General features: G+C 69.7%; 55 protein-coding genes and 2 tRNA genes (1 of these 57 cut by a window edge). 37 read left to right on the top strand and 20 right to left on the bottom strand.

Translation table 11 applies throughout. The annotated features are described in order from the left end of the window. On the bottom strand, positions 1–1,227 hold the 5' portion of the coding sequence (locus tag AB0O24_RS02100; RefSeq protein ID WP_363372181.1) for an RNA degradosome polyphosphate kinase. 942 nt of this gene lie to the left of the window's left edge; the window shows 1,227 of its 2,169 coding nt (coding positions 1–1,227); its start codon is at positions 1,225–1,227; the stop codon falls past the left edge of the window. 83 nt (positions 1,228–1,310) lie between these two features. Further along, positions 1,311–2,003, bottom strand: a complete 693-nt coding sequence (locus tag AB0O24_RS02095) for a response regulator transcription factor (RefSeq protein ID WP_058597422.1) — start codon at positions 2,001–2,003, stop codon at positions 1,311–1,313. Between the two features lie 118 nt (positions 2,004–2,121). On the opposite strand from AB0O24_RS02095, the gene AB0O24_RS02090 reads away from it, so the two are divergent. The 4 genes from AB0O24_RS02090 to AB0O24_RS02075 all read left to right on the top strand — a co-directional run bounded on the left by AB0O24_RS02090 (position 2,122) and on the right by AB0O24_RS02075 (position 5,345). After that, the gene (locus AB0O24_RS02090) at positions 2,122–2,412 is read left to right on the top strand and encodes a hypothetical protein (protein ID WP_058597423.1); all 291 of its coding nucleotides are present in this window, start codon (positions 2,122–2,124) and stop codon (positions 2,410–2,412) included. A 133-nt stretch (positions 2,413–2,545) separates the two neighbouring features. Then, positions 2,546–3,145, top strand: a complete 600-nt coding sequence (locus tag AB0O24_RS02085) for an FABP family protein (RefSeq protein ID WP_363372179.1) — start codon at positions 2,546–2,548, stop codon at positions 3,143–3,145. A gap of 2 nt (positions 3,146–3,147) precedes the next feature. Continuing rightward, a complete protein-coding gene (locus AB0O24_RS02080; protein WP_363372176.1) occupies positions 3,148–4,236 on the top strand; it encodes a glycine cleavage T C-terminal barrel domain-containing protein in 1,089 nt (362 codons plus the stop codon). After that, entirely contained in the window at positions 4,233–5,345 is a 1,113-nt protein-coding gene (locus AB0O24_RS02075) for an FUSC family protein (protein WP_363372173.1), read from the top strand. Before AB0O24_RS02080 ends, AB0O24_RS02075 begins: the two co-directional genes overlap by 4 nt. Positions 5,346–5,362: 17 nt before the next feature. On the opposite strand, the gene AB0O24_RS02070 is transcribed toward AB0O24_RS02075, so the two are convergent. Further along, positions 5,363–6,160, bottom strand: coding sequence for a class I SAM-dependent methyltransferase (locus AB0O24_RS02070; RefSeq protein WP_275799080.1), 798 nt, complete (start codon positions 6,158–6,160; stop codon positions 5,363–5,365). A gap of 66 nt (positions 6,161–6,226) precedes the next feature. On the opposite strand from AB0O24_RS02070, the gene AB0O24_RS02065 reads away from it, so the two are divergent. Further along, on the top strand, positions 6,227–6,973 hold the full coding sequence (locus AB0O24_RS02065; protein ID WP_275799077.1) for a phosphoglyceromutase: 747 nt from the start codon (positions 6,227–6,229) through the stop codon (positions 6,971–6,973). 60 nt (positions 6,974–7,033) lie between these two features. Here the strand turns inward: AB0O24_RS02065 and phoU are convergent, their stop codons facing one another. Then, positions 7,034–7,717, bottom strand: a complete 684-nt coding sequence (phoU, locus tag AB0O24_RS02060; RefSeq protein WP_058597428.1) for a phosphate signaling complex protein PhoU — start codon at positions 7,715–7,717, stop codon at positions 7,034–7,036. Positions 7,718–7,886: 169 nt separating this feature from the next. Here phoU and AB0O24_RS02055 point away from each other — a divergent pair, with 169 nt between their 5' ends. Both AB0O24_RS02055 and AB0O24_RS02050 read left to right on the top strand, forming a co-directional pair. Continuing rightward, complete coding sequence (locus tag AB0O24_RS02055) at positions 7,887–9,101, top strand: ATP-binding protein (RefSeq protein ID WP_363372169.1); 1,215 nt, start codon at positions 7,887–7,889, stop codon at positions 9,099–9,101. Continuing rightward, positions 9,098–9,781 (top strand): response regulator transcription factor, encoded by a 684-nt coding sequence (locus AB0O24_RS02050; RefSeq protein WP_307385623.1) that lies wholly within the window; start codon positions 9,098–9,100, stop codon positions 9,779–9,781. Before AB0O24_RS02055 ends, AB0O24_RS02050 begins: the two co-directional genes overlap by 4 nt. A 53-nt stretch (positions 9,782–9,834) precedes the next feature. Here AB0O24_RS02050 and AB0O24_RS02045 read toward each other — a convergent pair whose 3' ends face one another. Continuing rightward, positions 9,835–10,395, bottom strand: a complete 561-nt coding sequence (locus tag AB0O24_RS02045; RefSeq protein WP_275796340.1) for a DNA modification methylase — start codon at positions 10,393–10,395, stop codon at positions 9,835–9,837. A 193-nt stretch (positions 10,396–10,588) separates the two neighbouring features. Between AB0O24_RS02045 and AB0O24_RS02040 the strand changes: the two genes are divergently transcribed. Continuing rightward, on the top strand, positions 10,589–11,071 hold the full coding sequence (locus AB0O24_RS02040) for a CarD family transcriptional regulator (protein ID WP_013585821.1): 483 nt from the start codon (positions 10,589–10,591) through the stop codon (positions 11,069–11,071). A gap of 61 nt (positions 11,072–11,132) precedes the next feature. Further along, on the top strand, positions 11,133–12,323 hold the full coding sequence (gene ispD / locus AB0O24_RS02035) for a 2-C-methyl-D-erythritol 4-phosphate cytidylyltransferase (protein ID WP_363372165.1): 1,191 nt from the start codon (positions 11,133–11,135) through the stop codon (positions 12,321–12,323). Here the strand turns inward: ispD and AB0O24_RS02030 are convergent. Beyond that, positions 12,320–12,781, bottom strand: a complete 462-nt coding sequence (locus tag AB0O24_RS02030) for a GNAT family N-acetyltransferase (protein WP_275796338.1) — start codon at positions 12,779–12,781, stop codon at positions 12,320–12,322. The two genes, ispD and AB0O24_RS02030, sit on opposite strands and share 4 nt — an antisense overlap. Before the next feature lie 68 nt (positions 12,782–12,849). Between AB0O24_RS02030 and cysS the strand changes: the two genes are divergently transcribed. From cysS to AB0O24_RS02015, 3 genes are read left to right on the top strand one after another with little or no spacing between them, the layout of a single operon-like run. Further along, positions 12,850–14,250 (top strand): cysteine--tRNA ligase, encoded by a 1,401-nt coding sequence (cysS, locus tag AB0O24_RS02025; protein WP_363372163.1) that lies wholly within the window; start codon positions 12,850–12,852, stop codon positions 14,248–14,250. Next, on the top strand, positions 14,243–15,241 hold the full coding sequence (gene rlmB, locus AB0O24_RS02020; protein WP_275796336.1) for a 23S rRNA (guanosine(2251)-2'-O)-methyltransferase RlmB: 999 nt from the start codon (positions 14,243–14,245) through the stop codon (positions 15,239–15,241). Before cysS ends, rlmB begins: the two co-directional genes overlap by 8 nt. 22 nt (positions 15,242–15,263) lie before the next feature. Further along, on the top strand, positions 15,264–15,905 hold the full coding sequence (locus AB0O24_RS02015) for an NAD(P)H-binding protein (RefSeq protein WP_275796335.1): 642 nt from the start codon (positions 15,264–15,266) through the stop codon (positions 15,903–15,905). Between the two features lie 80 nt (positions 15,906–15,985). Here the strand turns inward: AB0O24_RS02015 and AB0O24_RS02010 are convergent, their stop codons facing one another. After that, the gene (locus AB0O24_RS02010; RefSeq protein ID WP_058597442.1) at positions 15,986–17,308 is read right to left on the bottom strand and encodes a DUF4032 domain-containing protein; all 1,323 of its coding nucleotides are present in this window, start codon (positions 17,306–17,308) and stop codon (positions 15,986–15,988) included. Between the two features lie 82 nt (positions 17,309–17,390). Next, complete coding sequence (ugpC, locus tag AB0O24_RS02005) at positions 17,391–18,494, bottom strand: sn-glycerol-3-phosphate ABC transporter ATP-binding protein UgpC (RefSeq protein ID WP_058597443.1); 1,104 nt, start codon at positions 18,492–18,494, stop codon at positions 17,391–17,393. A 211-nt stretch (positions 18,495–18,705) separates the two neighbouring features. Here ugpC and AB0O24_RS02000 point away from each other — a divergent pair, with 211 nt between their 5' ends. Both AB0O24_RS02000 and AB0O24_RS01995 read left to right on the top strand, forming a co-directional pair. After that, positions 18,706–19,683, top strand: coding sequence for a thioredoxin domain-containing protein (locus AB0O24_RS02000; protein ID WP_363372160.1), 978 nt, complete (start codon positions 18,706–18,708; stop codon positions 19,681–19,683). A 49-nt stretch (positions 19,684–19,732) separates the two neighbouring features. Further along, positions 19,733–19,805 (top strand) — tRNA-Thr (locus tag AB0O24_RS01995). 69 nt (positions 19,806–19,874) lie between these two features. Here AB0O24_RS01995 and AB0O24_RS01990 read toward each other — a convergent pair. Further along, the gene (locus AB0O24_RS01990; protein ID WP_363372157.1) at positions 19,875–20,066 is read right to left on the bottom strand and encodes a DUF3263 domain-containing protein; all 192 of its coding nucleotides are present in this window, start codon (positions 20,064–20,066) and stop codon (positions 19,875–19,877) included. Positions 20,067–20,142: 76 nt separating this feature from the next. Further along, positions 20,143–21,321, bottom strand: coding sequence for an HNH endonuclease signature motif containing protein (locus AB0O24_RS01985; protein WP_363372154.1), 1,179 nt, complete (start codon positions 21,319–21,321; stop codon positions 20,143–20,145). A 397-nt stretch (positions 21,322–21,718) separates the two neighbouring features. Here AB0O24_RS01985 and AB0O24_RS01980 point away from each other — a divergent pair, with 397 nt between their 5' ends. After that, positions 21,719–21,901 carry an alternative tryptophan synthase beta-subunit gene (locus tag AB0O24_RS01980; protein WP_275799917.1) on the top strand — a complete coding sequence of 61 codons (183 nt, stop codon included), beginning with the start codon at positions 21,719–21,721 and terminating at the stop codon, positions 21,899–21,901. A gap of 6 nt (positions 21,902–21,907) precedes the next feature. Here the strand turns inward: AB0O24_RS01980 and AB0O24_RS01975 are convergent, their stop codons facing one another. Beyond that, positions 21,908–23,800, bottom strand: a complete 1,893-nt coding sequence (locus AB0O24_RS01975) for an alpha-amylase family protein (protein ID WP_363372151.1) — start codon at positions 23,798–23,800, stop codon at positions 21,908–21,910. Between the two features lie 146 nt (positions 23,801–23,946). Between AB0O24_RS01975 and AB0O24_RS01970 the strand changes: the two genes are divergently transcribed. From AB0O24_RS01970 to AB0O24_RS01960, 3 genes are read left to right on the top strand one after another with little or no spacing between them, the layout of a single operon-like run. Then, the gene (locus tag AB0O24_RS01970; RefSeq protein ID WP_363372149.1) at positions 23,947–24,957 is read left to right on the top strand and encodes a hypothetical protein; all 1,011 of its coding nucleotides are present in this window, start codon (positions 23,947–23,949) and stop codon (positions 24,955–24,957) included. Beyond that, a complete protein-coding gene (locus tag AB0O24_RS01965; protein WP_363372147.1) occupies positions 24,954–25,325 on the top strand; it encodes a GntR family transcriptional regulator in 372 nt (123 codons plus the stop codon). Before AB0O24_RS01970 ends, AB0O24_RS01965 begins: the two co-directional genes overlap by 4 nt. Positions 25,326–25,384: 59 nt before the next feature. After that, positions 25,385–26,362 (top strand): DMT family transporter, encoded by a 978-nt coding sequence (locus AB0O24_RS01960; protein WP_275799924.1) that lies wholly within the window; start codon positions 25,385–25,387, stop codon positions 26,360–26,362. A 44-nt stretch (positions 26,363–26,406) separates the two neighbouring features. Here AB0O24_RS01960 and AB0O24_RS01955 read toward each other — a convergent pair whose 3' ends face one another. Next, on the bottom strand, positions 26,407–26,964 hold the full coding sequence (locus AB0O24_RS01955) for a nitroreductase family protein (RefSeq protein WP_058597329.1): 558 nt from the start codon (positions 26,962–26,964) through the stop codon (positions 26,407–26,409). A 14-nt stretch (positions 26,965–26,978) separates the two neighbouring features. After that, a complete protein-coding gene (msrB, locus tag AB0O24_RS01950) occupies positions 26,979–27,386 on the bottom strand; it encodes a peptide-methionine (R)-S-oxide reductase MsrB (protein ID WP_275799926.1) in 408 nt (135 codons plus the stop codon). 74 nt (positions 27,387–27,460) lie between these two features. On the opposite strand from msrB, the gene AB0O24_RS01945 reads away from it, so the two are divergent. The 5 genes from AB0O24_RS01945 to groL all read left to right on the top strand — a co-directional run bounded on the left by AB0O24_RS01945 (position 27,461) and on the right by groL (position 31,451). Continuing rightward, on the top strand, positions 27,461–28,447 hold the full coding sequence (locus tag AB0O24_RS01945) for a DUF2332 domain-containing protein (protein ID WP_363372143.1): 987 nt from the start codon (positions 27,461–27,463) through the stop codon (positions 28,445–28,447). A gap of 10 nt (positions 28,448–28,457) precedes the next feature. Beyond that, positions 28,458–28,703 (top strand): DUF3263 domain-containing protein, encoded by a 246-nt coding sequence (locus AB0O24_RS01940; RefSeq protein ID WP_058614745.1) that lies wholly within the window; start codon positions 28,458–28,460, stop codon positions 28,701–28,703. Positions 28,704–28,738: 35 nt separating this feature from the next. After that, positions 28,739–29,323 (top strand): LytR C-terminal domain-containing protein, encoded by a 585-nt coding sequence (locus AB0O24_RS01935; protein ID WP_363372141.1) that lies wholly within the window; start codon positions 28,739–28,741, stop codon positions 29,321–29,323. Between the two features lie 134 nt (positions 29,324–29,457). Next, on the top strand, positions 29,458–29,661 hold the full coding sequence (locus AB0O24_RS01930) for a cold shock domain-containing protein (protein WP_013585848.1): 204 nt from the start codon (positions 29,458–29,460) through the stop codon (positions 29,659–29,661). A gap of 170 nt (positions 29,662–29,831) precedes the next feature. Continuing rightward, complete coding sequence (gene groL, locus AB0O24_RS01925; protein ID WP_058597322.1) at positions 29,832–31,451, top strand: chaperonin GroEL; 1,620 nt, start codon at positions 29,832–29,834, stop codon at positions 31,449–31,451. A gap of 321 nt (positions 31,452–31,772) precedes the next feature. Here groL and AB0O24_RS01920 read toward each other — a convergent pair whose 3' ends face one another. The 5 genes from AB0O24_RS01920 to AB0O24_RS01900 form a co-directional block, all read right to left on the bottom strand. Next, complete coding sequence (locus tag AB0O24_RS01920) at positions 31,773–33,551, bottom strand: HAMP domain-containing sensor histidine kinase (RefSeq protein ID WP_363372138.1); 1,779 nt, start codon at positions 33,549–33,551, stop codon at positions 31,773–31,775. A 31-nt stretch (positions 33,552–33,582) separates the two neighbouring features. Next, positions 33,583–34,275: a response regulator transcription factor gene (locus AB0O24_RS01915; RefSeq protein WP_013585852.1), complete on the bottom strand. Its 693-nt coding sequence runs from the start codon at positions 34,273–34,275 to the stop codon at positions 33,583–33,585. Between the two features lie 69 nt (positions 34,276–34,344). Beyond that, positions 34,345–35,994, bottom strand: a complete 1,650-nt coding sequence (locus tag AB0O24_RS01910) for a DNA repair helicase XPB (RefSeq protein WP_275799934.1) — start codon at positions 35,992–35,994, stop codon at positions 34,345–34,347. Between the two features lie 46 nt (positions 35,995–36,040). After that, entirely contained in the window at positions 36,041–37,762 is a 1,722-nt protein-coding gene (locus AB0O24_RS01905; protein WP_275799935.1) for a helicase-associated domain-containing protein, read from the bottom strand. A gap of 2 nt (positions 37,763–37,764) precedes the next feature. Beyond that, a complete protein-coding gene (locus AB0O24_RS01900; RefSeq protein ID WP_275799936.1) occupies positions 37,765–38,031 on the bottom strand; it encodes a multidrug ABC transporter ATPase in 267 nt (88 codons plus the stop codon). Between the two features lie 108 nt (positions 38,032–38,139). Between AB0O24_RS01900 and AB0O24_RS01895 the strand changes: the two genes are divergently transcribed. Continuing rightward, positions 38,140–38,523: a cold shock domain-containing protein gene (locus AB0O24_RS01895; RefSeq protein WP_013585856.1), complete on the top strand. Its 384-nt coding sequence runs from the start codon at positions 38,140–38,142 to the stop codon at positions 38,521–38,523. Then, entirely contained in the window at positions 38,507–39,148 is a 642-nt protein-coding gene (locus tag AB0O24_RS01890) for a DUF3027 domain-containing protein (protein ID WP_363372134.1), read from the top strand. The genes AB0O24_RS01895 and AB0O24_RS01890 overlap by 17 nt, the downstream gene beginning before the upstream one ends. A gap of 56 nt (positions 39,149–39,204) precedes the next feature. Here the strand turns inward: AB0O24_RS01890 and serC are convergent, their stop codons facing one another. Continuing rightward, the gene (serC, locus tag AB0O24_RS01885; RefSeq protein ID WP_275800035.1) at positions 39,205–40,326 is read right to left on the bottom strand and encodes a phosphoserine transaminase; all 1,122 of its coding nucleotides are present in this window, start codon (positions 40,324–40,326) and stop codon (positions 39,205–39,207) included. 99 nt (positions 40,327–40,425) lie between these two features. Here serC and AB0O24_RS01880 point away from each other — a divergent pair, with 99 nt between their 5' ends. The 8 genes from AB0O24_RS01880 to AB0O24_RS01845 all read left to right on the top strand — a co-directional run bounded on the left by AB0O24_RS01880 (position 40,426) and on the right by AB0O24_RS01845 (position 51,083). Then, positions 40,426–41,124 (top strand): metal-dependent transcriptional regulator, encoded by a 699-nt coding sequence (locus tag AB0O24_RS01880; RefSeq protein ID WP_275800037.1) that lies wholly within the window; start codon positions 40,426–40,428, stop codon positions 41,122–41,124. Positions 41,125–41,403: 279 nt separating this feature from the next. Beyond that, a complete protein-coding gene (locus AB0O24_RS01875) occupies positions 41,404–42,318 on the top strand; it encodes a peptidoglycan DD-metalloendopeptidase family protein (protein WP_275800040.1) in 915 nt (304 codons plus the stop codon). A gap of 371 nt (positions 42,319–42,689) precedes the next feature. Continuing rightward, on the top strand, positions 42,690–43,187 hold the full coding sequence (locus tag AB0O24_RS01870) for an HNH endonuclease (RefSeq protein ID WP_058598194.1): 498 nt from the start codon (positions 42,690–42,692) through the stop codon (positions 43,185–43,187). Between the two features lie 71 nt (positions 43,188–43,258). After that, positions 43,259–43,816 (top strand): cysteine hydrolase family protein, encoded by a 558-nt coding sequence (locus tag AB0O24_RS01865; RefSeq protein ID WP_275797830.1) that lies wholly within the window; start codon positions 43,259–43,261, stop codon positions 43,814–43,816. Positions 43,817–43,986: 170 nt separating this feature from the next. Further along, positions 43,987–44,643 (top strand): hypothetical protein, encoded by a 657-nt coding sequence (locus AB0O24_RS01860; RefSeq protein ID WP_275797835.1) that lies wholly within the window; start codon positions 43,987–43,989, stop codon positions 44,641–44,643. Beyond that, complete coding sequence (locus AB0O24_RS01855) at positions 44,643–46,187, top strand: DNA polymerase Y family protein (protein ID WP_275797828.1); 1,545 nt, start codon at positions 44,643–44,645, stop codon at positions 46,185–46,187. The genes AB0O24_RS01860 and AB0O24_RS01855 overlap by 1 nt, the downstream gene beginning before the upstream one ends. Positions 46,188–46,478: 291 nt before the next feature. Then, on the top strand, positions 46,479–49,892 hold the full coding sequence (locus AB0O24_RS01850) for an error-prone DNA polymerase (RefSeq protein WP_363372237.1): 3,414 nt from the start codon (positions 46,479–46,481) through the stop codon (positions 49,890–49,892). Positions 49,893–49,961: 69 nt separating this feature from the next. Further along, positions 49,962–51,083: a DUF2510 domain-containing protein gene (locus tag AB0O24_RS01845; RefSeq protein WP_363372128.1), complete on the top strand. Its 1,122-nt coding sequence runs from the start codon at positions 49,962–49,964 to the stop codon at positions 51,081–51,083. A gap of 13 nt (positions 51,084–51,096) precedes the next feature. Here the strand turns inward: AB0O24_RS01845 and coaBC are convergent, their stop codons facing one another. Continuing rightward, positions 51,097–52,299, bottom strand: a complete 1,203-nt coding sequence (coaBC, locus tag AB0O24_RS01840; RefSeq protein WP_363372125.1) for a bifunctional phosphopantothenoylcysteine decarboxylase/phosphopantothenate--cysteine ligase CoaBC — start codon at positions 52,297–52,299, stop codon at positions 51,097–51,099. A gap of 113 nt (positions 52,300–52,412) precedes the next feature. Between coaBC and AB0O24_RS01835 the strand changes: the two genes are divergently transcribed. The 4 genes from AB0O24_RS01835 to AB0O24_RS01820 all read left to right on the top strand — a co-directional run bounded on the left by AB0O24_RS01835 (position 52,413) and on the right by AB0O24_RS01820 (position 55,739). Next, on the top strand, positions 52,413–53,147 hold the full coding sequence (locus AB0O24_RS01835; protein ID WP_363372123.1) for an NRDE family protein: 735 nt from the start codon (positions 52,413–52,415) through the stop codon (positions 53,145–53,147). Positions 53,148–53,161: 14 nt separating this feature from the next. Next, positions 53,162–53,237: transfer RNA gene (locus AB0O24_RS01830), tRNA-Arg, on the top strand. Positions 53,238–53,406: 169 nt separating this feature from the next. Next, entirely contained in the window at positions 53,407–54,270 is an 864-nt protein-coding gene (locus tag AB0O24_RS01825; protein WP_275797819.1) for a DUF4436 family protein, read from the top strand. Positions 54,271–54,548: 278 nt separating this feature from the next. After that, a complete protein-coding gene (locus AB0O24_RS01820; protein WP_363372120.1) occupies positions 54,549–55,739 on the top strand; it encodes an acetyl-CoA C-acyltransferase in 1,191 nt (396 codons plus the stop codon). The last annotated feature ends 86 nt before the right edge of the window (positions 55,740–55,825 follow it).

The raw sequence follows: 55,825 nt of genomic DNA, 5'->3' as shown, positions 1-55,825 counted from the left end.
GCTGTCGCCCGAGGTGCGGTAGAGCGTCTGCTTGATCGCGAGGACGTGCGGGTCGCGCGCCGCCTGCTCGAGGAAGGCCTGCACGCTCGTCGCGAACGACTCGTAGGGGTGGTGCACGAGGACGTCCGCCTTGCGGATCGCCCCGAACAGGTCGGCGCGCCCGTTCTGTTCCGGCGGCTGGAACGCCAACGCGGTCTTGGGTACGTGCGGCGGGTAGTGGAGGTCGGGACGGTCGATGCGCGAGAGGTCGAACAGCCCGCGCAGGTCGAGCGTGCCGGGGAGGCGGTAGACCTCCTGCTCGGTGATGTCGAGCTCGCTCAGAAGGAGAGAGCGCGTGACGTCGTCCATGTCCTCGGTGATCTCGAGGCGGATGGGCGGGCCGAAGCGACGGCGGAGGAGCTCGGCCTCGAGGGCCTGGATGAGGTTCTCGGTCTCGTCTTCCTCGATCGTCATGTCTTCGTTGCGCGTGAGCCGGAACGCGTGGTGATCGAGCACCTCCATGCCCGGGAACAGGTCGCCGAGGTGGTTCGAGATCAGTTCCTCGAGGGGGAGGTACCGCACGCCCGGGCCCTCGCCGGGGACCTCGACGAATCGCGGCAGCATCGGCGGCACCTTCAGGCGCGCGAACTCCTGGCGACCGGTCCGCGCGTTGCGGATGCGGATCGCGAGGTTCAGCGACAGGCCCGAGATGTAGGGGAAGGGGTGCGCGGGGTCGACCGCGAGGGGCATGAGGACGGGGAAGACGTTGTGCTGGAAGTACTCCGTCAACCGCTCAGCGGTGGGCTCGTCGAGCGAATCCCACGTGACGACCTCGATACCCGACTCGGCGAGAGCGGGACGGACCTTCTCGGTCCATGCCGCCGCGTGGCGGAGCTGGAGACGGTGCGCTTCGGCCGAGATGTCGGCGAGGACATCGAGGGGAGCACGACCGACGTTGGTCGGGACGGCGAGTCCGGTGATGATGCGACGCTTCAGACCGGCGACGCGCACCATGAAGAACTCGTCGAGGTTGCTCGCGAAGATCGCGAGGAAGTTCGCGCGTTCCAGGACGGGGACCGTCGGGTCTTCGGCGAGTTCGAGCACGCGCTGGTTGAAGGCGAGCCAGCTGATCTCGCGATCGAGGTACCGGTGATCGGGCAGCTGGTCGTCCGCGGCCTCGATCGCCTCGTCGAAGTCGTCGTCGTCCGCGTCGCCGAGGCCCGCGTCGAGAGCGTCGTGTTCCATCATCCCCACATCATTGCAGGGGTCGGTGACACGGGAGTGAACACGCGGTACACGCGTCGCACGCGCGAGTGTTCAGCCGGGAATGCTCACGCGGGGGCGGATGCCACGGGGGGCTGGTCGTCTTCGTAGACGTTGAAGCGGTAGCCGACGTTGCGCACCGTGCCGATGAGCTGTTCGAGGTCGCCCAGCTTGGCGCGCAGACGACGAACGTGCACGTCGACCGTCCGCGTCCCGCCGAAGTAGTCGTAGCCCCAGACCTCGCTGAGGAGCTGCTCGCGCGTGAAGACGCGCGAGGGATGCGTGGCGAAGAAGTGCAGGAGCTGGAACTCCTTGTAGGTGAGATCGAGCGGCTTGCCGTGGACCTTGGCCGAGTACGATGACTCGTCGATCGTGATGCCGGAGGTCTGGATGCGCGTCGACACCTGATCGGCGCTGCGCCGCCCCATGGCCAGGCGGATGCGAGCGTCGATCTCGGCCGGACCCGCGCCCACCAGCACCACGTCGTCGACGCCCCAGTCGGTCGAGACCGCGGTGAGGCCGCCCTCGGTGATGACGAGGATCAACGGCGCCTCGATGCCCGTCGTCGTCAGGATCTTGCACAGCGACTTCGCGCCGACGAGGTCGAAACGCGCGTCGACGAAGACGATGTCGGCGCTCGGGGCATTCACCAGCTGAGCCGGCTCGGCGGGGATCTGGCGCACCCGGTGGCTCAGAAGTTCGAGCGCAGGCAGAACGGCACCACCGCCGGGGGCGGAGCTGAGAACGAGAAGTTGAGCCACGCGGTCCTCCCAGTGCGGGCTGCCGCACACCCGCCCATCTTAGGGTGAGGCACGCCACCACGCCGCACGCCGCCGTCCGAGGCGTGCGTCACGCCGCGGTCTGAGCAATGATGGGGGCATGTCGACGCCCGACCTCGTACCGCGCCGCACCTACGGTGGCGTGATCGCCGTGTGGGTCCTGGCCGTCATCGCGGGTGTGGCGATCGGCATCCTGGTGCCGGCTCCGTGGCGCGCGCAGTGGATCACCGTGGCCCTCGGGGGATGCGTGGTCGCCGCCTTCGCCATCCAGCTCTGGTACGGGCGGTCGCAGGCCTTCATCCAGCGCATGGCCGCGAGCGTCCTGGGCGCCCTCGTCGTTCTCGGACTCATCACGGCCGGCTTCGGTCTGGCGGCCATCGTTCCCCGCTAGAGTTGAGGCATGAACCTCCTCGCGCTCGAACTGTTCTTCGTGGGACTTCTGGGCCTGGCGTCGCTGGCGATCGCCTTCGTCTCCGGCACGGTCATCTGGAACCTCTTCCGCGGCCAGCGCTGATCGGCATCTCGTGATCGAGATTCCGACGGACCTTCCCGCCGACCTCGTCCCCCTCTCGTGGCTCCTCGGCGTCTGGGAGGGCACCGGGGTCATCGACTACGAGGCGGACGGTCGTTCCTACTCGGGCGAGTTCGCGCACCGCGTGAGCTTCAGCCACGACGGCGGGGACTTCCTGAACTACTCCGCGGACGCGTGGCTCCTCGACGGGGAGGAGCGGCGCCCCCTCGTCTCTGAGATCGGCTACTGGCGCGTCGCGCGCCCCTCCGGCGGCGCTGACGCCGGTCCGGCGCTGCTCCCGCCGACCGAGTCCGCGGTCGTCCGCACGGCCGACGACGTCGAGAAGCTCCGCAACGACGACGGCGGGTTCGACCTCGAGGTGAGCCTCGTGCATTCGGACGGCGTCCTCGAGCTGTATGTCGGACAGGTCAAGGGCCCGCGCATCGACCTCGCCACCGACGCCGTCGTGCGCGCGGCCGGCGCGAAGCCGTACACCGCCGCGACCCGTCTGTACGGGCTCGTCGACAACCACCTCCTCTGGGCGTGGGACATCGCCGCTCTCGGGCGCGAGCTGGGCTCGCACGCCTCGGCGCGTCTCGCGCGGGCGGAGTGACGATGGCGACGCTCGCGGACGTCCCCGGCGCCGTGGTCGACGATCGCGGTCTGCGCCACGTCGGTTCCCCGGTCGCGGAGCAGCGACGCCTGGCATCCGGGTCCGCTCTCGCCCCGCTCGGCGACCGTGGCGTCATTTCGGTCGGTGGTGAGGACCGCCGCAGCTGGCTGGATTCGCTCTCTTCGCAGGCGCTGACGCACCTGGCGCCGGGCGTGTCGACCGAGATGCTCATCCTCGATCCCCAGGGACGCGTCGAGCACGCCGCTTCCGTCGTCGACGACGGAGAGACCGCGTGGCTCATCGTCGACAGGGCCGACGTCGAGGCGCTCGCCGGGTGGCTCACGCGCATGCGGTTCCGCCTGCGGGTCGAGGTGAAGGACCGCTCCGACGACCTGTTCGTCGTGGGCGGGACACGCGACGCGGTCTCGGCGCTGTCGGCGGTCGCGCCGGTGTGGGTCGACCCGTGGCCCGACGTGTCGCCCGGAGGATGGGCGTACGCGCGTGTCGAGCCGCACCCCGGTTCCGACCGTGACTGGGCGGAAGCCATTCTGGATGCCGTCGAGTTCGACCGCGTGATCGATGCCGCCGTACGGGGAGAGGTCGCGCTCGCGGGCCTCGACGCCGTCGAAGCGCTGCGCGTGGCCGCGTGGCGCCCGCGCGTGGGTGTCGATGCCGACGAGCGCCTGCTGCCGCACGAGATGGACTGGCTGCGCACCGCGGTCCACCTGTCGAAGGGCTGCTACCGCGGTCAGGAGACCGTGGCGAAGGTGCACAACCTCGGTCACCCGCCCCGGCGCGTGGTCGCCCTGCAGCTCGACGGCAGTGACAACGTGCTGCCGCAGCGGGGCGACGCGGTCCGCGCGGGCGACGCGGTGATCGGCGCCATCACCTCGGTCGCCGTCCACCACGAAGAGGGACCGATCGCCCTCGCGTTGATCAAGCGCACGGCCCCGGAGGGGGTCCCGCTCGTCGTCGAGACCGCCGACGGTCCCTTGGCGGCCGCGCAAGAGACGGTCGTGCCCGCCGACGCGGGTGCGACGGCCTCGATCCCGCGGCTCCCGCGCCTCGGTCGTCGTCGCGCCGCGGAATGACCGGGGACGACGCGTCGACCACCACCGTCGGGGTGGCGGTCGCGCGGTCCGGATGGCGCACGGCCCTCGCCCGTCGCACCGCTCGGGTGCGCGAGTCGCTGCCGGCGATCGCGCAGATCGTCGTCGCGGCCACGGCGGCGTACTGCTTCGCGCACTTCGTGCTGGGACACAGCGTGCCCCTGCTGGCAGCCACCGTGACGGTGTCGAGCCTGGGGCTCGTACGCGACGCCCGGCCCTGGCGCGTCGCCGAGACCGTCGCCGGGATGCTCGTCGGCATCCTGATCGCCGAGCTCGTGCTGCTGATCGCGGGTGCGGGGTGGTGGCAGATCGCGGTCGCGATGACCGTCACGCTCATCGCCGCGCGATTCCTCTCCCCGCAACCCGGCTTCGCCCTCGCGGCGGTCGTGCAGTCGCTCATCGCGCTCGTCCTCGTGTCGGGGGCACCGTTCCTCCGGCTGGTCGACGGGGCCGTCGGGGGAGTGGCGGCCCTCATCGTCACGGCCCTCATCCCGCGCACCCTGCGCCGCACCGAGCTGCGTGACGCCGACGAACTCTTCGACGCGCTCGACGTGGCGATGAACACCATCGTGCGCGCGCTTCGCCGGGGTGACAGAGCCCGTGCCGAACGCGGGCTCGAGCGCTCACGCTCGCTGCAGACCTACGTCGATGCGTGGAGCGGCTCGCTCGAGTCCGGTCAGGAGGTCGCCCGGATCTCTCCGTTCCTCCGCCGCCAGCGCACCGAGCTGCAGCGCCACGCGCGCGTGCGCGAAGCCCTGGACCTCGCCACTCGGAACCTTCGCGTGGTCGCTCGCCGCGCCGCCTACCTGTGCGCCGACGGGCAAGCGCGTCCCGTCCCCGCCGACCTGCTCGCGGAACTGGCGCGTGGGGCGGCTCTGGTACGTGACAGCCTCGACGACATCTCGCTCGAGCCTGCCGCCCGGTCCGCCGTGGTCGCGGTGATCCGCCGCCTCGATCCGGCTGCGCTCCTACCAGGTGGTGGTGTCGGCGAGCTCAATCTGGTGGCCGCGATGCGTCCTCTGGCCGTCGATCTCCTGGTCGCCGCGGGGATGCCGTCGGCCGAGGCACGGGCCCTGCTCCCGCGCATCTGAGGACGTCTCGGTGCGCGTCAGCGCGGGGCCACCGCGCCCCAGGCCACGCCGACCTCACCGAGCCGCCAGCGCTCGCGTCGCACGAGCGGCCAGCCGGCGTCGGCCAGCGCGTGCATCGCCGTCCGCCACCGATGCACCGGCCCGAAGGGCGCGACCGCGGCCGCCCGCGTCCACTCCCGATCGACGGATGCCACGAACTCGTGCACGCGTTCCCCGGGGACGTTGCGGTGGATGAGAGCCTTGGGCAGGCGTTCGGCGGCGATCGAGGGCACGTCCAGCCCGGCGAGGCGGAGCGAGATCGTGAGGCTCCGGGGCTCGGCATCCGCCCCGATCTCGATCCACGTCGCGACGCGACCGATCTCGTCGCACGTGCCCTCGACGAGGATGCCGTCGGGCTGGAGTCGCCCGCACATGAGGGCCCACGCATCGGCGACATCGTCCTCGTCGTACTGCCGCAGCACGTTCATCGCACGGATGACGGCGGGACGCTCGCCCCGGGGCAGGGGGATCTCGAAGCCGCCGCGCGCGAAGCGGACGCCGTCGATGCCCTGCGCCTCGGCGCGCGCGCGTTCGACGCGCTCCGGGTCGATCTCGAGACCGACGACGCGCGCGTCCGGGCGCTCGCTCCGGAGACGCGACAGCATCTCGACGGGCGTGACCGAACTCGCGCCGAACCCCAGATCGACCACGAGCGGATCCTCGGTGCGGCGGAGCACGGGATGCCGAGCGATCCACCGATCGATCCGGCGGAGGCGATTGGTCCCGGTCGTGCCGCGGGTCGGGCGGCCGACGGGGGAGGAAGTCACTCCCGACATGATGCCAGGCTCGGCTCGGGAGCAGGCTCCGCTTGGGAGCAGGCCGCGCGTCGATAGCATGGAGTCATGCCTCACACGCTGATCCTCCTCCGCCACGGGCAGAGCGAGTGGAACAAGACCAACCAGTTCACCGGCTGGGTCGACGTGCGACTCACCGACCAGGGCAAGGCCGAGGCGAAGCGCGGCGGCGAGCTGCTCGCCGAGTCCGGCACCCTGCCCGACGTGCTGCACACCTCGGTGCTCAGCCGCGCGATCCAGACGGCGAACATCGCCCTCGACGCGGCCGATCGCCTGTGGATCCCCGTCAAGCGCTCGTGGCGCCTCAACGAGCGTCACTACGGCGCGCTGCAGGGCAAGGACAAGGCGCAGACCCTCGAGGAGTTCGGCAACGAGCAGTTCATGCTCTGGCGTCGCTCGTTCGACGTTCCGCCGCCGCCCCTGCCCGCCGACGACCAGTACAGCCAGGTCGGTGACCCGCGCTACGCGGGCATCGACGGCGAGGTGCCCGACACCGAGTCGCTCGCCATCGTCATCGACCGCATGCTGCCGTACTGGCACAGCGACATCGTCCCCGACCTGCAGGCAGGCAAGACGGTGCTGGTCACCGCGCACGGCAACTCGCTGCGCGGTCTCGTCAAGCACCTCGAGGGCATCAGCGACGCCGACATCGCCGAGCTCAACATCCCCACCGGCATCCCGCTGGTCTACCAGCTCGACGACGACATGAAGCCGCTCGGCCCGGGCCAGTACCTCGACCCCGAGGCCGCTGCCGCGGGCGCCGCAGCCGTGGCCGCGCAGGGCAACAAGCACTGACACCGCGACGAAGAAGGGGGTGGATGCCGATCGGCATCCACCCCCTTCTCGTTTTGCCGCTCAGATCACGGGGTGAGGCTCGTGCTCGATCTCGTCGTCGGCGCCGGCCCAGTCGCCGGTCGCGAGGTAGACCACCTTCTTGGCGACCGACACCGCGTGGTCGGCGAAGCGCTCGTGGTAACGGCTCGCGAGGGTGGCGTCGACCGTCGCGGTGGCCTCGCCCTTCCACGAGTCGCCCAGAACCTTCTCGAAGACGCTGACGTGCAGCTCGTCGATGTCGTCGTCGGCGTCGCGGATCGCCTCGGCGATGCGCAGGTCCTGAGTACGCAGCAGCTCGGCGAGCTTGCGCGCGACCTCGACGTCGAGTTCACCCATGCGGGTGAACGTCGTCTTGAGGCCCTTCGGGATCGCGCGCTCGGGGAAGCGCGATCGCGCCAGCTGAGCGATGTGCTCGGCCATGTCGCCCATGCGCTCGAGCGACGCGCTCACGCGCAGCGCGGTGACGACGATCCGCAAGTCGCGCGCGACGGGCTGCTGACGCGCGAGGATCTCGATCGCGAGCTCGTCGAGCTCGACGGCCTTCTCGTCGATGATCGCGTCGGCCTCGATGACCTCTTCGGCGAGCGAGACGTCGCTGGTGCCGAACGCGCGTGTGGCGCGGTCGATCGCGACCGTCACCAGGTCGGCGATCTCGACCAGGCGGGCCTGAACGTCCTCGAGGGACTGGTGGAATACTTCGCGCATCGCGGTACCTTCCGTCGGCGGCACGGCACATGTGCGTTCCGCTACCTCCGGGGATTGTTTCCAGCGAAGATGAACGAATGGTGCCGTGACAGTGAATAGTAACGTTCGGCTTCGGCATCCCGTGCCTGAACGGCCGGTGACGCCGTGACCACGCCTTTACGCTGGGGGCATGGAACCACCGCAGCTCTCGCTGCTCGCGCTCCTCGTGGGACTCCTGCTCGGGGGCGGCATCGTCGGCCTCGTGGTCGGAGCCCTGCGAGCACGCGATCGTTCGTTGGCGCAGACCGCCGTCGACCTGCCCGAGGGCGTCGAGGCGATGCTCGGGGCGATGGACGACCCCGCCTTCGTCTGCGACATGTCGTCGACGGTTCTCGCGCTCTCATCGACCGCGGGCGTCTTCGGTCTGGTTGCCGGAGAGGTGATCGCCAGCGACGAACTGCGTCGCGTCGCGCGGGCGGCGCGTGACACGGGAGCGTCGGTCAGCGAGAACCTGCGGTTGCGCCGAGGTGCCGCGCCGGCAGAACCGCGCCTGGTCGCGGTGCGCGCGACTCCAATCTCGCCGCGACTGGTCCTCCTGGTGCTGCGTGACATCACCGAACGCGAGCGCGTCGAAGAGATGCGTCGCGACTTCGTGGCGAACACCAGCCACGAGCTCAAGACTCCCGTGGGGGCGGTGAGCCTGCTGGCCGAGGCGATCGAATCCGCGGCCGAGGATCCGGAACAGGTGCGGTACTTCTCATCGCGGCTGCAGGCGGAGGTGACGCGGTTGGCCGGCCTGGTGAACCGCATCCTGAGCCTGTCTCGGCTGCAGGCATCCGACGAACTGCGCGACGTGCGGGACGTCTCGATCGACGAGGTCGTCACCTCGGCGGTCGAGGCCTACGGGATCGCCGCGGACTCGGCCCAGGTGACGGTCGTGCGCGGGGGGACCAAAGGGCTGTGGGTGCGCGGCGAGCCGCAGATCCTCACCGAGGCGCTGGGCAACCTCGTCGCGAACGCGATCGCCTACTCGCCCGGCGGCTCCAAGGTGGGTGTCGGGGTGAAGCTCGACGGCACGGTCGTCGAGATCGCCGTCACCGACCGCGGGATCGGCATCCCCGAAGCCGATCAGCACCGCGTGTTCGAGCGCTTCTACCGGGCCGACCAGGCGCGATCCCGCCGCACAGGGGGAACCGGGCTCGGTCTGTCGATCGTCAAGCACGCCGTCCAGCGCCACGGAGGCGAGGTGCGATTGTGGTCGCGCCCCGACCGCGGCTCGACGTTCACCATCCGACTGCCGATGTCCGAGGCGCCCGACCTCGAGCAACCCCGCCCCAAGTCGGGACGCAAGGGCCGCAAGGCCGCTGCTGCACGTCCCGCCCCCCTGAACGGAGACACCGTATGACCCGCGTTCTGATCGTCGAGGACGAGCCGGACCTCGCCGACCCGCTGGCCTATCTGCTGCGGCGGGAGGGGTACGAGGTCGAGATCGCCGAGGACGGCGCTCTCGCCCTGACGGCGTTCCACGACCGCGGTGCCGACATCGTGCTGCTGGACCTGATGCTGCCCGGCATGCCGGGCACGGAGGTCTGCCGGCAGATCCGGCTGTCGTCGCACGTGCCGATCATCATGCTGACGGCCAAGGACTCCGAGGTCGATATCGTCGTGGGGCTCGAGCTCGGTGCCGACGACTACGTGACGAAGCCCTACTCGACGCGGGAGCTGCTGGCCCGGATGCGCGCCGTTCTGCGCCGTCGGACCCCGGATGACGCCGACCTCGACGATCGGATCCTCAGCGGAGGACGCGTCACCCTGGACATCGATCGACACACCGTGTCGGTGGATGGAGCAGAGATCAACATGCCCCTGAAGGAGTTCGAGCTGCTCGAGGTCCTCATGCGCAACGCGGGTCGCGTGCTGACTCGCGGTCAGCTCATCGACCGCGTCTGGGGCACCGACTACTTCGGCGACACCAAGACGCTCGACGTCCACATCAAGCGCATCCGCTCGCGCATCGAGCAGAGCCCGAGCGAGCCGACGATGCTCGTCACCGTCCGAGGCCTCGGCTACCGCTTCGAGGCCTGAGGCGGGAATGACGAAGGCGCCGACGGGAATCCGTCGGCGCCTTCGTCATTCCGTCAGGAGGACGGCGTGGGGCTCGGGGTCGCGCTGGGCGTCGCGCTTGGCGTCGGGGTGTTCCAGACGGTGGCCTGCGGGGTGGGCGCGAGGGTCTTCAGGTACTGCAGTGCGCCGTCGAGGACGGGGACCTGCATGAGCGCCCCTTCGCCGTCGCCGGACTGGAAGTACACCGGGACGGTCGAACCGGGAACGGCGTCGATGCCGTCGAGACGGAGCGGCTCCACGTCATTCGTGAGGTCGCCCAGGCTCAGGGTGCTGCTGGCGGGGACCTTGACCGAGGCGCGGACGGCCGAGGAGCCCTCGCCGACCTCGAGGCGCAGCGTCTGCGGCTCGGTCGTGGAGTTGACGATCGCGGCGACGACGTTGCCGACCTCGCCGCTCTCGTCGGCGACGATGAGGACGTTGCGGACGTCCAGGGGGCCGGAAGCGGCGGGGACGTTGATTCCGTCAGAGGCGGAGTAGTCGATCGTCGTCGCCTGGGGCGCAAGGATGTTGCAACCCGTCGTGCCCAGCACGACGGCGGCACCTACGGCGATGGACGCGATCAGGCGCGATTTCACGGATCCTCCCAGGACGACAGACGGCACAACCTCATCCTACGGGGTCGCCGCGCCGCGGTCGGCTCGGGCGCGCTTCGCCGTCGCGTTCACGCGCGCGAGAGGCGCGCGTGAAGGGAGAGGTGCGTCGAGAGGGCGGAACCTTAGCGTATGAGTGCCTGTGGTATCCTGGATGTTGCCGAAAGGACATAACTCCATGCTTTTTGAGGTTGGCGAGACCGTCGTTTACCCGCACCATGGCGCGGCCACGATCATCGAGGTCAAAGAACGCGTCATCAAGGGCGAGACGAAGAAGTATCTGAAGCTGAACGTCACGCAAGGCGACCTCGTGATCGAGGTCCCGGCTGACAACGTCGACCTCGTCGGCGTTCGCGACGTCATCGGCAAAGAGGGTCTCGATCGCGTCTTCGACGTGCTGCGCGCACCGTTCACCGAAGAGCCCACCAACTGGTCTCGCCGCTACAAGGCGAACCTCGAGAAGTTGGCCTCGGGCGATGTCATCAAGGTGAGCGAGGTCGTCCGCGACCTGTGGCGCCGCGACCAGGACCGCGGGCTCTCCGCCGGCGAGAAGCGCATGCTGGCGAAGGCTCGCCAGATCCTCGTGTCCGAGCTCGCTCTGGCAGAGAAGACCGACGAAGACCGCGCGAGCGTCGTCCTCGACGAGGTCCTCGCCTCCTGAGACGCTCCGTCGCCCGCCGTTCTTTCCGAGCGGCGGGCGATGCCCGCGCTAGCGTAGGGGAGTGATCCCCTCGCCTTCCCCGCGTCTCGCGGTCATCGTCGTCGCCGCCGGCTCCGGCACCCGTCTCCAGGGGGGAGCGCCGAAGGCCTTCGTGCCTCTCGATCGCGACTCGATCCTGCGTCACTCCCTCCGGGGGGTTCTGGCGGCACCGCGCGCCCAGGTCGTGGTCGTCGTGCCCGACGGGTTTCAGGATGCCGCCCGCGCCGACGTCCAGGCCGTGTCCGGCGATCACGGAGACGGTGATGGTGGAGACGCCGTCCGCATCGTCGTCGGCGGTCGCACCCGGCAGGAATCCGTGGCCGCCGGCCTCTCGGCGCTCGACGCGGACATCGAGCTCGTGCTCGTGCACGACGCAGCGCGCGCGCTGACCCCGGTCTCGGTATTCGAGCGGGTGATCGACGCGCTTCGGGGAGGCGCGCCCGCCGTCATCCCGGCCGTCCCTGTCGTCGACACGATCAAGCGCGTCGATGAGAACGGGGTGATTCTCGCCGCGGTGGATCGTTCCGAACTCGCCGCCGCGCAGACCCCGCAGGGATTCCGACGCGACGTGCTCGAGGCGGCGGTCGCGGCCGCCGACGCCGACCACACCGACGACGCCGCCCTCGTCGCAGCTGCCGGACACCACGTCATGACGGTCGCGGGCCACGCCGACTCCTTCAAGATCACCACCGCCCCCGATCTCGAACGCGCGCGAGGTCTCGTCGCGCCGCGACCCCTGGCGGCGCCGCGCATCGGTATCGGAACCGATGTCCACGGCTTCGGCGGTGAGGGAACGCTCTGGCTCGCGGGTCTCGAGTGGCACGGCGAGCAAGCGCTGTCCGGGCACTCCGACGGAGACGCGGTCGCTCACGCCATCGTCGATGCGCTGCTGTCGGCTGCGGGCCTCGGTGACATCGGCACCCACTTCGGCACGGATCGACCGGAGTTCTCGGGGGCGCACGCCGAGGCCTTCCTCTCGCACACGGTGGGTCTGATCGAAGCGGCCGGCTGGCGCGTCGGGAACGTCTCCGTCCAGGTGCAGGCCAACCGCCCGCGTTTCGCCGCGCGTCGGGTCGAGGCCGAACAGGCGCTCTCGCGGGCGCTCCGCGGTGCGCCGGTCTCGGTCAGCGCCACCACCACCGACGGGCTCGGCTTCACCGGACGCACCGAGGGAGTCGCCGCCTTCGCGATCGCGCTGGTGCTTCCGCGCTAGATCTCGCGCGTCATGAAGGTCGACAGCGGGTCGGGCACGTACGCCCCGAACGGCGCGCACTCGACGAAGCCCTCGCTGGCGTAGAGACCGCGGGCCGCAGCGAAGTCGTCACCGCTGCCCGTCTCGAGCCACAGGCTCCGGATGCCACGTGCCCGCGCCTCGTCCACGATGTGGCGCAGAATCGCGCGGCCGATTCCCTTCCCGAGGAACGCCTCCGTCACGCGCATGGACTTCAGTTCTCCCTGGTCGGCGCCGAACGGCGACAGGGCGCCGATGCCGGCGAGTTCTCCGTCGGCCCATGCCGACCACAGCAGGGCTCCTTTGCCCATGAGCGCGTCGGCGTCCAGGGCGTGGCAGCTCTCGGCTGGAGTGTTCGCCAGCATCCCGGCGACGTGGGCTGTGACCAGCTCCCGTGTCGGTGCGCCGGAGAGGTCGTCGAGGCGGATGTCGAGCTGCACGGATCGAGACTAGCGTCGCCGTGTTTCGGGCTCGGGTCGCCGCCGGAGGCGGCCGGTAGGCTGGGGCGGTGACTGTTCGGCTCTACGACACGAAGGCTCAGGCCCTGCGTGACTTCACGCCTCTCGACCCGTCGAATGTCACCGTCTACGTCTGCGGACCGACCGTCCAGTCGGGTCCGCACATCGGGCACGTGCGCGCCGCCCTCGCCTTCGATCTGCTGCGCCGCTGGCTCGCTCACCGCTTCGGCCGGGTGACGTTCGTCCGCAACGTCACCGACATCGACGACAAGGTGCTCGCGAATGCCACCGACACCGAGCCGTGGTGGGCGCTCGCGTATCGGATGGAGCTCGAGTTCTCACGCGCGTACGCCGCTATCGGCATCCTCCCGCCGACCTACGAGCCGCGCGCGACCGCGTCGGTCACGCAGATGCAGGAACTGATCGCCGAGCTCATCGAGCGCGGTCACGCCTACCCCGCCGAGGGTGACGTGTACTTCGACGTCCGGTCGTGGCCCGCCTACGGGGAGCTCACGCGTCAGAGCCTGGATGCCATGGAGCCCGCGTCCGACGCCGACCCCCGGGGGAAGCGCGACCCGCACGACTTCGCTCTGTGGAAGGGCGCGAAGCCAGGCGAGCCCGCGTCGGCGACGTGGGCATCGCCGTGGGGCGCGGGCCGGCCGGGCTGGCACATCGAGTGCTCGGCGATGTCGCGCCGGTACCTCGGCCCCGAGTTCGACATCCACGGCGGCGGACTCGATCTGCGCTTCCCCCATCACGAGAACGAGATCGCCCAGTCGACCGCGGCGGGCGACGCGTTCGCGCGGTACTGGGTGCACAACGGTCTCGTGACGGTCGACGGGCAGAAGATGTCGAAGTCGCTCGGCAACTTCACCCTCGCGGCCGACGTGCTCGACGCGCACGACCCGCTCGTGGTGCGATACGCGCTCGCCGCGGCGCATTACCGCTCCAACCTCGATCTGAGCGACGCCTCGTGGGCCGAGGCTGAGGCGGCCCTCGGCCGGATCCGGACGTTCCTCGACCGGGCCCGACGTGTCGTCGCGCCCGGATGGCCCGAGGCGAAGGAGGGGCTGCCCACGGAGTTCTCCGAGGCCATGGACGACGACCTCTCGGTGCCCCGGGCCCTGGCGGCCATCCACTCGAGCATCCGGTCCGGAAATGCGCTGCTCGACGCCGGCAAGTACGATGAGGCGAAGCAGGATGTCATGGACGTCATGCAGATGACGCTCGTCCTGGGGATCAACCCTCACTCTTCTCAGTGGGGTGGCACCGGCGGGGGAGCGGAGACCGCCGCTCTGGACGCCCTCGTCCAGACGATGATCGCGCAGCGCGCGCAAGCGCGCGCGGACAAGGATTGGGCGGCCGCGGATCGCATCCGTGACGCGATCGCCGCCGCAGGAATCACGCTGGAGGACACTCCAGCCGGAACCCACTGGAGTATCGATGGCTAAGCCAGGACGCCCGGGCGCACGCAACCCCGGCAAGAAGAAGGGCCCCCTGAAGGGCACCGGCGGGCACTCCCGCAAGGCGCTCGAGGGTCGGGGTCCCACCCCCAAGGCCGAAGACCGCGCGTGGCACCCCGCAGGCAAGCGCAAGGCCGCCCAGGAGCGCTACGCCGCCGCCGGCGGCAAGGGCAAGCCCGCCGTCCGCGGCGTCGGCGGCAACGCGAACCGGAAGAGCCCCAAGGCGTCCGACGACACCGAGACCGTCACCGGCCGCAACTCCGTGCTCGAGGCTCTGCGCGCGAAGATCCCCGCCACGGCCTTCTACATCGCGCAGCGCGTCGAGATGGACGACCGCGTGAAAGAGATGCTGTCGATCGCGACGAACCGCGGCATCCCGGTCCTGGAGGTCACGCGCCCCGAGCTCGACCGGATGGCCGGCTTCGACGGCGTCCACCAGGGTGTCGCCCTGAAGGTGCCGCCGTACACGTACGCGCACCCGCAGGACCTGCTCGAAGAGATCATCGACCGCGGCGAGGTCCCGCTGCTCGTCGCGCTCGACGGCGTCACCGACCCGCGCAACCTCGGGGCGATCATCCGCTCGACCGGCGCCTTCGGTGGCCAGGGGCTCATCCTTCCGCAGCGCCGTTCGGCGAGCGTCAACTCCGCAGCCTGGAAGACCAGCGCCGGAGCCGCGGCGCGCATCCCGGTGGCCCTCGCGGCCAACCTCACCGCGACGCTGAAGGAGTTCAAGAAGCAGGGCGTGTTCGTGCTCGGTCTCGCCGGTGACGGCGAGGTCTCGCTGCCCGCGCTCGAGCTCGCGGATCGTCCCGTCGTCATCGTCGTGGGCTCCGAGGGCAAGGGCCTCTCGCGCCTCGTGACCGAGACCTGCGACCAGGTCGTGTCGATCCCGATCTCCGCCGCAACCGAGTCGCTGAACGCCGGTATCGCGGCATCCGTGGCTCTGTACCAGGTGTCGACGCTTCGCGCCGCGCACTGATCCCGTCGAGGAAGGAACGCTGATGACCCGTATCGCCGTGATCGGAGGAACCGGCTATGCCGGTAGCCACATCGTCGCCGAGGCCGCCCGCCGCGGACACACCGCCGTCTCGATCGCCCGGTCGGTCCCGACCGAGCGCGTGGAGGGCGTGACCTACCTCGAGGGCACGGTCCTCGACGTCCCCGGCCTGGTCGCCCAGCTCGAGGGTGTCGACGTGGTCGTGTCCGCCGTGGCCCCGCGCGGCGACATGGAGGGCAAGCTCCGTCCCGCGATCGCCGAGCTCGTCGCGGCTCTTCCCGAGAACGTCCGGGTGGGTGTCGTCGGCGGCGCCGGTGGCTCGCTCGTCGCCGAGGGCGGCCCGCGACTGATCGACACCGACGGCTTCGCCGAGGAGTACAAGCCCGAGGCGCGGGAGGCCATCGGCATCCTCGAAGACCTCCAGGCCGACGACACGGGTCGCAACTGGTTCTACATCCACCCCGCGGGCGGCTTCGGCTCGTGGGCTCCGGGCGAGCGGACGGGCGCGTACCGCGACGGCGGCGACGTCCTCGTCGTCGACGGCGACGGCAACTCCTTCATCGGCGGCGCCGACTTCGCGGTCGCGGTCCTCGACGAGATCGAGAACCCGAAGCACACGCGCGAGCGTTTCACCGTCGGTTACTGAAACCCGCTTCTTACACGGAAGGCCGTGGCATCCCGGATCGTCTCCGGATGCCACGGCCTCCGCGTTGAGGAGCGGTGGCGTCAGACCAGGTCGCGCCAGTCCACGACGTCGGTGTCGGTCGTCGGCACCTCGCCCGTCGCGGGGGCATCGGCGTCGGACACCGTCGGCAGCGACATCGTGTCGGTCGGCGGGCCCATGACGGTGGCCTCGTCGCGGCGGTGGCGCAGGACGTCGTCGATGTACGACGACACGACCTCGGCGAGCGGCACGGACCGGCCGCGCGCCTGCGACATGTACCAGCGGTGCTCGAGAACCTGGTGGAAGACCTCGGCGGGCTCGAGCTTGGCGCGCAGGTCGAACGGGATCGCCATGACGATCGGCTCGAAGACGCGCGTGAGCCACTCGTGGGCGACCATCTCTTCGTCCGAACCCAGCCGTGACACGCGGGCGCGGAACTCGTCGAGGTCGTTCAGCAGGCGCCGAGCCTGGTTCTCCTCGACGTCGAGTCCGGTGAGGCGGAGCAGGCGTCGCTGGTGGTGACCGGCGTCGACGACCTTCGGCTGGATGGACACGCGCGTGCCGTCAGGCGTCGTGCTCATCGACATCTCGCCGATGTCGAAGCCGAGGGCGTTCAGACGGTGCACGCGCTCGGTGATGCGCCATGACTCGTCGACGGCGAAGGACTCTTTGTCGGTCAGGGCGCCCCACAGCGAGTGGTACGACGAGACGAGACCGTCGGCGATGGCGACGGCATCCAGTCCGCCCTCCAGACGACCGCCCGCTTCGAGATCCATGATCTCGCCGGCGATGTTCGTCCGCGCGATGTCGAGGTCGTGCGCGCGCTGTCCCGGGCTCAAGCGGTTGCCGTGGAGCTCGCCGGTCTCGGCGTCGACGAGGTAGGCGGCGAACTCGCCGGCGTCGCGGCGGAAGAGGGTGTTCGACAGCGACACGTCACCCCAGTAGAACCCGACGTTGTGCAGACGCACCAGGAGGACGGCCAGGGCGTCGACGAGGCGCGTCGCCGTGTGGGGGCGCAGCACCTGCGTGAACAGGGCGCGGTAGGGGAGCGAGAAGCGCAGGTGCGCGGTGACGAGCGCCGCGGGAAGAGGACGACCCGAGGCGTCGGTGCGTCCCGCGATGACCGCGATCCGATCGACGCACGGGGCGTCGAGGCGGTCGAGGTTGCCGAGCATGTCGTACTCGCGGCGTGCCATCTCTTCGGTGGTCTCCTTGATCGCGACCACGCGTCCGGACAGATTCGCGAAACGCACGAGGTGGCGGGAGATGCCCTTGGGGAGCGCGACGATGTGGTTGCTCGGCCAGTCGGCGAGACCGGTCGACCAGGGGAGCTGCAGCAGCCCCGGGTCGACGGCGCTGGCGGTGATGCGGAGGGATTCGGACACGGTGTCTCCGGGGAAAACAGGTGCGGCGCGTCTTCGTCCCGTGACAGGTCGGGGACGAAGACGCGCCGCAGCGGTGCGTCGATCAGGCCGAGGCGATGGCCTTGTCGGTCAGGCGGTCGCCCGAGGTGGCGTCGAACACGTGCACGTGCCCGGGAACCGGAGCCAGGACGACGGTCTCACCGGCGTTCGGGTGGCGGCGGCCGTCGACACGGGCGACCAGGTCGGTGCGCTTGCCGTTGATGTCGGTGTGGCCGTAGAGGTAGCCGTCCGCGCCGAGCTCCTCGACGAGGTCGACGACGACCGACAGGCCGCGGCCGTCGGCCGGAGCGACCTGGATGTCTTCGGGGCGGACACCGATGGTGACCTCGGAGCCGTGCGCCTTGCCGATGACGTCGGCCTCGACGGGGACGACGAGGTCGCCGAAGCGGACGCCGCCTTCGGCGAGGTCGACCGAGAACAGGTTCATCGCGGGCGAGCCGATGAAGCCGGCGACGAAGACGTTCTTCGGCTTCTCGTACAGGTCGCGCGGGGTGCCGACCTGCTGGAGCAGGCCGTCCTTGAGCACGGCGATGCGGTCGCCCATGGTGAGCGCCTCGGTCTGGTCGTGCGTGACGTAGACCGTGGTGACGCCGAGGCGGCGCTGCAGCGACGCGATCTGCGTACGCGTCTGGACGCGGAGCTTGGCGTCGAGGTTCGACAGCGGCTCGTCCATGAGGAACACCTGGGGCTGACGGACGATCGCGCGGCCCATGGCGACACGCTGACGCTGACCACCCGAGAGGGCCTTCGGCTTGCGGGTCAGGTACTGCTCGAGGTCGAGGAGCTTCGCGGCCTCGAGGACGCGCGCGGCGCGCTCTTCCTTGCCGACGCCCGCGATCTTGAGCGCGAAGCCCATGTTCTCGGCGACGGTCATGTGGGGGTAGAGCGCGTAGTTCTGGAAGACCATGGCGATGTCACGGTCCTTCGGGGGGACGTCGGTGACGTCGCGGTCGCCGATGAGGATGCGACCCGAGTTGACCTCTTCGAGGCCGGCCAGCATGCGGAGCGACGTGGACTTACCGCAACCGGAGGGGCCGACCAGGACGAGGAACTCGCCGTCTCCCACCTCGAGGTTGAGCTTGTCGACGGCGGCACGGGTGCCACCGGGGTACAGACGGGTTGCGTTGTCGAATGTGACGGACGCCATGTTCTCTTCTCCTTCACCGGCAGGTACGTGCCGGACGATCCGTAGTGAATGGAATGAGCGGGGGCGACCCCGCGCGCCCGACGGTGGGCGCAGGGTCAGTATGCCATGCGTCTGGGCTTTTCTCAGCCAGCCTGGCTAGCATCGGTGCTCGTTCGCCCCAACCCGAGCGATCCCCAGATTTGTTGCGGCACCGCCGTGCCCGAGAGGTTCCATGTCCAACGACCAGACGCCGAATGTGCCCGCCGAACGCGATCGCCGTGAGGCGGTGCGTGAGAAGGCGCAGCAGGTCAAGGCGCGCCAGGCGCGCCTGCGCGTCCTTCGCCGCTCGCTGATCGGCGCGGGCGCCGTGGCCGTCGTCGCGGTGGGTGCGGTCGCGGTGACGTACGCGGTGTCGTCGAACGGCTCGCGTCCTCAGGCGCTTCCGGCCGCGGCCACGGACGACGGTTTCCTGGTGTCGAGCGCGACCGGGGTCCCCGACCCGTCGGCGCCCCAGGCGGTCGACGGCGACGCGTCGAGTCTCGCCGCCGGAGCCACCCCGACCCCCGAACCGGCGACCACGCCGACACCGACCCCCACGTCGACGGCCGCTCCCGTGGACATCCGTGTGTACGTGGACTACCTCTCCACCGAGGCCCGCGAGTTCCAGGTGGCCAATGCGGAGCAGCTTTCCAAGTGGGTCGACGAGGATGCCGCGAAGCTGACGTACTACCCGGTCGCGATGCTCACCTCGAAGTCGAACGGCACGAAGTACAGCCTCCGCGCCGCCGGCGCCTCGGCCTGCGTCGCCACGCACGCGTCGGATCGCTTCTTCGCCTTCAACCACGAGCTGCTCACCAACCAGCCCGCCGTCGACTCCGAGGGCTACAGCGACCAGCAGCTCGCCGACATGGCGCAGGGTGCCGGGGTCAGCGACGTCGCGACGGTGCGCTCGTGCATCGAGGACGAGACCTACACCGGCTGGGCGAAGGCCGCGACCGATCGCGCGATCAAGGGCCTCCCCGACACGAAGGGCCTCGCGCTCACCACGCTGCCCACCGTGCTCGTCAACGGCACCCCGTACGTGGGTCACATGGACGACCCGAAGGAGTTCGCGCAGTTCGTCCTGACCATCGACAGCAACGCGTACTACTCCACGGCGACGCCGACCCCGACGCCCTCCGCCACCCCGACGGCGACGCCCGCGGGTTGACCCGGTGTGCGCGGGAGGCGCTCCCGCGCATCGCTAGACTGGGACGCCTGCCGGCTTGGCGCAATTGGTAGCGCACCGTACTTGTAATACGGGGGTTGCAGGTTCAAGTCCTGTAGCCGGCACGTAATTCCGCCGATCCGCGGCCTCGACAGGACCGCGAGAGGCTCGAAAGTACCGGAAACGTACCGCTTTCAGCCAGCACGTCGACAGAGTTCTCGGTCACCCGCGTCGCGGAGGCGTCGGAGGCGGTGCACAACCATCGGCCGTGCCTCAACGGCTCCGGCCGTGTCGTGCGTGTGGACGAGCAGCTGAAAGTACCGCGTCGGCGGCACCCGGAAGCGCGCGCGGATCGCCTCGTCTTCCGGCCCGACCAGCGCGGACACTGCTCCTCGAAGTCCAGGAGGTCGATGACGGTGGGCGTGCTCCGCACGTTACGCCGGGCCTCCGACATAACCTCGGCTACGCTGCGATGATCTTGTTCGACTTCGATCGATTGCACCGCCAGCAGAGGGTCTGCAAGTTCTCGACCTGCGTGAGCCCTCCTTTCGACACTGGCGTGATGTGATCCACCTCGAGGAGCAGGTTGGGTTCTACCTGGACTGACGCCGCGCAGTTCAGGCACTGCCACCCGTCACGGTCTTTGATGAACGTACGCAGCTTCGCCGTCATCAGCGCCCTCTGCCCGGCGGCGCTCTGGCGGAACTTAATCGAGCTCGCGAGGTACTCGATCATCGCGTCGATCGCCGCGGTGTCCATCTTCACCACCGTGCGCTGGGAACTATTCCCTCCTGCGCTGACGTACTCGAATCGATACTCCGGGTAGGGAACGACGACGGGCGACAGCTCAACACCCACCTGATCCATGAATTCCTGCGCGTAGTACTTCATGATGAACGCTGGTGGGTTGACGGCTCCGACGATCTGTGCCTCACGGGTGGCAAGATTCTGCACGGCGGCTTCCAAACTCGCGATGCTCTCGCCCAGCGCTTCGACGTCCGCGAGCGTGTCCTCCTTGGCTTTCATATCGAAGTACTTGGACACGTACTTGATCGGGTCCCCAGCAGCATTCCTGACCACCTGAAGGGAGCAGTTGTGGACATTGCTCGCGGCGTACTCAGCCACGTTGCGCTCACGCTGGTAGTTCTGGACGCTCGTATTCTCGAAGGTGGCGAGGTGCGCGTGCTTGCCAGTGCCGCTCGAGCCCACCTCGAATGATGCTCGTGCCCTGATCTCGTCGACGTACTGGGCGACCTCGTTGTGCTCGGCGGTGAGCCCCGCGATCTCAGCCTTGTGGGCCGCGAACTCTTCACTCGCGAAGTAACGCCTCTTGCGGATCGCCCGCACAATTTTTGGGGTAGCCCATGCGAGCACACCGATGAGCATCAGCGGCAGCGTGATGTACCAGAACGTGATGAGCAGCACGATCACGACAATCACGACACCGGCCACGATGAGATATGGCATTGCTGTGAACTCCCCCACTCGGTTTGAGTGAGCATATCCGGGTGTCGGCGCCATGTCGTAGCCTGGTTCCCCTCGGCCGGAGGATGGGAGCTTCGGCATGGGATCGGGCAGGATCAGCGACGACATGATCGCGCGCGCATCGACGACGAGACGGCCGCCGGGCAGTCGGGCCACGAGTCCCCGAAGATCACTAAGCGGCACGACATTCGGCGACTGCATCAGGGGCCGGACGTGCGCGCCATCCTCGAGCTATTCGCGTCGTGAGGGTCGCTTGCGTACCGCTTTTACCGGGATAGCACCGGATAGTTGCGGGATATTCTGGGTCAGTGGAGGCTCAATAAAACCAGGTCGGCGGGACATTCTGGGACGCCGCGGGCAATGAAGTTGCGCATACGGGGGTTGCAGGTTCAAGTCCTGTAGCCGGCACCACGTTCGATTCCCCGTCGTGTCCAACCTCGCGAGGGGCTTGGCTCGCTCACGGCCGGCTCTGACCGATTGTTCACACGATCGGAACGTCGTCGATGCCTCACGGGCCGGCGGCGGTGGCATCCTGCACGTGAGGAGGACTCTCATGGCTCGCCCACGCGTCGTCACCCACGCCTACCGCTACCCCGCAGGCTGGCAGGAAGTGAAGCACGAGCGCCTCACGCGAGAGTACGCCCGGGCCCTCAGTGCGGAGGGTTTCACGCTCGTGCGTGCCCGCCGCGGGTTCTTCGACGTACGCGAGGTCTCGCTGAGCTGGTACACCGGCTGAGGCGCCTCAGCGCAGCGCGACCCGCAGCCAGGTGACCCCGTGCGCGGGAAGCGTGCGGCCGGGCCGGAGCGAGACCTTGACGCCCTCGACGAGGTCCACGGCGTCGGGGACCAGTCCAGACAGGGTCAGCGGGGCGATGTGGACGGCGTGATCGCCGACGTTCGCGAGAACGAGAACCGAGCTGCCCGCCGCCCCCGGGCGCAGGAAGCCGACCACCGAATCGTGGTGCGCGTCGAAGGCGATGAGCTCGTTGCCCGCGAACTCGGGCGTCGCCCGCCGCAGGTCGATGAGGCGCGTCAGTCGAGCGAAGATCCGACCCGCCGGGGTCCCGGCATCCATTCGGTCGGCGTAGCCCTGCACGGGACGGAAGGGGCGGTGCACCCACCGGCTGTCCCCGGCTTCGTCGGGGCGGTCGCGGTATCCGTAATCGTTCAGCTGGGCGACCTCGTCGCCGAGATACAGCAGGGGAATGCCCCCGGTCGACAGCGCGAGGGCGTGCGCGAGGATCACACGGTCTTCGCCGCCCGCGTCGCCCGCTTCGATTCCCGCGAGGGATGCCGTGGTGCCGGTGACGCGGGCGTCGCCGGTGCGCGGGTTCTCCTGGAACGGCACCCCGCGGGCGAAGGTCCCGTCCGCTCGACCGACGTAGAAATCGTTGAGGAAGCGCCGGTGCGGGTAGCCGTCGATGCCGAGTTCGGCGGCATCCTCGTCGGCGAAGGTCCAGCCGATGTCGTCGTGGCTGCGCACGTAGTTGACCCACGCGGTGCCCTCGGGGAGGGCGTGCCGACGCTCGAGCGCCTGCTGCAGCAGGCGGCCGTCCCGGGTGGCCAGGGCCTCCCAGGTGAGGGCCATCTGCAGCGGGTTGTAGGAGATCTGGCACTCGTCGGGCGAGATGTACGAGACGACCTCGTCGGGATGCACGATCGCCTCGGACTTGAACAGCAGACCGGGCGCCGCCATCCGCAGCACGGCGTTGAACGCCTGCAGGAGCAGGTGCGCCTCCGGCAGTGACTCGCACGTCGTTCCGAGTCGCTTCCAGATGAAGGCCACGGCATCCATCCGCAGGATCTCCACGCCCTGGTTCGCGAGGAAGAGCATCTCGCCGGCCATCGCCTCGAAGACGGCGGGGTTGGCGTAGTTCAGGTCCCACTGGAAGTGGTAGAACGTGGCCCAGATCCACCGGCCGTCATCGAGCTGCACGAACGACCCCGGATGGTCGTCGGGGAAGATCTCGCGCGTCGTCTGCTCGTAGGCGTCGGGCATCTCGCGGTCGGGGAAGATCAGGTAGAAGTCCTCGTAACCGGCCTCGCCGGCGACGGCCTTCTGCGCCCACTCGTGCTCGTTGCTCGTGTGGTTGAAGATGAAGTCGACCACGAGAGAGATGCCCGCGCGGCGCAGGTCCGCGGCGAGCGCGGCAAGCTCCTCCATCGTTCCCAGCGCGGGGTTCACGCGTCGGTAGCTCGACACCGCGTAACCGCCGTCGCTGTTGCCTTCGGGGCTCTCGAACAGCGGCATGAGGTGCAGGTAGGTCAGCCCCAGCTCGCGGAAGTACGGGATCTGATCCCGGATGCCACTGAGTCCGCCCGCATACCGGTCGACGTAGCAGACGCCGCCGAGCATGCTCTCGCTCTCGAACCAATCGGGCTCGCCGTCGCGCGCGCGGTCGAGAGCGCGGAGGTCCGCGGGACGCTCCGCCCAGGAGCGGTGGGCGAGGTCGACGAGGGATGCCAAGCGCTCGAGTCCGTCGTACCGCTCGCCGTAGAGGCGGACGAAGAGCTCGTGCAGACGGGGCAGATGCAGTTCAGCATGAGCGAGGAACTCGCGATCGGTGCCCGACGACGCGGTCAGGTCTCCGAGAATGCGCGATACGTCATGGGGGCCGGGGCGGAGCTGGGTCACGGGGACAGCCTGACGCATTCGTGAGGGTGACGTCGACATCGACGTGGCGGTCAGTCCGTCTCGAAGGCCTCTCTGGCGCCCGCTCGTAAATTGTGTCGCATTTGTGGCACGCATTGGCTAAGAATGTGACACGAAAGGTGGTTGCCGTGAACGTAGAATATCTGTGGGACGTCTGGAGCCGGATGCTGCGGGCATCCCCGTGGGAGATCGTCTGGGGGCTGCTGTCGTCGCCCGTGGTCTGTGCCGCGCTCGGCATCGCGCTCGCTCTCGTCGTGGTGCGGGTGCGGCGCGGGAGCTCGACGGGGCGAAGCGTCCTCCGTGAGGAGCGGGTCGCGGTCGGCGCGATCGCGCTCGTCGTCGGGGTCGTCTGGGTCGTCGACCTCGCGTTGCGCGGCTACGTTCTCGACATGTCGGCCACCGTGTCGTGGTGGCGGTTCGCCGTCGCGCCGATCGCGGCTGCGGCGGGGATGGCGGTCTGGGGTGCACTCCTGCGGACGAAGGCGCCGCGGCGCACCGTCGACGCGACGTCGATCGCCCGGCGCACCTGGACGACCTTCGGCTCCCGCCCTGGCATCCGGATCCTCCTCGCGCTGATGGCCGTCACCGCGTGCGTCGTCGTCGTCTTCGGCCAGACGTCCGCCGCTCTCGAGCCGGGCGTCGCCGCTCACGTGGCCCTGGACGTGCCCAACGTCGATGCGCCACCCATCGTGACCGTCTTCCCCGGCTGGGCCTACGGCATCCCGTTGCTCGCGGGAGTGATCGCGCTCGCCGCGGGCGTCGTGTTCGCCCTGCATCGGAACGCCGTGCGTCCGTTCTCGGACCGTCTCCGGCTCGAGACGCAACGGTCCGGCCGGTCCGATGCGGCGCGTGACCTCGTCACGCTCGCTCTCGCTGTGATGCTCATCGCGCTCGGCGGGCTGCTGCACATGGCGCGCTCGGGTGCGGTCACGACCATGACCGTCATGACGGACTCGGGTGCCGAGGTGCGCCACGACGTCTCGCTCCCGCACGCCGACCTGATCCTCACCGGAGGCTTCGTGGCACCGTTCCTGCAGATCGGAGGCTGCATGCTCCTGGCGCTGCTGGTCGTCCGCGCCATCGGTCTCGTCCGCGCCCGACCGCGGCGCTCCGCTCCGCCGGTGGAGGTACCGGCATGACGGATGCCACGCGCACGCGACCCGAGAACGTCACCGCTCCCATCGATCTGCACCGCTTCTTCCGCGGTCTGATCCTGTCGGGCCGGCTCGGAGAGGGGGAGAAGCTGCCCACCGTGCGGCAAGCGGCCGCCGATTTCGGAGTCGCGCCCGGCACCGTGCAGAAGGCGTACCGGGCTCTCGAGCACGAGGGCCTCATCGTCAGCCGGGTGGGATCGGGGACGCGCGTCGCGCCGGGCGTCGCTCCGCTGCCGGCCGACCTGACCCGGCAGCTTCGCACCCTCGTCGACGCGGCCGTCGCCGAGGGGGTCGCGGTCGACACCCTCGCCGACGTGCTCCGGGTGATGTGGAACGACGCGCATACCCGCTGAGCGAGGCGACGAGCACCGTCGGCTCCCGTGGCGGCGCGTGAGGCGTCGTACGATCGACGATGGCCCTCACGGCGAGCGGCCGCGAGGAGAGCACCATGGCGCAGCGCGGGTCGATCGTCGCCGCCGTGGGTGGCGCCGTCGCGGTGGGGGCGATGACCGCGGTGCAGACGCGGGTGAACGGCAGCCTGGGCGCGGCGCTGAACGACGGCGTCCTCGCGGGAGCCGTCTCGTTCGGCTCCGGGCTCGTCGTGGTCTTGGCGATCGCCCTGGTGCTTCCTGCCGGGCGGCGCGGGATCGGTCGTCTGCTCGCGGGGGTGCGAGCGCGATCGATACCGGTGTGGATGCTGCTGGGCGGAGCCGCTGGCGCTTTCACCGTCGCGAGCCAGGGGCTGACCGTCGGGGCGATCGGGGTCGCCCTGTTCACCGTCGGGTTCGTCGCGGGCCAGACCAGCGGGGGACTCGCGCTCGATCGGGCCGGCTACGGTCCGGCCGGCGTGGTGGCGGTGACCCGCCCCCGCCTGATCGGCGCCCTCCTGGCGATCGCGGGGGTCGGCGTCTGTCTCGCGGACGGAGCGGTCGGCAGCGTTCCGCTCTGGATGATCCTGATCCCCGTCGTCGCGGGGGCCGGAGTGTCGTGGCAGCAGGGCACGAACGGGCGGCTGCGGGTGCGCGTCGACAGTCCTCTCACCGCGACCCTCGTGAATTTCCTGGGTGGCACGATCGTGTTGATCGCCGCTGCCGCCATCCACATCGGGTTCGCCGGACCGCCTCGCGCTCTCCCGGCAGATCCATGGCTGTATCTCGGCGGGACGATCGGCGTCGTCTACATCTTCCTGTCGGCGCAGATCGTGCGACGCACCGGAGTGCTCCTGCTCGGCCTCGGCTCCGTCACAGGTCTGCTGAGCACGTCGGTCGTGCTCGACGCGTTCTGGCCGGCGCCCGCGGCCCCCTCGACACCGATCGCCCTCCTCGCCGCGGGAACCGCCCTCCTGGGTGTCGCGGTCGCGGCGGTCCCGTGGCGCCGCCGCACACGCTGACGCCGCCGGCGATCACGTCACCGACGGCGTCACGCGGCAGGATCTCAGAGAGCGGCGGCTTCGCCCTTCGCCTTCTTCCGGGATTTGGTCCCGGGCAGTCGCGAGATGTGCTTCGTGGCATCCACGGTCTTCCGGCGGACCGGACGCGAGCGCTGCGGCTTGCCGCCGACGTAGAGCCACCCCAGCAGGACCTCGCCCTTCTTCAGGCCGTGGGCCTTCGCCAGTGACTTGCTGCGCGTCTTGTCGTCGGTGCGCCAGAACACGCCGAAGCCGGCCTCGTCGAGCGCGAGGCTCAGCATGTGGGCGACGCCGGATGCCACGGCCTCCTGCTCCCACGCGGGGATCTTCTTCGACGACACGTCGGCGACCACGGCGAGGATCAGCGGGGCGCGGCGCGGCTTGGAGGAATGGCCCTTCTTGCCGTCCGCCTTGTTCAATGCGCGGGCGAGGATGTCGCGATCGCTCCCGCGGATCTCGATGATCCGCCACGGGCGCAGGGACTTGTGATCGGCGACGCGACCGGCCGCGGCGACGAAGGCCTCGAGTTCGACGCTCGTCGGCGCGAGATCCGTGACCTTCGACCACGACCGACGGTCGCGCATCGCCTCGAGCGCGCTCACGCCTGCTCTTCCGGGGTGAAGGTGAGCGACAGCGAGTTCATGCAGTAACGGTCGCCGGTGGGCGTACCGAAGCCGTCGGGGAAGACGTGGCCCAGGTGCGATCCGCAGTTCGCGCAGCGCACCTCGGTGCGCTGCATGCCGTGGCTGTTGTCTTCGAGCAGCTCGACGGCCTCGGGCCGCACCGACTCGTAGAAGCTCGGCCACCCGCAGTGCGAGTCGAACTTGGTGCCGCTCTGGAACAGCTCGGCGCCGCACGCGGCGCACGTGTAGAGGCCCGCGCGGCTCTCGTCCAGGAGCTCACCGGTCCACGCGCGCTCGGTCCCCGCCTGCCGCAGCACCGCGTACTGCTCGGGCGAGAGCTCCTCGCGCCACTGGTCGTCGGACTTTTCGACGGCATATGTCATTGCAAGGTCCCCTTCGTTCACGTCCTATTCTCTCGTGCCGGACGCCGATCAGGTCGGCGAGAGAGAATTCTCGGATGCACCAGGATGCCGTGACCACCGTCGTCGATCGCTACCGCCGATTCGCGCGCGATGAGGCTCCCGGTCGGTCGGTGCTGTATGCGATCTGGGCGGAGCGCGTCGTCGCCGATGCCGAGGTGACCGAGGTCGTGGCGCGCATCGCGGAGACGCACCGCCAGCCGCCGCTCGTGTTCGCCGTGATGCGACTCCTCGGTGCACCGGACGGTGTCGACGCCTGGGCGGACTGGGTGGTCGCTCACGCGGACGCCCTCGTCGCGGAGTGCGATCGTCGGAGCGTACAGACGAACGAACCCCAGCGCTGTGCGGCGTTGCTGCCGGCGCTCTCGCTCATCGAGGGGCCGATCGCGCTGCTCGAGGTCGGCGCGAGCGCGGGTCTCTGTCTGTACCCCGATCGCTACTCCTACCGCTATCGCCGGGGCGCGGAGGTGGTCTCTCTCGACCCGGTCGACGGACCGAGCCCGGTGGTGCTCGAGTGCGACCTCGACGGTGTCCCGCCCCTGCGGATGCCCGAGATCGTGTGGCGCGCGGGCATCGACCTGAACCCTCTCGACGCCCGCGACGCGGAGGACCGGGCGTGGCTGACGGGACTGGTGTGGCCGGGGGAGGAGGGACGGCGCGAGCGTATCGTCGCCGCGCTCGACATCGCGGCATCCGATCCTCCGCTCCTCATCGAGGGTGACGGCGCCGCCGCGCTGCCGGCGCTCGCCGCGGACGCCCCGCGAGAGGCGACGCTCGTCGTCACGACGCCCGGCGTCCTCGCGCACGTCCCCCGTGTCGGGCGCGCGGACGTGATCGCCGCTGCGCGGCGGGCCGGACGCTGGATCACCCTCGACGCACCGGGACTCCACGACGGATGGACGAGCCCGCCGGACGTGCGCTCGGACGGCTTCGCGCTCGCGCTCGACGGCGACGTGCTCGGGGGCGTGGATCCCCTCGGGGCGTGGGTGGCGTGGCATCCGAAGATACGCTCCGGCGCGCAGTAGCGTCGATCCCGTGCCTCTTTCCGACCGCGACCGCGAGATCCTCGCTTTCGAGGGTGAGTGGCGTCGGCACGGAGGTGCGAAGGAGGAGGCGATCCGCAGCGCCTTCGACATGCCGCCCGCGCGCTACTACCAGCTGCTCGGGCGAGTGATCGACCGACCCGAGGCCCTCGCGCACGACCCGATGCTCGTTCGTCGTCTGCGGCGTCTGCGTGACGGCGACCCGCGCACGCGGCTCGACCGCGCCGCGACCCTGTGACGGGGCGCAAAGGCAACGACCGGTAGCATCGTCCAATGGCCAGATCGACCTTCCCTCGGGATCGCTTCGACGACCTCCCCGCCGAATCCGGCCGCATCGGTGCGCACCGCGCTGAGAACCCGCATCTCCGGGGTTGGGTCGTGTTCCTGTGGGCGGCGGTGGCCACCGTGGTCCTCATCGCCGTCGGCATCTTCGGAACGCTCGTGGTCTCGGGGCGCATCTCGTTCGGCTCCGAGCCCGTCGCGACGCCGACGATCGTCCCCACGACCCCGGCGGTGATCGACCCCTCGTACTCTGTCGTCGTGCTCAACGGCACGTCCGACGAAGGTCTCGCCGGCAACCTGCGCGATCAGATCATCGCGGCGGGGTGGGCGGCGGACACGGTCCAGACCGGCGACTCCGACACGACCGACTTCGCGACGACGACCATCTATTACCTGCGCCCGGAAGACGAGCAGGCCGCCCGGGGGCTCGCAGACGCCATCGGAGGGGCCGAGGTCGCGCAGAGCGACTTCCTCCAGCCCACCGACGACCCGAACACGCCCGACGACGAGAGTGCCGAGAAGCGGCTGATCGTCGTGATCGGCCTCGATCGCGCGGCGGCCCAGCCCACCCCCTGACGCCCTCGCGGCCCGCGTGTTTCCGCGGCGTAAAAAGTTCGGTGCACGCACGTCAACAATGCCGCTGACGGCCGATTCCGCGCATCTTCGCGTGCTTACGTTGACCTCGTCATCCAGCAACACAGGAGATTCGCATGACGCAGGGCACCGTCAAATGGTTCAACGCCGAGAAGGGTTACGGCTTCATCACCGTGACGGACGGCCAGGACGTTTTCGTTCACTACTCGAACATCGAGATGTCGGGCTTCCGTGTTCTCGAGGAGGGGCAGGCGGTCGAGTTCACCGTCGGCTCCGGCCAGAAGGGACCGCAGGCCGAGTCGGTTCGCCTGATGGCTTAACACGACGTTTCGCACGCCGTGGCATCCGTTCGACGGATGCCACGGCGTCGTGCTGTGCGGCACGGCTCGCGGCTTGCACTCCCTAGGGGCGAGTGCCAGAATGAGTTAGCACTCGCTTTCGTCGAGTGCCAAAATCTGGAAGTCACCCGTCCGGGAGGGACGACACACTTATGGCAAAGATCATCGCTTTCGACGAGGAGGCCCGCCGCGGCCTCGAGCGCGGCCTCAACACGCTGGCCGACGCCGTCAAGGTGACGCTCGGCCCCCGCGGTCGCAACGTCGTGCTCGAGAAGAAGTGGGGCGCTCCCACGATCACGAACGACGGCGTCTCGATCGCCAAGGAGATCGAGCTCGACGACCCGTACGAGAAGATCGGCGCTGAGCTGGTCAAGGAGGTCGCCAAGAAGACCGACGACGTCGCGGGTGACGGCACCACCACCGCTACCGTCCTCGCTCAGGCGCTCGTTCGCGAGGGCCTGCGCAACGTCGCCGCCGGCGCCGACCCCATCTCGCTCAAGAAGGGCATCGAGAAGGCCGTCAAGGCCGTCACCGACGAGCTTCTCGCCTCGGCGAAGGAGGTCGAGTCGAAGGAGCAGATCGCCGCGACCGCCTCCATCTCGGCCGCCGACCCCGCGATCGGCGAGCTCATCGCCGAGGCCATCGACAAGGTGGGCAAGGAAGGCGTCGTCACCGTCGAGGAGTCGAACACCTTCGGCACCGAGCTCGAGCTCACCGAGGGCATGCGCTTCGACAAGGGCTACATCAACCCCTACTTCGTCACCGACCCCGAGCGTCAGGAGGCGGTCTTCGAAGACCCGTACATCCTGATCGCGAACCAGAAGATCTCGAACATCAAGGACCTTCTGCCCATCGTCGACAAGGTGATCCAGGAGGGCAAGGAGCTCCTCATCATCGCCGAGGACGTCGAGGGCGAAGCTCTCGCGACGCTCGTGCTCAACAAGATCCGCGGCATCTTCAAGTCGGCGGCCGTCAAGGCCCCCGGCTTCGGCGACCGTCGCAAGGCGCAGCTCCAGGACATCGCGATCCTCACCGGCGGCCAGGTCATCACCGAAGAGGTGGGCCTCAAGCTCGAGAACGCGACCGTCGACCTGCTCGGCCGTGCCCGCAAGGTCATCATCACCAAGGACGAGACCACGATCGTCGAGGGTGCCGGTGAGTCGGAGCTGATCGAGGGTCGCGTGACCCAGATCCGCCGCGAGATCGAGAACACCGACAGCGACTACGACCGTGAGAAGCTCCAGGAGCGCCTCGCGAAGCTCGCCGGTGGCGTCGCCGTCATCAAGGCCGGCGCGGCCACGGAGGTCGAGCTCAAGGAGCGCAAGCACCGCATCGAAGACGCCGTCCGCAACGCGAAGGCCGCCGTCGAAGAGGGCGTCGTCGCCGGTGGTGGCGTCGCGCTCATCCAGGCGGGCAAGACGGCGTTCGCGTCGCTCGAGCTCTCGGGTGACGAGGCCACCGGTGCGAACATCGTCAAGGTCGCCATCGAGGCCCCGCTCAAGCAGATCGCGCTGAACGCCGGTCTCGAGCCCGGTGTCGTCGCGAACAAGGTCGCGGAGCTCGAGGTCGGTCACGGCCTCAACGCCGCAACCGGCGAGTACGGCGACCTCTTCGCGCAGGGCATCATCGACCCCGCCAAGGTCACGCGCTCCGCGCTGCAGAACGCCGCGTCGATCGCCGGTCTGTTCCTCACGACCGAGGCCGTCGTCGCCGACAAGCCCGAGAAGGTCGCCGCTCCCGCGGGCGACCCGACGGGTGGCATGGACTTCTGATCCACGCCTGACGCGTCATGAGAACGCCCCCTCCTTCGGGAGGGGGCGTTCTCTCGTTCTCGGCCGCGACCGAACCCGCGGGCGACCCAGATGAGATGACTCGCGCCGAATACTCGCGGCGGGAGCGTCAGGGTGAGCATTCGGCGCACGTCAGCGTGCTCGTCCTCGTTCCCCTCGTTCCACGTCAGCGTGGCGAGGGGAACGAGGGGGAGCGGACGAGGCCGCGGGTACGGCGCGGGGGGCGGGCGCGGGCACGGCGAGGGGCGCCGTGTTGCCGGGCGCAGGGCAGGCGGGTGACAGCGAGCGCGGGGCGCGGAAGGGTCACGCGGTCGGCGACTCGGGCCGGTAGTCCTCGGGGAGACGCTGGAGCGGCTGCGTCTCGATCAGCGCGTGCTCCTGCGCGTCGCGTCGATCGGCGAGGGGAAGGGAGACCCGGAAGGTCGCTCCTCCGCCGGGGGTGTCGACGACCTCGACCTTTCCATGCAGAAGATCGACGATGGATGCCACGATCGACAGGCCGAGACCCGACCCGCCCGTCTCCCGCGTGCGCGAGGTGTCCGCCCGCCAGAACCGCTGGAAGATCTGGTCGCGAATCTGCTCGGGAACCCCTTCGCCGTGGTCGATGATCTCGATCCACCCCATGTCGGCATCGGCATCCACGCCCACGCGCAGTCCGATGGGGGAGTCGTCGGGGGTGAACCGCCGCGCGTTGCCCAGAAGGTTCGTCACGACCTGTCGCACCTTGTTCTCGTCGCCCAACACGATCGGCGCGAGGCGGGGCGACGAACGGACGGGTTTCGCCGAACTCGTGGCGGGGGGCGAGGACTCGGCAGCGAGCTCGACGACCGGGCCGTCGCCGGTGTCCTTGGCTCGACGCCTCAGACGCGACAGCGTCGCACCCGCGATCGCCATCGCCGAGGTCGTCGGAGCGCCTCTGCGACGACCGTTCGCGCCCGTGGCATCCGTCTCCGTCTTGGGCAGCACGTCGAGGCTCATGACGGGCAGCACGATCTCGTCGCGGCTGGTCGTGTCGTCGACCGTGACCTCGCGCTGCGGTGAGGTGACGCGCAGGTCGAGGGCGGCGTCGCGCGCGATGGGGCGGAGGTCGATCGCGGTGATGCTCACGTCGCGACGCTCGTCGAGGCGCGCGAGAGCCAGGAGGTCTTCGACGAGGGCACCCATGCGGATCGCCTCCTTCTCGATCCGCTCCATCGACTGGGCGACATCCTCGTCGGAGCGGATGGCACCCATCCGGTAGAGCTCGGCGTAGCCGCGCATCGTGACCAGGGGAGTGCGCAGCTCGTGGCTCGCGTCGCCGATGAACCGGCGCATCTGCCGGACGGTGGCGTCCCGCTGTCCGAGCGCTCCGTCGATGCGCGCGAGCATGGCGTTGATCGCCGTCTTGAGGCGACCGACCTCGGTGTCGGGGACGATGTCGGTGAGACGTTGGCTGAAGTCGCCGGCCGCGATGTCCATCGCGGTGGTCTCGACCTGATTCAGACTCCGGAACGTGAGGGTCACGAGCCAGCGGGTCAGCAGCGCGCTCGCTATGAGGATGAGCAGAGCGACGAAGCCGTAGATGCCGACGTAGGCCGCGACGATCCGATCCGTCGGTCCGAGCGGCTGGATCACCATCTGGGTGTAAGAGCCACTGTTGGGTACTTCGAAAAGACCCACGCGCGCGATGAAGTGCTGCCCCGTGACCGGGTCATCCAGGTCGATGCGCTTGTCGAGCTGCGTGTAGGTCTGCGGCGTCGTGAACGTGTCGGGCAGTTGCGGCGTGGCCTTCGTCGACGTGCCGTTGAAGAAGGCCTCGCGCTGGCCCTCGGCGTTGTAGACGACGACCATCGACCCGATCTGCGGGGCGTTCTCGACCGGCGTGAACACCATCCGACCGTCTTCGTTGGTCGTCGTGAAGATGGTGTTCGCGATGTTGCCCGCCGCCTGCTGTGCCAGCTGCTCGTCGAGGTTGTTCACGAGCGTGGTGCGCAGGAAGACCATCGTGCCGATGCCGGCGGCGAACAGCCCGACCGCGAGGAGCGTGACAGTGACGCCGGTGACCTTGGCCCGCAGGCTCAGTCGGCGCCACCAGCGCGTCACGGCATCGTCGGAGTGCAGGAGGAGTCTCCGCTCAGACGGTCTTGCCCGACTTCAGCATGTAGCCGAAGCCGCGCTTGGTCTGGATGAGCGGCTCCGAGGAGTGCGGGTCGATCTTGCGGCGGAGGTAGGAGATGTAGCTCTCGACGATGCCGGCGTCGCCGTTGAAGTCGTACTCCCAGACGTGGTCGAGGATCTGCGCCTTCGACAGCACACGGTTGGGGTTGAGCATGAGGTAACGCAGGAGCTTGAACTCCGTGGGGCTGAGGTCGATCGAGACGTCGCCGACGCTGACGTCGTGCGTGTCCTGGTCCATCGTGAGCTCGCCCGTGCGGATGATCGACTCCTCGTCGGCCTGCATCGTGCGGCGGAGGATCGCCTGGATGCGCGCGACGATCTCGTCGAGGCTGAACGGCTTGGTGACGTAGTCATCGCCTCCGGCGTTCAGCCCCATGATCTTGTCTTCGGTCTCGTCCTTGGCCGTGAGGAAGAGGATCGGAGCGGTGTAGCCGGCGCCGCGGAGACGCTTGGTGACACTGAACCCGTTCATGTCCGGCAGCATCACGTCGAGCACGATGAGGTCGGGTTCTTCTTCGAGCACGGCCGAGATCGTCTGCGCGCCGTTGGCCACGGCTCGCACCTGGAAACCGGCGAAGCGCAGGCTCGTGATGAGCAGATCGCGGATGTTCGGTTCGTCGTCCACGACGAGGATGCGAGGAGCTGTCATGCCCTCATTATCGTGACTGCACCCAGCAAAGTGCTGGATATGGAACGGAAAGCCGCACCCTGGTATGTCTCAGGCAGCCGCGGCGTCGATCCCGTCGGCATCCAGAATCGTGTACGCGTACCCCTGTTCGGCGAGGAATCGCTGGCGGTTCTGCGCGAAATCCTGGTCGACCGTGTCGCGCGCGATGAGCGTGTAGAAGCTCGCCGTGTGGTTCGACTGCTTCGGTCGCAGCAGGCGCCCGAGGCGCTGCGCCTCTTCTTGACGCGACCCGAAGGATCCCGAGACCTGGATGGCGACCGACGCCTCGGGCAGGTCGACCGAGAAATTCGCGACCTTCGACACGATGAGGAGCGAGATCTCTCCCACGCGGAAGGCCTGGAACAGCTCTTCGCGCTCCGCCACGGGGGTCGCCCCCGTGATCTTCGGCGCGTCGAGGGCCTCGGACAGCTCATCGATCTGGTCGAGGTACTGACCGATGACGAGGATGCGCTCGTCGGGGTGGCGCTCGACGAGCCGGCGCACGACGTCGATCTTCGCGGGAGCCGTCGCGGCCAGCCGGTAACGGTCTTCGTCGGCCGCGGCGGCGTATTCGAGCCGCTCGCCGGCGGGCAGGTCGATGCGCACCTCGTAGCACGCGGCCGGCGAGATGAAGCCCTGCGCCTCGATCTCTTTCCACGGCGCGTCGAACCGCTTGGGGCCGATCAGGCTGAAGACGTCGCCCTCGCGTCCGTCCTCGCGCACGAGCGTGGCGGTCAGCCCCAGGCGCCGCCGCGCCTGCAGGTCGGCGGTGAGCTTGAAGACGGGAGCGGGGAGGAGGTGCACCTCGTCGTAGAGGACCAGACCCCAGTCGAGCGCGTCGAGCAGGGCGAGGTGGGCGTATTCTCCCTTCCGCTTCGCGGTGAGGATCTGGTACGTCGCGATCGTGACGGGCTTGATCTCTTTGACCTGGCCCGAGTACTCGCCGATCTCTTCGGGGGTGAGCGTCGTGCGGCGGAGCAGCTCGTCGCGCCACTGCCGGGCGCTCACGGTGTTCGTCACCAGGATGAGGGTCGTCGTGCGGGTGTCGGCCATGGCGCCCGCTCCGACGAGGGTCTTGCCCGCCCCGCAGGGGAGCACCACGACACCCGAACCGCCCTCGGAGAACGAGTCGACGGCTTGCCGCTGGTACGGGCGCAGGCTCCACCCGTCCTCGGCGAGATCGATCGGGTGCGGGGTGCCCGGTGTGTAGCCGGCGAGATCTTCGGCGGGCCAGCCGATCTTGAGGAGCTCCTGCTTGATGTGGCCTCGCGCCCACGCGTCGATCAGGTAGGTGTCGGGCGTGGGGTGCCCGATGAGCAGGGGTGAGATGCGCTTGTTGCGTGAAACCTCGCCGAGCACCGCCGGGTCGGTCGAGCGGAGGACGAGCTCGTTCTCGTCGTTGCGTTCGATGACCAGGCGTCCGTAGCGGTTGACGGTCTCGCGGATGTCGGTGCTCACCGAAGCCGGGACCGGGAAGCGCGACCAGCGGTCGAGCGTCTCGAGCATCGCGTCGGCGTCGTGGCCGGCCGCCCGCGCGTTCCAGAGCCCTAGCCGGGTGATCCGATAGGTGTGGATGTGCTCGGGTGCGCGCTCGAGCTCGGCGAAGACCGCGAGCTCATGCCGCGCCGTCTCCGCCTCGGGGTGTGCGACCTCGAGGAGGACGGTGCGGTCGCTCTGCACGATCAAGGGGCCGTCAGCCATAGCGTTCGAGTCTACCGGGGTCGCGGCGGTCGAGCTTCACGCGGCGTCACTCGACGGGTGCGATCCCGTCGATGTGCGAGAGCGGGAGCGTGCGCTCGACGTCGGCGCCCCGGTCACGGCCGCGGAGACGGCCGCCTCCCAGTCCCGTCGCCTCCAGACGGAACACGCGCGTCGAACCGTCGGGCAGGCGAACGGTCACGTCGATGATCGCGCGGGCACGCACCGCCTGGTCGAGTTCGCGTTCGAGCCAGGCGGCATCCGAGTCCTCACCGCCAGCGCGTACGCGCCCGATGAGCGGCGCGTAGGTCTCGAGGGGATCCGTCGACGGGGTGTCGGCGGCCAGCCGGGCGCGCTCCAGCGTCCTCGGGGCGCCGGACTCGTCGACGGCGACGGCGGGGTAGTGCGCGTCGGTCAGCGCCCAGAAGACGACGTCGGCGGCGACGTGCGATTCGAGGGCCTCGTCGACGCGGGACAGGGCGACGGATCGCAGGGACTGGTCGACCTCCATCGCCTGGAGGAGAGTCGGGTCGGTCGTCGTGACCCGCGTCAGTCGCGTCTCCGGGTCGCTCGAGACGCGGACGCGACCGTGCTGCGCCGAGGTCCGCTCGATCACGTAGGCCAGGGGCTGCGGCAGCCCGGTGAGCGACAGGTCGGTGAGGAAGTCGCGCAGGGACTCGGCCGTCTCGCCACCGGTGATGGCTGCGCCGATCGTCGCGGCGCTGAACCGGTAGCTCGACGCCTGTGCCCGGGATTCTCGCGTCGCCATGCTCCGCAGACGCACATCGAGGTGCGGAGCGAGCGGACCCGGGGCGATGGCCGTGAGGTCGTTCTGGAGGTACACGCGGTCGACCTCGGGCGGAAGGAGGTCGCGGAGGGCGGAGACGTCGACCTCGTCGCCCGCCGCGAGTCCGGAACTCCAGGGAGGAGTCTGGTCGGCGGCGTCGATGAGGCCCCATGCCGAGAAACGCTCTCGCCACAGCGCCGCCCGCTCCGCGCCGGACGGGTCGAAGGGCAGTGCGTCGGGCCAGCTCGCGCTCGGGATCCAGCCGCCCTCGGCTGTGCGATACGCCCGGGGCAGGACGTCGCGCAGGGTCTTCGCGGTCTCCTGCCATCGATCGAGGGTGGGTAGGCGCAACCACGCCTTGCCGGCGGGGGTGACCAGCCACGCGCGGCCCGTGCTGCCCAACAGACCGACGGATGCCGCGATCCCGACGAGCAGATCCGCTTCCTCGGGTGTCTCCACGGCTCCCGCATCCACGAGGCGCCGCCGCTCGGTGGCGCCGAGCGATCCCGAGCCGATGCGTCCGAGCGGTGCGTCGAGAGTCAGGAGGAGGACGTCGGCCAGGGCCGCGGCGTTGGTGAACGCGGCTTCGGCGGCGGCATCGGATGCCGCGGCTCGGCCGGGGCGGGAAGGCTCGGCATCCGGGATCCCGTCGGGGAACATCTCGCCGACGATCGCGGCGACCGCTGCGTAGGCGACGCCGTCGTCGCGCACGAGAGCTCGCGCGACGAGCGCGGCGCGCACGTCGGTGAGTACGGGCGATCCGGTCGAGACGGCCGCGACGAGGGCTTCGGCCTCGGTCCGCGTCAACGGGGGGAGTGCGCGGGAGATCGAGGGGGGATCGAGCAGCGCATCCGCCGCGTCGAAGGTGTCGCGCCACGTCGCCGAGGGTGAGACGTCGCGCTCGAGAAAGAGCTGAGCGAGGTCTTCGTCGGCCCGTGCGCTCAACGAGACCGCCAGTGCGCGTTGGTCGGAGGTCTCGGGCACGGTCAACGCCCCTTGTTCGCGCGTGCCCTTCGCACGAAGCTCATGATGAGCACGGCCACCAGGCACGCGAACGCGACCGGGGGTGCGATGTAGAGCAGAACGCCCACCGTCGGCCAGATGCCGGTGCTCATGTCGGCCTTGGCCGTCGACGCGATGATGATCGCGAAGAAGCTCGCGACGGACAGGATGAGCAGTCCGAGCGACATGAACGCCAGGATGCGATCGACACGGCGGATCGGGACATCGCCGTCGGGGGTGCGTGTGCTCATCGCCCCTCAGCCTACTGCCTGGCACGCGTGGCGTAGGCTGAAGGGCCGGGATCCGTTCGGGTCCCGGGTTCCACCGCGCGTTCGCGCATGTCTTTCAGCGAGGTTTCCATGCCCACCGGCAAGGTCAGGTTCTACGACGAAGAGAAGGGCTTCGGCTTCATCGCCACCGATGACGGCCAGGACGTGTTCCTGCACGCCACCGCCCTGCCCGCCGGAACCCCCGCGCCCAAGGCCGGCACGCGCCTCGAGTTCGGCGTCGCCGACGGCAAGCGTGGTCTGCAGGCTCTGTCGGTGCGCGTCCTCGAGGCACCCGTGAGCATGGCGAAGCGCTCGCGCAAGCCCGCCGATGACATGGCGATCATCGTCGAGGACCTCGTCAAGCTCCTGGACGGCATCGGCGGCGATCTGCGTCGTGGCCGGTACCCGAGCGGTGCGCACGCCAGCAAGATCGCCGCGGTACTGCGCAAGGTCGCCGATGACTTCGAAGCCTGAGCAGCCGGTCGACGACCGACTGCTTCACGCCCACGACCTCGCGCTGAGCGCGCTGCACGAGATCACCCCCGCCGACACGGTGGGGCCGCCCGCCGACTACATCGTCGAGAACGACGGCGTCGTCTCGCTGCGGTTCCACACGCGCCTGCTCGGGTACCCCGGGTGGTACTGGACCGTGAGCGTGGCCGTCGTCGACGACGCCGAGCCGACGGTCCTCGAGGCGGAGCTGATGCCCGGCGAGGGCGCGCTCCTGGCACCCGAGTGGGTTCCCTGGGCGACGCGCCTGGCGGATTACCAGGCGGCGCAGGTCGCCGCGGCGGAGAGCGGCGAGTCGGATGACGACGTCGACGATGACGATGTTGATGATGACGATCTCGACGGCGAAGACGACGACGCCGAAGACGACGACGAGTCGGAGGACGAGCCGAAGGCGCGGTTCCACGCCGGAGACCTCGACGGTGTCGACATCGATGAGTTCGACGAGTCGGGTGACGCCGAGCCGGAGTCCGAGGACGACTCGGACGACGACGAAGAGGACGACGACGAAGAAGACGGCGACGAAGAAGACGGCGACGAAGAAGACGACGACGAAGACGACGAGGACGAGCGCGAACGCAGCTACTGATCCCGTGAACGACGAAGGCCGTCCCGTGCGTGTGCGGGACGGCCTTCGTCGTTCGATCAGGCGCCGGGCAGGCGTTCGATCGTGTAGTCGATCGCGCCGATGAGACGGCGGACGTCATCGGGCTCGATCGAGACGAACGTCGCGACGCGCAGCTGGTTGCGACCGAGTTTGCGATAGGGCTCCGTGTCGACGATGCCGTTCGCGCGCAGGCTCTTGGCGATCGCCGCGGCGTCGATGCTCTCGTCGAAATCGACCGTGACGACGACGGGGGAGCGGTCGGCCGGGTCGGCGACGAACGGCGTCGCCACCGCGCTCGCGTCCGCCCAGTCGTAGAGCGCCGAGGACGACTCCGCCGTGCGCGCTCCGGCCCACTCCAGACCGCCGTTGTCGAGGATCCAACCGAGCTGGTCGTCGAGGAGCAGGAGGGTGGCGAGCGCCGGGGTGTTGAGCGTCTGCTGCAGTCGCGAGTTGTCGAGCGCGTTCTTCAGGCTCAGGAATTCGGGGATGTACCGATCGGATGCCGCGATGCTCTCGATGCGCTCGATCGCCGCCGGCGACACGGCGGCGTACCAGAGTCCGCCGTCGGAGCCGAGGTTCTTCTGCGGGGCGAAGTAGTAGACGTCGGCCTGGGTCACGTCGAAGTCGATGCCGCCCGCGGCGCTCGTGGCATCGATGACGGTGAGCGCACCCGCGTCGCCATGGACGCGTTCGATGGGGGCGGCGACGCCCGTCGAGGTCTCGTTGTGCGGCCAGGCGTACACGTCGACGCCCTCGACGGCCTCGGCGACGGTGCGCGTGCCCGGTGCGGCCTTGCGCACATCGGGGGTCTGCAGCCACGGGGCGGCCGCGGCCGAGGCGAACTTGCCGCCGAACTCGCCGAAGACGAGGTTCTGGCTGCGCTTCTCGATGAGGCCGAAGGCGGCGGCATCCCAGAAGGCGGTCGATCCGCCGTTGCCCAGGATGATCTCGTAGCCCTCGGGCAGGCGGAACAGCTCGGCGAGACGCTCGCGCGTGCTGGCGACCAGGTTCTTCACGGGGGCTTGGCGGTGCGAGGTGCCCAGGATGCTCGCGCCACGGGTGACGAGAGACTCGAGCTGCGCTCCGCGCACCTTCGAGGGGCCGCATCCGAAGCGGCCGTCGGCGGGCAGGAGGTCGGTGGGGAGGTCCACGTGCGGCATGGGCTCGATTCTAGGGCGCGGGGTGGCGGCATCCGGAGTCTGTGTCGGATGGGGTCGGTAGGCTGTCCTTACCAGCCGCGCGACGCCGAGGACTCCTGAATGACCGATCTCATCGACACCACCGAGATGTACCTGCGCACGATCCTCGAACTCGAGGAAGAGAACATCGTGCCCCTGCGGGCCCGCATCTCCGAGCGTCTCGGGCACTCCGGCCCCACCGTCTCGCAGACCGTCGGCCGGATGGAGCGCGACGGTCTCGTGGTCGTCTCCGAGGACCGCCGCCTCGAACTCACCGGTGACGGGCGTCAGAAGGCCGTCGACGTCATGCGCAAGCACCGCTTGGCCGAGCGCCTGCTCAGCGACGTGATCGGTCTCGACTGGGCCTACGTGCACGACGAGGCCTGCCGCTGGGAGCACGTCATGAGCGAGCAGGTCGAGCGCCGCCTCGTCGAGCTTCTCGGGCACCCCACCGAATCGCCCTACGGCAACCCGATCCCCGGTCTCGATCAGCTCGGCGACGTCGCCAGCTCGACGTTCGAAGAGGGCGTCGTCGGCCTGGTCCGCAAGCTCAACGATGCGGGCGGGCCCATCACCGGTACGGTGCGGCGCCTCGCCGAACCCGCCCAGGTCGACCCCGAGCTGCTCCAGCAGCTCAAGGCCGCGGGGGTCCTGCCCGGGGCGCGAGGCGACTACCGGTTCAACGAGGGATACGTCCTCGTGCAGATGGAGGGCGCCGACGAGGGGCTCGAACTCCCCGTCGAGGTGGCGTCGCACATCTTCCTCGTCGACGAGGCCTGAAACCCCTTCTTCGGTCGTCGATTCGTCGCGTGGTGTCCCGCGATGTCGTCGCGAGGCCGGGGCGGCCGTGCATCTCCTGTACGCGATGTCCTTTGCGTGACTTGTTCGTTATCTTCGGGTAGCCTCTGAGGGTCCACAGGCGAGAAGCCCGCCGTCGGACCCCTCGCGGTTTGCCTCCCCGGCTCGTCGTCCGCAGAGGGTGAAGCCCGCACATCGTGCCCCCAATATCGAGTGCTGACGAGCCAGCGTCTTCACGGACGCAGAGGCGCCGGAGGAAATTTGGCTGAACACACCCATCCCGTCGATGACCGACCCGAGGTCTCCTCGACGGGGCTGACCCGGAAGAGCGCGCGCGCAGCGGTTGCCCGACCCTCGCGTCGCACCATTCGACCCACCGCTCCCGCGGCATCCCCGGTTCCCCGGACCGCGCCGCCCGCCCGTTCGCTTCCCGCGGCCCGCCGCGTCGGAAAGCCCCTGCGCAGCGCCGTCATCCTGTCGATGGTGGCCGGTCTCGTCGCCACGGTCGCGATCCCGGCTTACGCGGCGACGGTGCCGCCCTCGAACACGGTGACCCTGGGCGAGATGTCCGCTCCCGACAACCAGTCGATGGTCGTCGCCTCTGACGTCGCCAGTGAGACCCTCGATCGCAGCAGCTACTCGGCGACCACCGCCGACGAGATCCAGAAGAAGAAGGATCAGGAAGCCGCCGCTGCCGCCGCCGCGGAGCGTGCGCGTCAGCTGGCCGCCAGCGCCGGCGCATCGCTGTCGAACATCGACCTCAACATGACCGCTCCCGGTTCGGGAGAGGTGCGCTGGCCGCTGACGAGCTACGTGCTCGGTCGTGGTCTGTGGGACTCCGGATATCACCAGGGCGTCGACCTGCTCGCTCCCGGTGGGCAGCCGATCTTCGCCGCCGCCGCGGGCGTGGTGAGCACCTCGTCCGAGAGCTTCGGCGGCTACGGCGTGGGTATCGTCATCGAGCACGTGATCAACGGTCAGAAGGTCTCGACCACGTACGGACACATGACGTACGGCAGCCGTCAGGTCCAGGCGGGCGACACCGTCGCCGCGGGCCAGCTCATCGGTCTCGTCGGGTCGACCGGAAGCTCGACCGCCAACCACCTCCACTTCGAGGTGCACATCAACGGCCAGGTCGTCGACCCCTACGCCTGGCTGCAGCAGAACGCGGGCTGACCGCTTCTCCTCGAGCGCTGGACCTCGACAGCTCGACCTCGACACGGCGTGTCGGAGACTCCTGTTCTCCGACACGCCGTTTCTTGTTTCCCGATCTCGCGGACCCGGGCGTGTCGGTGGTGGGTTAGCCTGTCAGCGACGTCGGGAAGAACCGAAGGGAAAAGCCGATGAACGCCAGGCCACGCATCCGCACCATGGATGCGCTCGGGCTGCTCGTTCTTCGGCATCGTCTGTTCGGATGCCACGGTCTCACCGTGACTCCTCGGGCGCTGTCTGTCTAGACAGCGCCTTTTTTCATACGCCTGCGCACCTTCCTCTCGTCGCAAGTCGAACATCCGAGAAGCCGTCTCGGCCATTCGAGAGGAGACCTCATGCGTACTCTGGTGCTGAACGCGGGCTACGAACCGCTCGCCGTCGTGTCGTTCAAACGAGCGCTCGTGCTCGTGATGAACGAGAAGGCCACCGTCGTCGAGCGCGTCGACGAAGATCCGGTCTGGGCCGCGGGAGGGACGTACGATCGCCCGGCCGTGATCATCCTCACGCGGTACATCCGGGTGCCCGGGGCGCGTCAGGTGCCGGTCACCCGGCGAGGGGTGCTCCGCCGCGATGCCCACCGGTGCGGGTACTGCGGCAAGACGGCCTCGACCATCGACCACATCCTGCCGCGTTCGCGCGGGGGGAAGGACACGTGGGAGAACCTCGTGGCCTGCTGCCTGCGATGCAACAACGTCAAGGGCGACCGCACGCCGCAGGAGATGTCGTGGGAACTGCGGGTGATCCCCGCCCCGCCGAGGGGGTCGTCGTGGACGGTGCGCGGTGTCGACAAGAGCGACCCGCGGTGGGAGCCGTATCTCGCGCTCGCGGCGTGATGGCGCTCGTGCGTCGGTGATCGTCCGCTTCCCGCGGCCCTGGTGTCGGCGGTCGGTGGTGGAATGGGGCCATGACACGTGCTCTGGTCGTCATCGACATGCAACGGGGTTTCGACGACCTCGCGTTCTGGGGTCCCACGGCCAATCCCGACTGTGAGGCCAACGTCGCCGCCCTTATCGAGAGGTGGAGCCGCGAGGGCGAGCCGATCGTGATCGTGCGTCACGATTCCCCGAAGGAAGGCTCGCCGTTGCACCCCGCGGCGCCGGGGAACGCCCTCGTCCCGGCGGTGGCCGCCGTCGAGCCCGACGTGCTGGTGAGCAAGAGCGTGAACTCGGCGTTCTACGGCGACCCCGACCTGCGGGTATGGCTCGACGAGCGCGGCATCCGGGATCTGGTGATCTGCGGAATCCAGACGAACATGTGCGTCGAGACGACCGCGCGGATGGCGGGAAATCTCGGGTACGACGTGACGGTTGCTCTGGATGCCACGCGCACCTTCGATCTGATGGGCGAGGTCGCGGGCGTCGGGACGGTCAGCCGGACGGCGGCGGAGTTGATGGCCGACACCGCTCTGGTGCTCCAGCAGGGCGGATTCGCGCGCATCGTGCGGACGGTCGATCTGCTCTGAGGGGCGCTGGTCATCGCGCTCGGGACGATGTCGGAGGTAGATCGTATCTTCGAACCACAGGGATTGAGAGTGTAGAACACATGTTCTAACCTGTGGGAGTGAGGGCGATCGTGCGAGACCAGGTGCAGGCGGTGCCTGACATCCACGCGCTGCGAGACCGTCTCGAGCGCATGCAGGGCCGGCGGATGGACGCCCCCGTGCTGCCGACGCACCCGGCTTTCACCTCGCTCCTTCCCGGCGGGGGACTGCGGTCGGGCTCGGCCTATGCGATCGCCCGGTCGTCGTCGCTGCTGCTCGCCCTCATGGCGCGCCCGTCGCAGGACGGAGCCTGGTGCGGAGTCATCGGCATGCCCGAACTGGGGGCGGAGGCCGCCGAGAAGTATGGGCTCGATCTCGACCGTCTCGTCTTCATCCCCGATCCCGGGCCGCGCTGGTTGGCGGTCACGGCGACGATCGCGGAGGTGCTTCCCGTCGTCGCCGTGCGCCCTCCCCAGGGCTCGAACGCGGCACGCGGCGGGGCCGAGGCCACGCGATTGGCTGCGCGTCTGCGTGACCGGGGGACCGTTCTGCTGGTGCAGGGATCGTGGCCGCAGGCGGAGGCCGTCATCGATGTGACCGACCCGCGTTGGACGGGACTGGGGCAGGGGAACGGATACCTGGCCGGTCGCGAGCTGACGGTGTCGGTGAGCAGCCGACGCTCTCCGAACGCCCGCCGGGCGCGCATGCTGCTGCCCGCGGCCGACGGCACGATCGAGATGCTCGGCGCTCCGACCGAGCGTCTCGTCCCGCGCACGCACGAGACGTACCGCACCCGGGCGGTGGGCTGATGCAGGCGCCCACGCGCAGCCTCGTGCTGTGGTTCCCCGACTGGCCGATCACGGCATTCGCCCGCGAAGCATCGTCGCCCCCGCGCGATGACGCCCCCGTGGCGGTGTTCGCGAACAACGTCGTCGTCGCCTGTTCGGCTGTCGCCCGTGCTCACGGGGTCCGGCGCGGGCAGCGTCGACGCGACGCGCAGGCGCTCTGCCCTACCTTGGTGGTGATCGCCGCCGACCCGGTCCGTGACGCGCGGGTCTTCGGTCCCGTCGTCGCACGCATCGAGGACCATGCGCCGGGCGTGCAGGTCGTCCGGCCCGGACTCTGCGCCCTGCGCGCCCGTGGCCCCGCGCGGTACTACGGCGGCGAAGCCGAGGCGGCGCGCACGCTCATCGACCTCCTCACCGCCGACGGCTTCTCCGGGGTGCGCGCGAGCGTCGCGGACGGGATCTTCACCGCCGGCCATGCGGCGCGCGCGGCGTCTTCCGATGACCCCGTGCGGGTGGTTCCTCCCGGCGACGCCGCGCCCTTCCTCGCGCCGCTGTCGGTGGCGGCCCTCGACGACGACGAGATGGCGAGTCTGCTCGCGCGACTGGGAGTCCACACCCTCGGCGCCTTCGCCGCGATGCCCGTCGAGCGGGTGCTCGAGAGGTTCGGGCCACGTGGAGCCCGACTTCATGCGCTGGCCGGTGGGCGCGACTCCCGACCCGTCGAACCGCGTATCCCTCCTCCCGAACTCCACCGCGACGTCGCGTTCGAACCCCCGCTCGATCTCGCCGACCAGGTTGCTTTCGGCGTCCGCGTGGCGGCCGATGAGTTCATCGCCCACCTCGGTGCTCAGAATCTCGTCTGCACCGAGCTGCGCGTCGTGCTCTCCGGAGAACGGGGAGAGCGCAGCGAGCGTGTCTGGCTGCATCCGGGGTCTTTCGACGCGGCGGCCGTCGTCGACCGTGTGCGCTGGCAGCTCGCCGAAGACGGGCAGGGCATCTTCGGCAGCGGGGTCGCCGGGGTGCACATCGCACCCGAGGCCGTCGACGACGCCGCGCACCACAGCAAGGGGCTCTTCGGCGCCGGGCCTGACGAGCGGGTGCATCACGCGCTCTCGCGTGTGCAGGCCATGCTCGGCCATCGCGGGGTGGTGACGCCGACGATCGGCGGGGGCCGGTGGCTCGCGGAGCGCCAGGTGCTGGTCCCGTGGGGCGATCGCGCGGTGACGGCCAAGGACCGCACCCGCCCCTGGCCGGGCAGTCTGCCGGATCCCCTGCCGGCGACCGTCTACCCCGAGCCGCGGCTGGTGGAGGTCACCGACATCGCCGGGGCACCCGTGTCGGTGGGGGAGCGCGATGTGTTGAGCGCCCCGCCCGCCGTGCTCGTCACGGGCGAGCAGCGCCGCCGCATCCTCGAGTGGGCGGGACCGTGGCCCATCAGCGAACGGGGATGGGACCCTCTGCGTCGTCGCCGGGCGCACCGGTTCCAGGTCGTCGACGCCGACGGGGGCGCGTGGCTGCTCGTGGTCGAAGAGGGGGAGTGGCGAGCGGAGGGGCGTTATGACTGAGCGCGTGGCCCCGCGGGGTGTCGCCCCGCGCGGTGTCGCCCCGCGCGGCGTCGTCGCCCAGCCCGTCGAGTGTCCAGAACACGCCGTCACGAGGGGCGGGGATACGGCGTTTCTTGGACATTCAACAGCGCTGGCGGGGGCGGGGTGGCGCCGGGCGGGGTGGCGCGCGGCGGTGCGGGGCGCGGCGGGGTGGCCCCTGGTCGGGCGGTGCGCGGCGGTACGGAGCCGGGCGGTGCGGGGTGCGGCGGGGTGGCGCGCGGCGAGGCGGTGCGTGAGGGCGGGGGTGCCCTGATGGGGTGGAACAACCCGCCGGTGAAGTGGTCGGAGCTCGAGCGCCTGCTCAGCGACGCGCGGCGCCCGACAGGGGCTCCGCCGAACGGCGACGGAGGCGACAGCCCGGCGTGGTCGCACAAGCGCGGAGCCTATGTCGCCCCGGAGATCGAGCGCCCCGCGGACGCCGTGCCCTATGCCGAACTGCACGCGCATTCGTCGTACTCGTTCCTCGACGGGGCCTCCTCACCCGAAGAGCTCGTCGAAGAAGCAGAACGCCTAGGTCTTCACGCGCTGGCGGTCACCGATCACGACGGGTTCTACGGGATCGTGCGTTTCGCCGAGGCGGCTGAGGCGCGAGCGGTGCGGACCGTGTTCGGGGCCGAGCTCTCGCTCGAGCTCCCCGGACCCCAGAACGGCGAGGCCGACCCCGCGGGATCGCACCTTCTCGTGCTGGCTCGGGGCGAAGAGGGATACCACCGTCTGGCCGCAGCGATCACCCACGCGCAGCTCACCGGGGCCGAGAAGGGCCGCCCGGTCTACGACCTCGCGGAGCTCGCGGAGCGTTCCGGCGGCCCGAAGGATCCGCACTGGGCGGTGCTCACCGGATGCCGCAAGGGAGCCGTGCGGCACGCGCTGGCATCCGAAGGTCCGGCGGCGGCCGCTCGCGAGCTCGACACGCTCGTCGACCTCTTCGGCGTCGAGGCCGTGTTCGTCGAGCTGATGGATCACGGGAACCCACTCGACTCGCGCCACAACGACGTGCTGGCCGCCCTCGCCGCGGAGCGCGGACTGCCGATCCTCGCCACCAACAACGTGCACTACGCCGTTCCCCGGAAAGAACTGCTCGCGGCCGCCGTCGCGGCTGTGCGGGCGAACCGCGGTCTCGACGAACTGGACGGGTGGCTCCCGGCCCATGCCGGTGCGCATCTGCGCTCGGGGGCCGAGATGGCGGCCCGGTTCGCCCGCCACCCCGGCGCGGTGGCACGCACGGTGACGCTCGCCGACGAGCTCGCTTTTCCCCTGCGTCGCGCCAAGCCTGCGCTGCCGAAGCAGGCGGTACCCGAGGGACACACGCCCATGTCGTGGCTTCGCCATCTGGTGTGGGAGGCCGTTCCGCGCAAGTATCCGAACCTCTCCGCCGACGATCGCGACCGCATCGAGCGCGAGCTCGGCGTCATCGAGATGAAGGACTTCCCGGGGTACTTCCTCATCGTCCACGGCATCGTCGCCGAGGCCCGACGCCGCGGCATCCTGTGTCAGGGGCGCGGGTCGGCCGCCAACAGTGCGGTCTGTTTCCTGCTCGACATCACCGCGGTCGACTCGATCTTCTACCGGCTGCCGTTCGAGCGGTTCCTGTCGAGCCTGCGCGACGAGGAGCCCGACATCGACGTCGACTTCGACTCCGACCGTCGCGAAGAGATCATCCAGTGGGTCTACCAGGAGTACGGGCGCGAGCGCGCGGCCCAGGTCGCCAATGTCATCCAGTACCGCCCGAAGAACGCGGTGCGCGACATGGCCCGTGCACTCGGGCATTCGCCCGGGCAGCAGGATGCCTGGTCGAAGCAGGTCGAGCGCTGGGGGGCGACGCTCGAGACGGGAGCGGACCACGACATCCCCGATCAGGTCATCGAGTTCGCGGCCGAGCTGTTGAAGGCGCCCCGGCACCTCGGCATCCATTCCGGTGGCATGGTGCTCACCGACCGGCCGGTGGGCGAGGTCGTGCCGATCGAGCACGCGCGGATGGAGAATCGCACGGTCATCCAGTGGGACAAGGACGACGCCGCGTGGATGGGGCTGGTGAAGTTCGACCTGCTGGGGCTCGGCATGCTGGCGGCGCTGCAGTACTGCTTCGACCTGATCCGGGATGCCACGGGCGAGACGTGGGAGCTGTCGACGCTGCCGAAAGAAGAGAAGGCCGTCTACGACATGCTGTGCCGCGCCGACTCGATCGGGGTGTTCCAGGTGGAGTCGCGGGCCCAGATGGGGCTCTTGCCGCGGTTGCAGCCGCGGAAGTTCTACGACCTCGTGGTGCAGATCGCGCTCATCCGCCCGGGGCCGATCCAGGGCGGTGCCGTGCACCCTTTCGTGCGGCGGAAGCTCGGTCAGGAGCCGATCACGTACGTGCACGAGAAGCTGCGACCCGTGCTCGAGCGCACCATGGGGGTGCCGGTGTTCCAGGAGCAGCTCATGCAGATGGCGGTTGCGATCGGCAACTGCACGCCCGAGGACGCCGACCTGCTCCGGCGGGCGATGGGGTCCAAACGCGGGCTGGAGCGGATTGACTCGCTGCGCGAGAAGCTGTACGCCGGCATGGCCGAGAACGGGCTCGTCGGCCAGGTCGCCGACGACCTCTACGCGAAGATCCAGGCGTTCGCGAACTTCGGTTTCGCGGAGTCGCACTCGCTCTCGTTCGGGCTTCTGGTGTACGCGAGCTCGTGGATCAAGCTGCACTACCCGGGCGTGTTCCTCGCCGGGCTCCTGCGGGCTCAACCGATGGGGTTCTATTCGCCCGCCACGTTGACCGCCGACGCGCGGAGGCACGGGGTGCGGGTTCTCCGGCCCGACCTGCTGCGCTCGGGTGTCGAGGCGGAGATGGAACCTCTCGACGAGGCGCGTGCCCACGGGCCCACGGGGCTCGAGGCCTGCACCCCCGCGCACCAGCCGCCGACGGGGGAGTTCGACCGATCAGCGCCCGACGAGAGCGCCGCGCACCGGCGGGACGGAGCGTTCGCGGTGCGGCTCGGACTGGCGGGAGTGACCGGGATCGGCGTGAAGGTGGCGGAACGCATCGTCGCCGAACGAGAGCGGAGCGGTCCCTATCGCGACATGCGCGACCTCGTGCGGCGCACGGGGCTGATCACCTCGCAGCTCGAGGCGCTCGCGACCGCGGGAGCCTTCGAGAGCCTCGGCCATTCGCGACGAGAAGCGATCTGGCTTTCGGGGTCGGCGGCCCAGGACCGCCCGGAGTTCCTTCCTGACTCTCTTGTGGCGGTTCAGCCTCCGCTGTTCACCGACCCGACGAGCTATGAACTGCTCGCGTCCGACCTGTGGGCGACGGGTCTCTCCACCGACGATCACCCCCTCACGCACTTCCGCTCGGCGCTCGACGCGCGCGGGGTCCTCACGTCTCGCGAACTGCAGACGGCCGAGACCGACCGCCGGATCGAGGTGGCAGGGCTGGTCACCCACCGCCAGCGTCCGGCGACGGCATCCGGGATCACCTTCCTCAACCTCGAAGACGAACACGGCCTCATGAACATCATCTGCTCGGTCGGGGTCTGGAATCGCTACCGCCGGATCGCGCGCGAATCGCCCGCCCTGATCGTCCGGGGCATGCTCGAACGCTCGGTCGAGGGCGTGACGAACGTGGTGGCCGACGGCTTCACCGACCTCCGCGTGGGCGTCTCGCACGCATCGAGGGATTTCCGGTGATCGCGAGCCCGCTCACTAGACTCGGGGAACTCGCATGAACCGCCCGCATCACCATCCAGGGGGACGACCATGACCGACACGCCCACTCCGCCCGAAGGCTGGTACCCCGACCCCGCAGGCAGCGGCGGGACGCGACGCTGGGACGGGGCCGCGTGGACGGACGAGGTGCGTCCAGCGGTCAGCGAGCGAACGGACGCCGCGCAGGTCGATGCGCCGAGCTTCGCCGAGGTCGAGACCACAGCGGTCGCCACAGCGGGCGAGAGTCAGGATGAAACCGAGGCCGCGGCTCCCGCCGCGTCGACCGAGCACCCCGCGGCGCCGACCGAGTCTGTGCCCTCTCCGGCCCCGGCTCCCACTGGTCCATCCCCGGCAGCGTCGGATGCTCCGGCCGAAGCGGCTGCTCCGCCGGCTTCCACGGTGCCCGCGGCGCCCGCCACCCCCGCGGCCCCCTCTGCCACGACCACCCCCGCGGTGCCCACCACCCCCGCGGCTCCCGCGGCCCCCGCCGGCACCCCGACCTACTCCACCGCGCCGGGCTACCCGGGTGCGGCTGCCGCCTCAGCTCCGGGATACCCCGCGTCTCCGGGCTACGGCGTCGCGCCGGGATACCCCGCGGCGCCGGGATACCCGGCCGCCCCGGGGTACGCCGGAGCGTCCACCCCCGCGACCCCCGTGAAGAGCGGTATTCCCACCGACACGGTCTGGGTGTGGCTGATCGTCGCCCTGCCCCTGGTGCAGTTGCTGTCGTTGTTCCTCATCGACTGGCGGTCGATCCTGGAACAGGCGATCTACTCGGCGGCGTTCTCCGAGAGCGGCGGGTACTCGTCTTCCATGCTGAGCGCGTCGGTCGGAACGACCCTCGCCACCCTGGGGGTGAGCGTCCTCTCCCTCGTGATCGCGGGTCTCAGCATCCTCTTCGCGTTCCTCGACTGGCGTCAGCTCCGCGCACGCGGAATCCAGAACCCGTTCCACTGGGCCTGGGCGTTCTTCGTCTTCCTCATCTCGTCCGGCGTGTACGTCATCGGCCGCGGGATCGTCCTGCGCCGGCAGACCGGCAAGGGACTCGGCCCGATCTGGGGTTTCATCGCCGTGACCGTCGTGTCGCTCATCGCGGCGACGATCTGGGCGGTGGTCGTCCTCCGCGAGGTGTTTGCCCTCATCGAGCAGGTCGCCTACTACTACAGCTACTGATCGCACATCGCGGTCAGCCCCGTCGGCGGGTGACGATCGCGTCGAGCAGAGCGTGGGCGGTGTCGTCCTTCGAGCCGGATGCCGCCGCCACGACCTCGCCCTCGCGCTCGACGATCACGAGCGCGTTGTCGGTCGACTCGAACCCTCGCGTCCAGCCGACCGCGTTCGCCGCCAGCAGGTCGACGCCTTTGCGCGCGGCCTTCGCGCGGGCGCGTTCGAGCAGCTCGTCGTCGTCGCGGACCGTCTCGGCGGCGAATGCGACGATCGTCTGCCCGTCGCGGCGCGCGGCGACGAGACCGGCCACGATGTCGCGGTTCTCGACGAGCTCGAGAGTGAGTCCTCCGGGGGCGTCCTGCTTGCGGATCTTGTTCTCCGACACCGAGGCCACGGAGTAGTCGGCGATCGCCGCGGACATGACGACGACGTCGGCGTCGGGGGCCGTGGCATCCATCGCCCTGCCCAGTTCATCGGCGGTCGCCACGGCGATGACCTCGACCCGTGGATCGGGGACGACGTCGGCGTCGAGGTGCGCGGCGACGAGGGTCACGCGGGCGCCGCGGTCGGCGGCGGCTCTCGCGATCGCGACGCCCTGTCGACCGCTCGAACGGTTGCCGAGGAAGCGGACCGGGTCGATGGGTTCGCGCGTGCCTCCGGCGCTGACGACGATCGATACGCCCTCGAGATCGCGGGTGCGCTCGACGAGGGACAGTGCGAAAGCGGCGATGTCCTCGGGCTCCGACATACGGCCCGGACCCGAGTCGCCTCCCGTGAGGGCTCCGTCCGCGGGGCCGACGACGTGGACACCGCGTTCCCGCAGCACCCGCATGTTGTGCGTGGTCGCCGGGTGCCGCCACATCTCGGTGTGCATCGCCGGGGCGACCACCACCGGCGCGGTCGTGGCGAGAAGGGTCGTGCCGAGGAGATCGGATGCCAGGCCCGCCGTCATCGCGGCGAGGGTGTTCGCCGTGGCGGGGGCGACGATCACGAGCTCGGCGGACTGCCCGAGCGCGACGTGGCGGACCCGCGCGACGTCGTCGTGCACGGAGGTCGTGACGGGGTTGCGGCTGATCGCCTCCCACGTCGGGGTCCCGACGAAGCGCAGGGCGTCGTCGGTCGGGATGACGTGCACGTCGTGCCCCGCTTTCACGAGAAGGCGCACGAGGCCCACGGTCTTGTAGGCGGCGATTCCCCCGGTGACCCCGACGACGATGAACATCGCCCCAGTCTTCCAGGTGCCCGTCGCTTCGCGGCGACCGGTGGAGGGAGGGGCGGGTGCTCAGCGGCCCTCGTTCCCAGCCCGCGTCCCCGCGCGCGGGTAGCGTGGAGCGGATGTGCACCGTCGTGATCGATGTTCCCGTTGTGGTGGACGAGCCGGTGCGGCTCCTCGCCGTCCGGGACGAGGATCGTGAGCGCCCCTGGCGCGGACTCGGGCCGTGGTGGCCCGATCGCCCGGGTGTTCTCGGCGTGCGCGACGACCGCGCCGGCGGTGCCTGGCTCGCGGTCGACCCCGACCGCCGTCGGCTGGCGGTGCTGCTCAACCGCGAAGACCTCTCGGGCCGCAGCGACGACGAGGTGGTCAGCCGCGGCGCGATCGCCCTCGACGCGCTGGGGGACGGCGTCCCCGAGAATCCGCCGACCCGGGGATTCAACCTCGTCGAAGTGGATGCCACGGGCGCATACCTCGTCGAGTGGGACGGTCTGCGCGCCCAGCGCACGCGGTTGGAATCCGGCACGCACATGATCGCGCACCACGCGGCGGATGACCCGGGAACCCCGCGGATCGCGAGGTGGCTCGAGGAGTTCCGTCGGGCGGGTGTCGGGAACGGATCGGACTGGTTCGAGCCGTGGCTCGCGGTCGTCGAGAACTCGACGCGCGACCCCGGATCGTCGGTCCTCCGGCGAGATGCGCATGACGGTCTCGTGCTCGAGTCACTGCTCGTGTGCGCGGTCCGCATCGGAACCGATGGCGTCGAGGTCCGCGAAGCGGCCCTCCCCGAACCGGGGCGATGGGATGCGGGGCTGCCGACGCGGCTGCGCTCGGGTGACCCTCTTTCGCGGCGGTAGGCTGGTGGCATCCCGCCTCCGTAGCTCAGGGGATAGAGCGCCGCACTCCTAACGCGGGCGTCGCAGGTTCGAATCCTGTCGGGGGCACCACATCGATGACGATGGACGCCGTCGCCCCCGGCTCATGATCTGAGGTGCCGGTCGGTGCTGACCGTGTGACACGCGTCATCGACGCGTGGCTACCGTGCGTCTGAGCGTGGTCGAGTGGACGGCCGCGCGGAGAGCCGGACATCGCACCACGCTCTGCCACACTGACATCGTGAGCAGCACAGTGCGGCCTCGGCGCCGGACCCTTCTCGGAGTCGGGGGCATCGTTGTGGCGATCCTCGCCCTGTACGTCACGGTCGTCGCGCTGTACGCGAGCGGAAGCGACGTCGTTTCGCGGGGTGGCGACGAGCCTCCGGCCGACGCGGTCGCGCTGGTGCTCACGCCGGAGAAGATGGATGCCGCGACGAGTCGACTCACGGTGTCGCTGTTGCCGAATCAGGCGGGCGAGGGGGAGTACACGAACGGCATCGTGGTGAACAAGCCGTTCTACGTGCTGGTGTCGGCCGTCGCGGGTTCGAAGGCGGTGCAGTACGAGCCGAGCCGCCTCGTCGAGCCGGCGGAAGTGTCGTTCGTGATGGACGGCTCCATCGCGGAGTGGCCGTTCGATCGATACCGGGTGACGTCGTACATGGTCGCGGGTGTGGACGATGAGAATGCCGAGACCGTTCCCCTCCCGACGGCGGTCGATGTGAGCGGGCGTGGTGTGACGGGGTGGGACATCACGATGACCGCGCACGACGGCGGGAACGGTCTGATCGCCGTCGACATCGTGGCGTCGCGGTCGGGCGCGACGGTGGCGTTCGGCATCGTGCTGTTGACGCTCATGATCATCATCCCCACTCTCGTCCTGGTGGTCGCGATCGCCGTGCTGCGGGGGCGACGCAAGGTCGAGGTCACGGCGCTGGGCTGGATGGGTGCGATGCTCTTCGCGACGATTCCGCTGCGCAACTTCCTCCCCGGATCGCCGCCGATCGGCTCGTGGATCGACTACCTCATCGTGCTGTGGGTCCTGGCGGCGCTGGTCGCGGGGCTCGTCGTCTTCGTGATCGCCTGGTGGCGGCGCGGTCCGGCCTGAGCCCCGTCGCGGTTCCTCCCCGTGCCTGCGTGGCGCGGACGCGCGTCGGGCCATGCGCCCCGAGGTGACTCGATGTGTGCGAGGTCACCTCCGCTGACGCGATCGGACGGTGTGGCCTCGACCCGATCATGTGATCTCGGGGGCGCGCCGGCAGAGCGGCGATGCCGCGGCGTTGCCCTCGGCGGCATCCTCTGACATGATTACTGAACGATCGGTCGGAAAACCTCGCGGACGAGGTGGAGACGACCCCGCCAGAGTCGGCGGGGGAGAGGATGGCGATGTCGCAGGCGTTTCTCATCGGCGGTGCGCGCACCCCGGTCGGCCGATACGGCGGGGCTCTGGCATCCGTTCGTCCCGACGACCTGGCGGCGCTGGTGGTCGGCGAAGCCGTGGCGCGCGCCGGGGTTCCCGCCGAGGCGATCGACGAGGTAATCCTTGGAGCGGCGAATCAAGCGGGGGAAGACAACCGCAATGTGGCACGGATGGCGGTCCTGCTCGCGGGACTCCCGGATGCCATCCCCGGCCTCACCGTGAACCGCCTGTGCGCCTCGGGGATGAGCGCGATCGCGCTCGCCGCCCAGGCGGTGCGCGCGGGCGACGCCGACATCGTCGTCGCGGGAGGCGTCGAGTCGATGACCCGCGCGCCCTGGGTGCAGGCGAAGCCGTCGAAAGCGTGGGCGAAGCCGGGCGAGGCGTTCGACACCTCGATCGGCTGGCGGTTCACCAACCCTCGCCTCGCCGTCCGCGACAAGGCCACGTTCACCATGCCCGAGACCGCCGAAGAAGTGGCCCGGGTCGACGGGATTTCCCGTGCCGACGCCGACGCGTTCGCTCTCCGCAGCCACGAGAGGGCGATCCGGGCTCAGGATGCCGGACGCTTCCGCGACGAGATCGTCGCCGTCGAGACCCCTCGCGGATCGGTGGACACCGATGAGGGGCCGCGTCGGGACACCTCGCTGGAGGTGCTCGCGGGACTCCGGCCCGTCGTGAAGGGCGGGGAGGTGGTCACCGCGGGCAACGCGAGCTCCCTCAACGACGGCGCCTCGGCGATCGTGGTGGCGAGCGCCGAGGCGGTCGAGCGGTACGGCTTGCGGCCGCGCGCACGGATCGTCTCGCACGCCTCGGCCGGAGTGGCTCCCGAGGTCATGGGACTCGGTCCGGTGCCCGCGACCGAGAGAGCGCTCGCGAAGGCCGGGCTCTCGGCATCCGATCTGGGGGCGGTCGAGCTCAACGAGGCGTTCGCCTCGCAGTCGCTCGCCTGCATGCGCCGGCTCAGCCTCGACCCCGAGATCGTCAACGCCGACGGAGGGGCGATCGCGCTCGGGCACCCGCTCGGCTCGAGCGGGTCGCGGTTGCTCGTCACTCTGCTCGGCCGGCTCGAGCGGGAGGACGCGCGGTATGGCCTCGCGACGATGTGCGTCGGCGTGGGCCAGGGCACCGCGATGATCGTGGAGCGGGTCGATGGCTGAGTCGACGACCGGTTCTCGCGCGGGGGCGGTGGCTTCGACAGGCTCAGCCACCGGCGCGACAGTCACCGGCACGTCCGAGGCCCCGG

The organism is Microbacterium sp. NPDC086615, assembly GCF_040686055.1.
In the GTDB taxonomy this organism is placed as follows: Bacteria; Actinomycetota; Actinomycetes; order Actinomycetales; family Microbacteriaceae; genus Microbacterium.
This window is presented reverse-complemented; position numbering and strand designations above follow the sequence as displayed.

Coding starts and splice junctions, on each gene's coding strand:
- AB0O24_RS01980 (WP_275799917.1), top strand. CDS start 21,719: ATGGCTCGCCCACGCGTCGTCACCCACGCCTACCGCTACCCCGCAGGC.
- AB0O24_RS01855 (WP_275797828.1), top strand. CDS start 44,643: ATGCAGGCGCCCACGCGCAGCCTCGTGCTGTGGTTCCCCGACTGGCCG.
- AB0O24_RS01865 (WP_275797830.1), top strand. CDS start 43,259: ATGACACGTGCTCTGGTCGTCATCGACATGCAACGGGGTTTCGACGAC.
- AB0O24_RS02075 (WP_363372173.1), top strand. CDS start 4,233: ATGACCGGGGACGACGCGTCGACCACCACCGTCGGGGTGGCGGTCGCG.
- groL (WP_058597322.1), top strand. CDS start 29,832: ATGGCAAAGATCATCGCTTTCGACGAGGAGGCCCGCCGCGGCCTCGAG.
- AB0O24_RS01860 (WP_275797835.1), top strand. CDS start 43,987: ATGCAGGGCCGGCGGATGGACGCCCCCGTGCTGCCGACGCACCCGGCT.
- AB0O24_RS01820 (WP_363372120.1), top strand. CDS start 54,549: ATGTCGCAGGCGTTTCTCATCGGCGGTGCGCGCACCCCGGTCGGCCGA.
- AB0O24_RS02040 (WP_013585821.1), top strand. CDS start 10,589: ATGCTTTTTGAGGTTGGCGAGACCGTCGTTTACCCGCACCATGGCGCG.
- coaBC (WP_363372125.1), bottom strand. CDS start 52,299: ATGTTCATCGTCGTCGGGGTCACCGGGGGAATCGCCGCCTACAAGACC.
- AB0O24_RS02050 (WP_307385623.1), top strand. CDS start 9,098: ATGACCCGCGTTCTGATCGTCGAGGACGAGCCGGACCTCGCCGACCCG.
- rlmB (WP_275796336.1), top strand. CDS start 14,243: ATGGCTAAGCCAGGACGCCCGGGCGCACGCAACCCCGGCAAGAAGAAG.
- AB0O24_RS02070 (WP_275799080.1), bottom strand. CDS start 6,160: ATGTCGGGAGTGACTTCCTCCCCCGTCGGCCGCCCGACCCGCGGCACG.
- AB0O24_RS02065 (WP_275799077.1), top strand. CDS start 6,227: ATGCCTCACACGCTGATCCTCCTCCGCCACGGGCAGAGCGAGTGGAAC.
- AB0O24_RS02080 (WP_363372176.1), top strand. CDS start 3,148: ATGGCGACGCTCGCGGACGTCCCCGGCGCCGTGGTCGACGATCGCGGT.
- AB0O24_RS01900 (WP_275799936.1), bottom strand. CDS start 38,031: ATGAGCACACGCACCCCCGACGGCGATGTCCCGATCCGCCGTGTCGAT.
- AB0O24_RS01850 (WP_363372237.1), top strand. CDS start 46,479: ATGGGGTGGAACAACCCGCCGGTGAAGTGGTCGGAGCTCGAGCGCCTG.
- msrB (WP_275799926.1), bottom strand. CDS start 27,386: ATGACATATGCCGTCGAAAAGTCCGACGACCAGTGGCGCGAGGAGCTC.
- AB0O24_RS01870 (WP_058598194.1), top strand. CDS start 42,690: ATGCGTACTCTGGTGCTGAACGCGGGCTACGAACCGCTCGCCGTCGTG.
- AB0O24_RS01880 (WP_275800037.1), top strand. CDS start 40,426: ATGACCGATCTCATCGACACCACCGAGATGTACCTGCGCACGATCCTC.
- AB0O24_RS02015 (WP_275796335.1), top strand. CDS start 15,264: ATGACCCGTATCGCCGTGATCGGAGGAACCGGCTATGCCGGTAGCCAC.
- ugpC (WP_058597443.1), bottom strand. CDS start 18,494: ATGGCGTCCGTCACATTCGACAACGCAACCCGTCTGTACCCCGGTGGC.
- AB0O24_RS01945 (WP_363372143.1), top strand. CDS start 27,461: ATGCACCAGGATGCCGTGACCACCGTCGTCGATCGCTACCGCCGATTC.
- AB0O24_RS01930 (WP_013585848.1), top strand. CDS start 29,458: ATGACGCAGGGCACCGTCAAATGGTTCAACGCCGAGAAGGGTTACGGC.
- phoU (WP_058597428.1), bottom strand. CDS start 7,717: ATGCGCGAAGTATTCCACCAGTCCCTCGAGGACGTTCAGGCCCGCCTG.
- AB0O24_RS01915 (WP_013585852.1), bottom strand. CDS start 34,275: ATGACAGCTCCTCGCATCCTCGTCGTGGACGACGAACCGAACATCCGC.
- AB0O24_RS01960 (WP_275799924.1), top strand. CDS start 25,385: ATGGCCCTCACGGCGAGCGGCCGCGAGGAGAGCACCATGGCGCAGCGC.
- AB0O24_RS01955 (WP_058597329.1), bottom strand. CDS start 26,964: ATGCGCGACCGTCGGTCGTGGTCGAAGGTCACGGATCTCGCGCCGACG.
- AB0O24_RS01845 (WP_363372128.1), top strand. CDS start 49,962: ATGACCGACACGCCCACTCCGCCCGAAGGCTGGTACCCCGACCCCGCA.
- AB0O24_RS02090 (WP_058597423.1), top strand. CDS start 2,122: ATGTCGACGCCCGACCTCGTACCGCGCCGCACCTACGGTGGCGTGATC.
- serC (WP_275800035.1), bottom strand. CDS start 40,326: ATGCCGCACGTGGACCTCCCCACCGACCTCCTGCCCGCCGACGGCCGC.
- AB0O24_RS02000 (WP_363372160.1), top strand. CDS start 18,706: ATGTCCAACGACCAGACGCCGAATGTGCCCGCCGAACGCGATCGCCGT.
- AB0O24_RS01965 (WP_363372147.1), top strand. CDS start 24,954: ATGACGGATGCCACGCGCACGCGACCCGAGAACGTCACCGCTCCCATC.
- AB0O24_RS01835 (WP_363372123.1), top strand. CDS start 52,413: ATGTGCACCGTCGTGATCGATGTTCCCGTTGTGGTGGACGAGCCGGTG.
- AB0O24_RS01935 (WP_363372141.1), top strand. CDS start 28,739: ATGGCCAGATCGACCTTCCCTCGGGATCGCTTCGACGACCTCCCCGCC.
- AB0O24_RS01910 (WP_275799934.1), bottom strand. CDS start 35,994: ATGGCTGACGGCCCCTTGATCGTGCAGAGCGACCGCACCGTCCTCCTC.
- AB0O24_RS02055 (WP_363372169.1), top strand. CDS start 7,887: ATGGAACCACCGCAGCTCTCGCTGCTCGCGCTCCTCGTGGGACTCCTG.
- AB0O24_RS01890 (WP_363372134.1), top strand. CDS start 38,507: ATGACTTCGAAGCCTGAGCAGCCGGTCGACGACCGACTGCTTCACGCC.
- AB0O24_RS01895 (WP_013585856.1), top strand. CDS start 38,140: ATGCCCACCGGCAAGGTCAGGTTCTACGACGAAGAGAAGGGCTTCGGC.